The following is a 53248-nucleotide window of genomic DNA, read 5'->3' as shown; positions in this document are numbered from 1 at the left end:
ACTGCTGCCAAGGCCGCTGCACCCAAGAAGGCTGCAACTGCTTCCAAGGCCGCTGCACCCAAGAAGGCTGCAACTGCTGCCAAGGCCGCTGCACCCAAGAAGGCTGCAACTGCTGCCAAGGCCGCTGCACCCAAGAAGGCTGCGACTGCTGCCAAGGCCGCTGCTCCCAAGAAGGCTGCGACTGCTGCCAAGGCCGCCGCTCCTGCAAAGGCTGCCCCCAAGAAGGCTGCAACTGCTGCCAAGGCCGCTGCTCCCAAGAAGGCTGCAGCAGCACCCGCTCCTGCCGCAGTAACCGAAACCGCTGCACCCGTGGCACAGACCCGCCTGGCACCTCAAGCCGCCTGGCCCTTCCCCACAGGTAACAAGCCCTGATCGGTTCGCTGACCTGCACGCCATAAAAAAGCCCGGCCTCTCTTGCGAGAGTCGGGCTTTTTTACATGCCTGATATCAGTGCCCTCAGGGCACGGACACCAAATCAGGGCTGAAAGTCCAGCTGATAGTTCTGCGGGCCGCGATGCGCAACCTTGAGCGCACCCATGCGGTTTCCCAGTTCGGCGCAACGCACCAGATCCCAACCACGCTCCAGACCAAACAGGAAGGCACCACGCCAGGCATCGCCGCAACCTGTGGGATCGACCACGGCAGCGGGCTTCACCGGAGCAACCAATGTCTTTTCGCCCTGCTGCCAGACTTCGCAACCTTCGGCGCCCAGGGTCACGACCAAACCGCGCACCTTGTGCGAGATCTCGTCAAAGCTCAGGCCCGTGCGCTCGCTGAGCATCTTGCCTTCATAGTCGTTCACTGCCACCCAGTCGGCCTGCTCGATAAAGGCCTTGAGCTCGTCGCCATTGAACATGGGCAGGCCCTGGCCGGGATCGAACACAAAGGGAATGCCTGCAGCCTTGAACTGGGCGGCGTGCTCGATCATGGCTTGACGGCCATCGGGAGCAACAATGCCGATCTTGACATCGGCAGCCATGTCGGCAGTGATGCGATTCTCGTGCGCCTGCATCATGGCGCCTGGGTGGAAAGCCGTGATCTGGTTGTTGTCATGGTCGGTCATGATCATGCACTGCGCCGTATGCGTGCTCTGCAGCTGACCCACATGACGGGTCTCAATGCCCAGCTCCTTGAAGCGCTGCACATAATCCGCACCGTCACTGCCCACCATGGCCATGGGGTGCGCATCGCCGCCGAGCAGCTTCAGGCTATAGGCAATATTGCCGGCACAGCCACCAAAGTCGCGGCGCAGCGTGGGCACCAGAAACGATACATTCAGTATGTGCAGCTGGTCGGGAAGAATCTGGTCTACGAAACGACCTTCAAAGGTCATGATGTTGTCGAATGCCAGCGACCCGCAGATCAAAGCGGCCATGGTGCGTTCTCTTTCAGAAATGAATGAAGGGGGGCTTGCGCCAACAAGGATGTACAACGGGCATTTCTATTGACGAAACACCCTGCCTGATCCGAATTGGCACAAGCCGTATTAGGGATAAAAAACCAGCGCCCGGTAACCCGCCACTGCGGCGCCGAGGTCCTGCACCTGCACAGGAACGTTCACGCTCCACTCCTGACGGGCATGCAGCTGCTCCGGGGCACCCAGCAGCCTCAGGTCGATCACACGGCGCAGCAAAGGCCTGTCCTGTGCATCAGTCAAGGTCAGCTCGGCCATGGGCATGGCCACTGGCACATCGGAGCGGTTCTCCAATGTCAGGCTCCACTGGTACTGATGGTCATCGGCAAGTTGCTTGAAGCCCGAGCCACTGATCACCACATCGGCAATCGCGCGGCGGGCCTGCAGCTCGCAACCCGCCAGGCTGCAGGCCTTGGTCAGCACAGGGGCCAGCGCCGGATATTGCGCAGCCAGCACATCGCGTTGCAGCCAGGCATATTGCCCCACGACACCGGCTACGGCTACCAGCGAGCCCAGCACCAGCGCCACACGCATGCCTGCCGAGTGCCAGAACGCCTGCCGGCGGGCCTGACGCACAAAGCCAGGTTCATTGCCGGCAATGGCAGCGGCCTCATACCGATCCGCATCCGTGACAGCCTGCGCCCGGTCCCTGGCGGGTTGTATAGCGCCGATATCGGTATGCAGCAGCGCCTCCTTCGAGACAGCTTCGGCCTGGGCCTCATCCTTGAGGTCCTGCGCGGCCTCGGCCATCAGGACCTCGCTCGACGGCGGCTGCACAAGCAGCTCCGGCTCCGGCTCGGCGGGAGCGGGAATATCACCAGACTCCAGCCCATCCTCCGGCTCGCTCGCGTCCGGATGAGGATCATGCTGAGCAGCTGCTGCATCCTCTTCAGTCAGAGGACGCGCCTGATCGACAAACGAGGGCTGTGCATCCGCCATCCCGGGCATGGACGACTCGGATTCGGAAACCACATCGGCAGGCTCTGCTGCCGGGGCAACAGTCGGTACCGCGTCCACCGAATCCGATGCCAACTCCTGCAAGGCCTCAGCCTTCTGCGTATCGGGGGCGGGAGCATCCGCGGCATCCTGCTGCGGCCAAACCGGCGTCCGCTGTTCTCCGGCTTCCGTCGGCTGCACCTCCTGCACGGCAGGCTTCTGCGGCGCATCAGTAGCTTCCGGCTGCAGCAGCTCGTCGGGCACGGACTGCAAATCCTGCGAGGCATCAAAGACGCTTTGGCACATCCCGCAGCGCACCCAGCCCTGCGAGATGCGCAGTTGGTCGGCGACCACTTTGAAGCGGGTTCCACAGGAGGGGCAACGGGTGACTTGGCTCATCAGGGTTCAATTGTAGGCAGCAACAACCCGCACACCTGCTGGCTGCGGGTTTGCATCGCAATCAGGCTGCTCGCTGTGCAGTCATGAGAATCCAGCCGTCTTCGCTGTCGGCCACCTCCAGCTTGAGATAAGGCGCATAGGCCTCTTTCAGCTCGTCGGCCTGGCGTTCCAGAATGCCCGCCAACACCAGATTGCCGCCAGCTTGCACACGACCGCACAGCAGCGGCGCCAGCACCTTGAGCGGCGTAGCCAGAATATTGGCCAGCACGGTCTGGTACTCGCCGCCAGCCGCATCTGGCAGGCCGGCCCTGACTTCCACATGGTTGGCACTGGTGTTGTAGTTGGTCGATTCCACGGCCGCGGGATCGATGTCCACCGCATCCACATCAGTCGCGCCGAACTTGGCTGCACCAATGGCCAGGATGCCCGAGCCACAGCCATAGTCCAGCGTGCGTCCCAGGGTACCCTTGGGCTGGCGTGCAATCCAGCGCAGACACATGCGAGTAGTGGGGTGGGTGCCGGTACCGAAAGCCAGACCAGGGTCCAGACGGATGCTGACCTTGGCCTGCTCGGGCAGTTCATGCCAGGTGGGCACGATCCAGAACTCGGGCGTGATATCCACGGGCTCGAACTGCGACTGCGTCAGGCGCACCCAGTCCTGCTCGGGCACGGGCTTGAGGGCCAGAATCTTGCAGCCCTCAAAAAAGTCCTGCGGCAGCAGCAGATCACGCGCCTCGGTGGCCGCAGCTTCGTCGGGATAGAGGGCGATCACGCGGCTGCGGTTCCAGCCTTCCTTCGGTGCGGGCATGCCAGGCTCGCCGAACAGTGCCTGCTCGGCTTCGGTCTGCGCATCGGCATCTTCTACGGACACGCTCAATGCATCGAGTGCATCCAGCGCTTCGCTAATGGTTTCGACCCGATCTTCGGGGCACAGCAGGCTCAGCTCGAACATGGCCATCCTTTCTAGCAACTGCGTCTCCATGTCAGGTCAGCCCTGATGGAGAGAACGCACTTGTACTTTCCTGAAAAACGAAAATGCTGGCCTCCGTTGCCAGAGGCCAGCATGGGAACTCAGAGCAGCAAGGCTCCTGATCTCATCGCTTGTTGGGCGTGCGATGCGTCAGCCACTCTTCCAGATAGTGGATGTTGGTGCCGCCTTCCATGAACTTGGAGTCGACCATCAGATCCTGGTGCAGCGGAATATTGGTTTTGATGCCTTCCACCACGGTCTCCAACAAGGCCGTGCGCATGCGGGCCATGGCCTGCTCGCGGGTATCGCCATAGGCAATGATCTTGCCGATCATGGAGTCGTAGTTGGGCGGCACGAAGTAATTGTTGTACACATGGGTGTCAACACGTACGCCAGGACCGCCGGGAGCATGCCACATGGAGATGCGGCCGGGCGAAGGGATGAACTTGTACGGATCTTCGGCGTTCACACGGCACTCGATGGCGTGCCCCTTGAACTCGACCTGGCGCTGGGTGAAAGGCAGCTTCTCGCCGGCAGCGATCATGATCTGGGTGCGCACGATGTCGATGCCCGTGATCAGCTCGGTGATGGGGTGCTCCACCTGCACGCGGGTGTTCATCTCGATGAAGTAGAACTCGCCGTTCTCGTACAGGAACTCGAAAGTACCCGCACCGCGATAGCCGATCTTCTTGCAGGCCGCAGCGCAGCGCTCGCCGATCTTCTCGATCAGACGACGGGGAATGCCGGGAGCCGGAGCCTCCTCGATCACCTTCTGGTGGCGACGCTGCATGGAGCAATCGCGCTCGCCCAGATACACGGCGTTCTTGTGCGTATCGGCCAGCACCTGGATCTCCACGTGACGCGGATTCTGCAGGTACTTTTCCATGTAGACGGCAGGATTGCCGAAAGCAGCGCCGGCTTCGGCCTTGGTCATCTGCACGGCATTGATCAGCGCAGCTTCGGTGTGCACCACACGCATGCCGCGACCGCCGCCGCCGCCCGAGGCCTTGATGATCACGGGATAGCCGATGGTCTTTGCAATGCGCTTGATGAGCGCGGGATCATCGGGCAGTTCGCCGTCCGAGCCGGGCACGCAAGGCACACCGGCCTTGATCATGGCTTGCTTGGCCGAAACCTTGTCACCCATGGTGCGGATGTTCTCGGGAGTCGGGCCGATAAAGGTGAAGCCGCTCTTTTCCACTCGCTCGGCAAAGTCGGCGTTCTCGGACAGGAAACCGTAACCGGGATGGATGGCTTCTGCATCGGTCACCTCGGCAGCCGAGATGATGGCCGGCATATTGAGGTAGGACAGCGGAGAAGGAGCCGGGCCGATACAGACGGCCTCATCGGCCAGCTTGACGTACTTGGCATCACGGTCGGCTTCGGAGTACACCATCACCGCCTTGATACCCAGCTCACGGCAAGCGCGCTGGATGCGCAGGGCGATCTCGCCCCGATTGGCAACCAAAATTTTCTTAAACATGAAGTTCCTCGCAGCTTGGTGCCTGTGCCGCGGCACAGACTACTGCCAATGACTCAGTCGCGCAGCCAGTGGCTAGCGCACCTCGGCGCTGCCATGCGAACTGCACGCAACGCCTCATGATCTATCACTCGATCACGAACAGAGGCTGGCCGTATTCCACAGCCTGGCCGTTTTCACCCAGAACGCGAACAATGGTGCCGGTCTTGTCGGCTTCGATTTCGTTGAGGATCTTCATGGCTTCAACGATGCAGATGGTTTCGCCTTCCTTGACCTGGCTTCCCACATCCACAAAGGGCTTGGCGCCGGGGCTGGAGGCACGGTAGAAGGTACCGACCATGGGCGACTTCACCACATGGCCTTCAGCAGCAGCAGGGGCTGCGGCCGCCACGGGAGCAGCGGCAACGGGAGCTGCCGCCAAGGGGGCAGCCATCACAGGAGCGGCTTGCACGGGGGCAGCAACGTATTGGTGAACCACACCTTCGCTCTTGACGATACGGACCTTGCCCTCTGCTTCGGTGATCTCCAGTTCCGACACATTCGATTCGGACACCAGATCAATAAGGGTCTTGAGTTTTCGCAAATCCATGGGAGCTCCAGCGACGTATTTCTAAACAGGGCGCGAATTTACCTCAAATTCGGCCTTCTGCGTGCATTGGCAGATATTTTTCACTAACGTCGCCATGGAATTTAGTTACCTACACTTTTCTGACGACAAGAGCAATGTTCATTCGCTCTATTTGCTCCAATCTGTCAGATCTTCGCTGGAAAGCTCGCCTATTTTACGTTGCCGCACTTGCCCCTTGGCATCAAACAGAACCGTGAATGGCAGGCCTCCCTGCAAGTTACCCAGACTTCTGCTCAGTCCCAATCCCCCTTGCATGGCGATGGCTACCGGGAATTGCACAGGCTGACGCTGCAAAAAACGCAGCACGGCTTCGGATTTGTCGACCGCGAGGCCAACAACCTGAATACCTTTTGCACCCTGCTGCGCCGCAAATTCGCTGAGCATGGGCAGCTCCTTGACACAGGGTGGGCACCAGGTGGCCCAGAAGTTCACCAGCAAGGGCCGCCCCTGGAAGCCAGCCATGGCAAAAGGCTTGCCATCGGGCGTTTCAAAGGTCTGCCCCCACAGTTGCGCCTCGGCGCCAGGGCCCATGGCCTGAGGCTGGCTGCGCCACCAGGCCACGCCGGCGCCGCCCCCGGCCGCCACTGCGGCCACTGCGCCGGTCAGCCACAGACGGCGCGAGCCATTGGTCGACTTGTTCTCAGAGGTGTTTTCACTCATCGCAGCTCTCCTGCAGCAGCTTGCGCAAGGCCTTGGCATCACCACGCGGGCTGCGGCCATGGCTGTCGGGCTTCATGGCACCGCGCATATCATCATGGTCGTAGACCAGCAGATGCACGCCCACGGTTTCATTGATCGGCTTGCACAGTGCGTGAATGGAAAGTGCCTCGACCGGCTTGCCCTGAAAGCCTGTGACCCTGCTCGGCTCGTATTGCACATGGTTGTTGATGAGCGCTATTTCGGCAGATTTGGGATCATCGCAGAACAGTTGCAGATAGATATCCGACAGCCGTGTGGCCGTGCCGCGCCAGACTGCTCCGGCCAGATGCGGGCGAAATTCCTGCAGCCTGTCCATCCAGACCAGGGCCAGCTCGCGCAGTGCCTGCAACTCCTGCGGCTGGGTGTCGCCGCAGAACAGCTCTATATATTCACGCACCGCTTCTTCAAGCTGGTCGTTGTCGGGCAGCGCCGTGCGGCCGGGCAGGCCGAGCTGACGCACGGCCCGTTGCTTGGCCGGACCCCATTCGAGGCCTTCCTCCACCACCAGGCGGGCCGCTGTCTGAGCGATTTCAGCAGTCACGTTATCCAAACTCATAGCGCTATTTCATCACGCCCGCCGCAGCAGACGCGGCAGGTCATGCTCGCATTGTGACCCAGATGAATGACCGCACTTTGACCTGGCCCGTACAGACCAAGGTTTTGATAGCGGCTAGCGACCGCTTTGTATCGAACCGAAAGTAAAAACACATTTAAATCCATATAGGCCATGCGCAACCAGCTATCAATTTGGTAAGAAAGGTTACCGTCAGCGCTCAGGCAGGCCATGGCTTGCCTCCAGGTCATGCAGGCAAACGTAGAATCCCCGGCCATGCACATACATATTCTGGGCATTTGCGGCACCTTCATGGGGGGCCTGGCCGCCTTGGCACGAGAAGCCGGTCACAAGGTGACGGGCTGCGATTCCGGTGTTTACCCGCCGATGAGCGATCAGCTGCGCCAGTTGGGCATCGAGCTGATCGAGGGCTATGGCGCCGACCAGATTGCGCTCAAGCCCGATATGTATGTGGTCGGCAACGTCGTCAGCCGCAAACGTCTGCCCGACGGGTCGCCCAAATTCCCGCTGATGGAAGCGATTCTGGACACCGGCGCCGCCTATACCAGCGGCCCGCAATGGCTGGCCGAGCATGTGCTGCGCGGTCGCCATGTGCTGGCCGTGGCCGGCACCCACGGCAAGACCACCACCACCTCCATGCTGACCTGGGTGCTTGAGTGCGCAGGTCTGCAACCCGGTTTCCTGGTCGGCGGCGTACCACTGGACTTTGGCGTCTCCGCCCGCCTCGGTGCGGCCCAGCGCCCCGCCGCTGGTCCTGGCCCCGTCGGTGACGAACCCGTGTTTGTGATCGAAGCCGATGAGTACGACACCGCCTTCTTCGACAAGCGCAGCAAGTTTGTGCACTACCGTCCCCGCACGGCCGTGCTCAACAACCTGGAATTCGATCACGCCGACATCTTTGACGATCTGGCAGCCATCGAGCGCCAGTTCCACCACCTGATACGCACCGTGCCATCGACCGGCCGTGTGGTGAGCAACGGCCTGGAAGAGAGCCTGACCCGCGTGCTGGCCGAGGGCTGCTGGAGTGAAGTGCGGAGCTTCGGCTCGGCTGTCAGCGATTTCAGCGCCGATGGCGATCCCAGCGACTTTGCCGTGCTGCACCGCGGCAAAAAGGTGGCGCAACTGCGCTGGAGCCTGACCGGCGTGCACAACCAGCTCAATGCACTGGCCGCCATCGCTGCCGCCGACCATCTGGGCGTTAGTGCCGAGGTGGCTTGCGAAGCCCTGTCGCGCTTTCAGAACGTCAAGCGTCGCATGGAACTGCGCGGCACGGTCAACGGCATCGAGGTCTATGACGACTTCGCCCACCACCCCACAGCCATCCGCACCACCCTGGACGGCCTGCGCCGCAAGCTCGGAGCAGAGGCCCGCATCCTGGCAGTGTTCGAGCCTCGCAGCAACACCATGAAGCTGGGCACCATGAAGAGCCAGTTGCCCTGGTCGCTGGAAAGCGCCGATCTGGTCTTCTGCCACACTGCAGGCCTGGACTGGGATGCCGCCGAAGCCCTGGAATCCATGGGCGTAGGCCCCGGCCAGCGCGCTCAGGTAGCAGGTGATATCGAGACCCTGATAGCGCAGATCAGCGCCGTCGTCCGCCCTGGTGACCATATCGTCTGCATGAGCAACGGCGGCTTTGGCGGCATCCACGCCAAGCTGCTGGAAGCGCTGAAATAGGTCTCCAAAAAAGCAAATGCCCGCTCACAACGCAGGCATTTTTTATTAGCGATCTTCAAAACTGGCATGCATCCACATGGGGACAGCAAGCAAGAGCCGTCTCGCAGCGAGGCTGTCGCCCCCTCCGCAAAGCAGAGAGGGGGAAGCCGCGCAGCGGCTCAGGGGTGTCAATAACTTATCGACATCGCAGGCACATCCACCCGGATCAAGGGCTTGGACAGCACTGCATGCGCTGCCAGGGCATAGCTGTTGCGCCAGTCTTCGTTGTCAAACAGCTCGGGGCGATTGCGCGCCTCCCGCGCCACCACCACCAGCTTGTCAGCCAGCAACACCTTGCCGGTGGCCCGCAAAGGCTCGCACTCGAGCGAGACAAACTGCTGATCCAGCCAGCGTCGGCCTTCGTCCGAACTGATAGGGGACAGCGACTGGGTATCGACCCGGTATTCACGGTCGCCATCCAAAACCACGATTACTTCACTACGCATAAATCTCCTCTGACCTGGTGACTCTTGCACCATTCGTTGTCGTGGCCACAGCTTAATAGTGACCGCGGTGCTGAAGACGCTGCAAGCTGACGGCTTGCAAACAGCTGCGGCAACCAATGCATGGCCTGAAAGACTTGCATCAAGCATCACAGTGGTTACAGGAACATGGCATGCAAAGCAATGAAAAATCTTTAAATTTCATAGCATTGCTCGCATGCTTGGCAAGAATATAAGGGCAAAACCGTCTTTTTCAAGTGTCATCACGGACTCGTAACCCGCCAGTTATCTCCATCCAGGCTCCTGCCTTGAAAATGTGACGAGAGGACTTACATACTGCATAAATCTTTGACGAATACCAGTTTGCAGGCCTTGCAACGCCTTCAGGAACCATCACCATGACCGCTGAGAACATCCACCAAGAAATACGCGAGCATCTGCTGCAGCTGGAAGCCGAACTTCAGGTCCAGAAGCTCTGGTCCGCCGTAGCCCCAGACCCCAAGGCACTGGAATCCACCACGCCTTTCATGTACGACACGCTCAAGCTGCACGAGTGGCTGCAATGGGTGTTCATCCCGCGCCTGCGCGCCGTGATCGATGCCAAAGGCAGCCTCCCCCACCAAAGCCATGTCTATCCGCTGGCCGACCACGAGTGGCAGCAGCGCACCGACTTTGACAAGCAGCAGTTGCTGCGCCTGCTCAACCGCATCGATGCCACCCTCAATGGATGCGAAATGACACCGGCATCAACGCCGGACACCAAACACTGATCGAGCAAGCAAGCAGCCCATTCCCATATAGAAAAACAAACAGGCCACAGGAAATACTCCCTGTGGCCTGTTTCGTTCACGCCCGCTTTATCGATCAGGCGAGCACTTCGGCTTCCTGCTTGCTGGCGAGCGCAGCAGCGCGGCGCTGGCTCACGGCCTGCGACAGCTCTTGCAGCGTTGCCAGAGAATCATCCCAGCCCAGGCAGGCATCGGTAATGCTCTGGCCGTAGGTCAGATCGCAGACTTCGTCCTTGCCGGGCGTGAACTTCTGCGCACCGCCGACCAGATGACCTTCGATCATCACGCCGAACACGCTGCTGGAGCCACCGGCGATCTGAGCCGCGATATCACGGGCCACATCCTTCTGGCGCTCATGCTGCTTGTTGCTGTTGGCGTGGCTGCAGTCCACCATCAGCGAAGGCGTGAGGCCCGCTGTCTCCAGATCCCTGCAGGCGGCCGCCACATGCTCGGCATCGTAGTTGGGTGTCTTGCCACCGCGCAGAATCACGTGACAGTCCTGATTGCCGCCCGTATGCACGATGGCGACCTGGCCGTTCTTGTGCACCGACAAGAAATGGTGGCCTCGGCTGGCCGACTGAATCGCGTCGGTGGCAATACGGATATTGCCGTCCGTGCCGTTCTTGAAGCCAATCGGCGCCGAAATGCCCGAAGCCAGTTCACGATGCACCTGGCTTTCCGTGGTGCGAGCACCGATGGCGCCCCAGCTGATCAGATCACCGATGTACTGGGGCGAGATCACATCCAGGAACTCGCTGGCCGCTGGCACACCCAGGCGGTTGATGTCGATCAGGAGCTGGCGCGCAATGCGCAGGCCTTCGTCGATGCGATAGCTCTGATCCAGGTAGGGATCGTTGATCAGCCCCTTCCAGCCCACGGTGGTGCGGGGTTTTTCGAAATAGACGCGCATCACCACTTCCAGCGTGTCCTTGTACTGCTCGCGCACCACGGCCAGACGGCGGGCGTAGTCCAGGGCAGCAGCCGGATCGTGAATGGAGCAAGGGCCGACGATGACCAGCAGACGGTCATCCTGCGCACGCATGATGTTGTGGATGCTGCGGCGGGTGTCGCTGATCAGCGTCTCCACGGCAGTGCCGCGAATGGGGAAGAAGCGAATGAGGTGCTCTGGAGGGGGTAACACTGTGATTTCCTTGATACGTGCGTCGTCGGTCTGGCCTGTCTTGGGAGAGCCGGCGCGATACCAGGAATCGGTGGCGGAAGTGTTCAGAGCAGTCATGGCAATCTTTCGTGAGGTGTTTGATCGTTGAAAACCGGGGGTGCTGAAACGTAGGGGTGAAAAAAAACCGCCGGGCTTTGCAGCTTCGGCGGTTCTTTGGGAGGTGTTTGCAGGGTGCGCGCGTTTACCTCTCAGCCGCCAGGGGCGAGAACCAAAAGTAAAAGAAATAGGCGCGTTGCGTTTGCATGTCTTTCAATGTAGCACAGCTCTTTTGCATTGCAACAGCAGCAGCTCGCACCGCTGTTCTGTCAAAAACAGGTTTTCCCTCTGAAATGGCGCATTTTTCAAAATTTATTCATGCGCAATATTTTTGCGTTTTTTCTTATTTTTCAGAATTTTATTGATTTAAATTTCAATTTACCCATAATCAGTGCAATTTTTCAGCGTATCAGCAATATTAAGGGCAAGGCCACGAAACGCCATGAAAAAACCCTGCTGCCAGGCGATCTACAGCGGTTTGCCACAAGCTTTTTTGCCGTAAGCGGTCTGTGGCGAATGGTCTGCAGCACACTGAAATGAAAAACCCCCGCTCTGCCATGCAAAGCGGGGGTTGGTGCTCACGACGGGCAGGCCCGCCATGAAACCTCTATCAGGCCGTGCCGCCAACTGTCAGGCCGTCAATGCGCAGCGTAGGCTGGCCCACGCCCACAGGCACGCTCTGGCCTTCCTTGCCGCAAGTGCCCACACCCGAGTCCAGGCGCATGTCGTTACCTATCATGCTGATGTGCTTGAGCGACTCCGGGCCGCTGCCGATGATGGTCGCTCCCTTGACGGGGTACTGGATCTTGCCGTTTTCCACCCAGTAGGCTTCGCTGGCAGAGAACACGAACTTGCCGCTGGTGATGTCCACCTGACCTCCGCCGAAGTTGGTGGCGTACAGGCCCTTCTTGATGGAGCCAATGATCTCCTGCGGATCCTTGTCGCCACCCAGCATATAGGTGTTGGTCATGCGCGGCATGGGGATGTGGGCATAGCTTTCTCGACGGCCATTGCCCGTGGGCTTGACGCCCATCAGGCGTGCATTCATGGAGTCCTGGATATAGCCCTTGAGAATGCCGTCCTCGATCAGCACATTGCTCTGGCTGACATGGCCCTCGTCGTCCACGTTCAGAGAGCCACGGCGATCGGCAATCGTGCCGTCGTCCAGCACGGTCACGCCCTTGGCGGCGACGCGCTGACCGATGCGGCCGCTGAAGGCGCTGGAGCCCTTGCGGTTGAAGTCGCCTTCCAGGCCGTGGCCCACGGCCTCGTGGAACAGCACGCCGGGCCAGCCAGAACCCAGCACCACGGTCATCACACCGGCCGGTGCGGGACGCGATTCGAGGTTGACCAGGGCTGCATGCACGGCCTCGTCCACATACTGGCTGATCTGCTCGTCGCTGAAATAGGCCAGACCGAAGCGACCGCCACCACCGGAGGAGCCCACCTCGCGGCGGCCCTTTTGCTCGGCGATCACCGTCACCGACAGGCGCACCAGCGGGCGCACGTCAGCGGCCAGCGTGCCGTCCGCACGGGCCACCAGCACCACATCGTATTCACTGGCAAGACCGGCCATGACCTGCACCACGCGCGGGTCCTTGGCGCGGGCCAGCTTTTCCACCTTGCCCAGCAACTCGACCTTGGCCGTGCTGTCCAGCGTGCTGATGGGGTCCAGCTCAGGATAGAGCGAGCGGCTTTGCGCAATCTTCTGCGCACCCGCCTTGACGCGGCGCGTCTGGGTTGCGCTGGAGATGGAGCGCACGGTACGTGCGGCATCCAGCAGCGAAGCTTCGGAAATGTCGTCGGAATAGGCAAAAGCCGTCTTCTCGCCGCTGACCGCCCGAACGCCTACTCCCTGATCGATGGAGAAGGAGCCGGTCTTGACGATGCCTTCCTCCAGACTCCAGCCTTCCGCGCGGGTGTACTGGAAGTAGAGATCGGCGTCATCCACCTGGTGCGAGCGAATTTCGGCAAGCGCACGCGCAAGATGGGTTTCGTCCAGGCCGAAGGGCTCAAGCAGCAACTGACGGGCCGTGGCCAAGCGTTCGATGGTGGGTTCGCGGGAAATCATGAGAGCATTGTAGAGATAGCTGCAAGCCCTGACTTGTCTCGGGCTGCGCATAAAAAAGAGCGGAATGTTGCCCCACCAGGCTGAACAACATTCCGCTCCATTCACTTAGCTTCGCACTTGCCGGGTTCCGCCCTGCCCGCTTTGCATTGCAGAACCCCACCTGGGTCTTTGCCGCTCCCGCTTGATCGGTCTTCTGACCCCCCAGAACCGTTTGTAAACGCTGTTTACAGTCGAAGCAAGACCTTGGACGGAACTACTGACATTTTTCAACGATCTAAGCCCGCCGCCCCGGCACGCAGTTTCACATAAAACCATTACTCAAGGCTTGCAAAGCATAGAATTGAAGCTCTCCTTTTAAGAGCATCCAATCCCGATCACGGGTCTTCACGCATGGGGAATATGCCCATCACCGCCGGGTAGTTGCCGCTGCGCCCGCGACACCGACATCAGCACGCCCAGCGCCAGGCCCAACGTAACCATGGCCGTGCCGCCATAGCTGATGAAAGGCAGAGGCACGCCCACCACCGGCAAAATGCCGCTGACCATGCCCATGTTCACGAACGCATAGGTGAAGAAGATCATGGCCACGGCGGCTGCCATCAGTCGGCCGAACAGCGAGTTGGCATTCATGGAAATGGCCAGCCCGCGCCAGACAAGCAAGAGAAAGCCGACGATGATGAAGAGATTGCCTATAAGGCCGAATTCTTCGGAATAGGCGGCAAAGATGAAGTCGGTGGTGCGCTCGGGAATGAATTCCAGGTGGGTCTGCGTCCCAGCCATAAAGCCCTTGCCCCAGACACCGCCCGAACCGATGGCGATCATGCCCTGAATGATGTGAAAGCCCTTGCCCAGCGGGTCGCGCGTGGGGTCCAGCAAGGTGCAGACGCGTGTACGCTGATAGTCATGCAGAAAATACCAGCTCACGCCATCGGCACAGAGCTGGGGTTCAAACCAGACGATGAGGAAAATGCCGACCAGGGCCAGCAGCACCGGCGGCACGATGAGTTTCCAGGGCAGGCCGGCAAAAAAGATCACGGACAGGCCGGCAGCCATCACCAGCAGCGAGGTGCCCAGATCGGGCTGCTTCATGATCAGGCCCACGGGCACCATCAGCAGCACAAAGGCGATGACAAAGTCCGAGGCGCGCAGATTGCCCTCGCGGCGCTGGAACCACCAGGCCAGCATCAGCGGCGTGGCGATCTTCAAAAGCTCGGAGGGCTGAATCACCACTCCCACATTCACCCAGCGCGTGGCCCCCTTCTTGGTGATGCCGAACAGCGCCACTGCCACCAGCAACACCACGCCCAGGGTGTAGAGCGGCACGGCCACCTTCATCAATTGCTGGGGGGATATCTGGGCCAGCACAAACAGCAGACCCGCCGCAATCAGCATATTGCGGCCGTGGTCCACAAAGCGCGTGCCGTGATCGAAACCCGCCGAGTACATGGCCAGCAGCCCCGCACCCGCCAACATGGCGATAAAGAGAAGCAGCAGGAAATCAAAGCCGCGAAACAGCGGAACAATGCGTTGCAGCAGCGAGGGCTTATCGAATTCGATGGCGGACATGGGCCGCAATTATCGTGGGAGCCGACTGCCGTGCAGCTTGCAGGGTTGAGCTTTGCTGACGACTCAAGTCGGCCCACGCTCATTCCCCCCGCCATAGGCCTTCTCCCCTGATAGTCTTGGGGCAGACAGTCCACAATGACCGCGACAGAAGTGTTTTTTACCAGAGGAGATTGCCGCTATGACGACCACCCACCTGCTGTACCTGCACGGCTTTCGCTCCTCCCCCCAGTCCAACAAGGCACGCATCATGGCGGACTATGTGGGCGCCAGGCATTCCAAGGTACGCTGGTGGTGCCCGCAGTTGCCGCCCTCGCCGCGCGAAGCGGCGGCCGTGATCGTCGAGGGCATAGCCAACTGGCCACGCCAGAACATGGCCATCATGGGCTCGTCGCTAGGCGGCTATTACGCCAGCTGGGTGGCCCAGCTGGCGCGCTGCAAGAGCGTGATGATCAACCCCGCCGTCAACCCGGCCCGCGACCTGGAAAAATACATTGGCGAGCAGTACAGCTGGCATGACCCCGAGGAAACCTTCTTCTTTCGCCCCGAATACATTGAGGAATTGCGCCAGCTCGACACCCGCACCATGACGCCGGCAGCCCCCGAGATGGTGTTGATCGCCCAGGGCGACGAGGTGCTGGACTGGAACGAGATGAGCGAGCGCTACCCTCACGCACTTCAATTGGTGCAAGAAGGCGGCGACCACGCCCTGAGCAACTTTGCCGAGTATCTGGACCGGATCGACGAATTTCTGGCCTTGGCCTGATGCCCTTGGCGACTCCAGGCGCCACCCCAGGAAACGGCTGTATTGCAGCAACGTGCCCCCTGTTCACGGCCCTGACCGCGCGGGGGCCGCGTCTGATATTGACCGACCTCAAGCATGAACTGAATCACTTCTGAGCGCCGAATGTTCGGCTCGTGGGAAAATGCGCGGTTATGCACGCACTGTTTGAAGAAGCCGGCAAATTTCTGGCCGGGCGCATCCTCTCCGAAGCCGAATCCTCTGCCCAAGTCGAGCTGGACTCGGGCAAGCGGGTCAAGGTCAAGGCCGCCAATATCCTGCTCAAGTTCGAGAAGCCGGCACCTGCCGAGTTGGTCGCTCAGGGCCAGGCCCAGGCCGCCGAGATCGATCTTGATCTGGCCTGGGAATTTGCGCCCGAGGAAGAGTTCGGCTTTGCCGACCTGGCGCGTGACTATTTTTCCGAATCCGCGACGCTGGCCCAGCAGGCCGGTGCGCTGTTCTGCCTGTACGACGCACCGCACTATTTCCGTCGTGCGGGCAAGGGCCGCTTCAAGAAGGCTCCTGCAGAAATCCTGCAGCAAGCCCTTGCCGCCATCGAGAAGAAAAAGCAGATTCAGGCACAGATCGACGCCTGGGCCGAGGAACTGGGCCGCGGCGAATGCCCGCAGGCAATCCGCGAACAGCTCTACAAGATTCTGTTCAAGCCCGACAAGAACGCTGCCGAATACAAGGCCGTGGTCGATGCCAGCCGCGCCACCAAGCTGGCCCCGCTGGAGCTGCTGCACCGCGCAGGCGCCATCGACTCTTCCTACCAGTTTCACTGGAAGCGCTTCCTGTTCGACAACTTCCCCAAGGGCACGGGCTTCCCCTCCGTGCAGGCCCCCCAGCCACCGGCCGACCTGCCCGTGGCCGATGTAAAGGCTTTTTCCATCGACGACTCGGCCACCACCGAAATCGACGATGCGCTGTCCGTCACGGGCCTGGGCACGGGCACCGTCACCGTGGGCATCCACATTGCCGCCCCCGGTCTGGCCATCACGCCCGGCGGCGAGCTGGACAAGCTGGGCCGTGCCCGTCTGTCCACCGTCTACATGCCCGGCTACAAGATCACCATGCTGCCCGACGACGTGGTGCATATCTACACGCTGGACGAAGGCCGCTCCAACCCCGCGGTCTCGCTGTATGTGCAGATCAACGAAGAGACGCTGGAGACCATCTCCAGCGAAACCCGTCTCGAGCGCGTGCCCGTGGAAGTCAACTTCCGCTACGACAAGCTCGATCACATCGTCACCGAGGAATGGCTGACTGACTCCTCGATCGAGGTTGAAAACACGCCTGATTCATTGCTGGGCAAGCGCAAGGAGCTCACCTTTTTGCAGCGCTGGTCCAAGTTCCTCAAGGCCAATCGCGAAGTGGTGCGCGGCAAGCCCGAGAACTTCAACCGCCCGGACTACAACTTCCGTCTCGTCGGCAACGACGGCGCCGAGCCCAATGGCAGCGAGCAGGTGCAGATCACCGTGCGCAAGCGCGGCGCGCCGCTGGACCTGATCGTGGCCGAGGCCGCCATCGTGGCCAACAGCACCTGGGGACTGATGCTGGCCGAGCACGGTGTGCCCGGCATCTACCGCAGCCAGGCCAGCCTGGCACCCGGCGTCAAGGTACGCATGAGCACCAAGGCCTTGCCCCATGCCGGCATCGGTGTGAAAGCCTACTCCTGGGCCACCTCCCCGCTGCGACGCTATGTGGACCTTGTCAATCAGTGGCAGATCATTGCCTGCGCCCGCCATGGCAAGACGGCTGCCCTGGCAGCGCCCTTCAAGCCCAAGGACGCCGAGCTGTTCGGCATCATCAGCAGCTTTGACGGCGCCTACAGCGCCTACAACGGCTATCAGGCCGGCATGGAGCGTTTCTGGACGCTCAAGTATCTTGAGCAGAACGGCATCAGCGAACTGACGGCCAGCGTGTTCAAGGAAGGCCCCAACGGCTCCTTCCTGGTGCGCGCCGACAATCTGCCTCTGGTGCTGCCCGTGCTGGGGGCGCAGAACCTGCCGCGCGGCGCCCATGTGCGCGTCAAGCTCGGCGAGATCGACGAGATCTCGCTGGACATCTCGGGCACGCTGATCGAGCGCCTGGATGCAGGAGCCGAGGCCGAAAGCGAAGGCGAGGACAGCGGTGAGGACGATGAAGAAACCGTGGCCGGCCCCATCTCCATTGCAGTGGACATGAACGACGCCGATCCCGCTGCAGACCAGCCCAAGTCCTGATCTCCACACCTCATCGCTCTGACGCTGCCGTGAAACTGCCCACCTCTCTTCGACGACTGAGTACGCTGCAGCTGGCGCTGGGCGTTTCCATCGCCGTCCATGCCGTGTTGCTGACCGTCCGCTTCGTGGACCCGGAACGCTTTGAGCGCGTGTTTCAGGACACGCCGCTGGAAGTGATTCTGGTCAATGCCCGCGCCAACGAGACGCCGGACAAGGCCCAGGCCATCGCCCAGACCTCGCTGGCCGGCGGCGGCGATGCCGACCAGGGCCGGGCCACCAGTCCCATGCCCTACTCGGCCCTGACGACAGTGGGCGACGATTTCGAGGAAAAACAGCGCCAGCTCGACGCCATGCAGGAGCAGCAGAACCAGTTGCTGACCCAGCTGCGCCAGCAAGTGGCCGCGCTGCCCCCGATAGACCCGCGCCTGAGCGCCGACAACAAGGCCCTGGAGGCACAGGAAGAAAAGCGCTTGCAGCTCATCAAGCTGCTGGCCGAGATTGAAAAGCGTATCAACGCAGAAAACGCCCGCCCCAAGAAGCGCTATATCAGCCCCGCCACCAAGGAGGCCGTGTACGCCGTCTACTACGATGCGCTGCGCCGCAAGGTGGAAGACAAGGGCACGGAAAACTTCCCCGAGAACAAGGGCAAGAAGCTGTATGGCGAGCTGGTCATGATCCTGACCGTGAATCATGACGGCCGCGTGCTTTCCACCGAGGTGGTGCAGGGCTCGGGTAACCGCATGCTCGATACCCGTGCCGAGGCCATTGCCCGCGCCGCAGCCCCTTACGGCCACTTCGGCCCGGCCATGCGCACCAAGGCCGATCAGATCGCCGTCGTCTCGCGCTTCAGGTTCACACGCGAGCAGACACTGGAAACAGACATAAGGTGACCCCCTGTGCCGCCTTCGGCGTCTTCCCCCGCTCTCGCATCGCTTCGCTTGCAGGCGGGGAACGCAGCCAGCGCGGCGGGACGGCCCTTGTGCGGCTGCCTTGGCTTAGGCTGCGCCGATCTCGCCGGCCACTGCCCCAACGCGTACCCAACTCTGCTCAGCGATTTCCTTCAGCCTTTTTATGACAAATACGCTTGATGCCTACTGCGTCATGGGCAACCCCGTTGCCCATAGCCGCTCTCCCTGGATTCATGCCCGCTTCGCCGAGCTGACCGGCCAGCCCGTCAGCTATGACCGCGCCCTGGTGCCGCTGGATGGCTTTGCCGACTTTGTGCGCGACTTTGCCGCGCGCGGCGGCAAGGGCTGCAATGTGACCGTTCCCTTCAAGCTGCAGGCGGCCGAGCTGGCCACCAGCACCAGCGAGCGCGTGCGGCTGGCTGGTGCTGCCAATACGCTGGTATTCGGTGCCAACGGCATTCATGCCGACAACACCGATGGCCTGGGCATCGTGGCCGACATCACCCGCAATGCCGGTGTGCCCATCGCCGGGCGTGATGTGCTGCTGCTTGGCGCGGGCGGCGCCGCTGCTGGAGCCCTGGGCTCTTTGCTGGAGCAAAAGCCCCGCCGCCTAGTCGTGGTCAACCGCACTCATGCCAGGGCTCAAACGCTGGTCCAGCAGCATGCGGCCATTGCCACACTACATAACGTAGAGCTGGTAGCACTTGAAAGGCAAGTGCTTGAGACTGATCTGACCCAAAATTTCGACATCATCATCAATGCCACAGCCAGCAGCCTGACTGGGGCTGAGGTGCCCGCGCCCGCCAGCGTGCTGCACGCACGCAGTCTGGCCTACGACATGATGTACGGCCCCGCCGCCCAGAATTTTCTGAATTGGGCCAGCAGCCACGGCGCGCTGGCGCGTGATGGTCTGGGCATGCTGGTGGAGCAGGCTGCCGAGTCCTTTGCACTATGGCGCGGCGTGCGTCCGCCCTCTGCACAAGTCTTGGCCGAACTGCGCGCTCTGCTGCACGCCGAAGCCGCTCACTAAAACCTCGCCCCACCATGAAAGCTCTTGGCCGACTGCTGTTGCTGGTGCTTTGCGCCACCCTGCTGCTGCAATTGTTTTTTGTAGCACGCATCGCAGTCATGGCATGGCTGGGTCCAGAGTCCACCAGCTATCAGCGCTCCGAAGCCTGGCAGCTTGCCCACAGCAGCGAGGGCCTGCGCTGGCGCGAGCAATGGGTGGACTACGACCAGATCTCCAGCAACCTCAAGCGCGCGGTGATTGCCTCCGAAGATGCCGGCTTTATGGACCATCACGGCGTGGAATGGAATGCCGTTCAGAGGGCCTGGCAGCGCAACGCAAAAGCCGAGGCCAGGGCCATGCAGGCCGAAAAAGCCGGAAACAACAGCAAGCCCGCCAAGGTCTATGGCGGCTCCACCATCACCCAGCAGCTGGCCAAGAACCTGCTGCTGTCGGGCGAACGCAATTTTCTGCGCAAGGGCCAGGAGCTGGTGCTGGCGCAATTGCTGGAGCTGATGCTGAGCAAGCAGCGCATTCTGGAGATCTATCTCAACAATGTGGAATGGGGCCAGGGCGTGTTCGGCGCCGAGGCCGCCGCCCAACATTACTTCCGCAAGAGTGCCGCCCAGCTCAATGCGGCTGAGGCAGCACGACTTGCCGCCATGCTTCCGGCACCCAAGCGCTTCGAGAAAATGCCGCAATCGCGCTATCTGGCGCAGCGCAGTCGCACGATTGCGCGCTATATACCGATGGTGACGCCCCCCTGAGGCGCTTCGCCTGGGCGGCCCCGCGCCTTCCCCGAGGAGGACGGCAGCATCGCCGCGAGGCGGCTCTTGCTTGCTGTCACCCGCATGGAGCGTGAAGGTTTTGTACGTGGATAATCGACAGCCATGCGAATTCTAGGAATCGACCCTGGCCTGCAGACCACGGGCTTTGGCGTCATCGACATGGAAGGCCAGCGCCTGTCCTATGTGGCCAGCGGCACCATACGCACCAACAAGATGGAACTCGGCGACCTGCCGGGCCGTCTCAAGGTGCTGTTCGACGGCATCTCCGAAGTCGCCTCATGCTATCAGCCCGAGGTGGCTGCCGTGGAAATCGTCTTCGTCAACGTCAACCCCCAGTCCACGCTGCTGCTGGGCCAGGCCCGTGGTGCGGCGCTGACGGCCCTGGTCAACGCCAATCTCGCGGTTTCCGAATACACCGCCCTGCAGATGAAAAAAGCCGTGGTCGGCCATGGTCGCGCAGCCAAGAGTCAGATCCAGGAAATGGTCAAACGGCTGCTGCAACTGCCCGGCCTGCCCGGCACCGATGCCGCCGACGCGCTGGGGCTGGCGATCACCCATGCCCATGCGGCTGCCGCCATGGGGCTGATGGCCAAGTCCACCGATCTGCGCCGCAAGCAACATGCCATGTACCGGGGCGGACGGGTCTATTGATCCAGTGCGGACCTGAGCCTGATCCACTGCGCGATCCTGGGAAACACATCGGATTGCGCATTGCCGGACATCAGCAACCGACTGTGGCTGTAGTCCTCCGCAAAGCCTGCGGCCTTGCCGCATAGCAGAAACTCCACATCAGGCCCTGCGAAGGCCCTGGCAAGGGCTTCGCAGCCCCGCCAGGGAGCGATCACACGGTCCGCAGATCCTGCCAGTGCCAGAACGGGAATCCGAACCTGGGCCAGGCTGCTCGGATAATCCATGCCGTCCTTCCCGACAAAGCTGCGGCGCAGGTTCCAATGGCACCACTGCCGCATCAGGCGAGCGCTTTCCCTCTCGGGGCCCACCATTGAGCTTGCTATCAACCATTGCCTACGGTCTATCCAGGCCCTGTACCCGTGGATTGCGATCCGCGCTGAAAAGGTTGCAGCTGCATGGGTCGTCTGAGCGGCCAGCAACACGAGACCGGCCAGATGCGCCTGCGCACGCTCGGGCTGGCGCGCTGCCCAGATGGCCGCTGCAATGCCCCCACCACTATGCCCGATGAATACCATGGAGCGACCTTGCTCCTGGCGGAGAATCTCTTGAAGAGCGCTGTCAACGTCATGCTCGGCCACAGTTTCCAGGTCGTAATCGTGGCTGACTGACTGATTCAGCCCATGTCCTCGCCAATCGAAAAGCCAGACGCCAAAACCCTGCGCAGCGAGGAATCGACCCAGCCTCTGGCATGAGGATGCGCTGGAAAACGTGCCGTGCGTCACGACCACCACCGCCCCCCGCGCGGGGCCGATGCGTGTCAGCACGATGGAATGCCCATCCCTGGTCGGTACATCGACTCTTCGCATATAAGGCCAACCCTCCGTGATCCGCTCCCGATCTGCATTGCAGTGCGTCCGCAGAATGTTCGGCCAGATTCTGGGGATGGTCAATTGCATGACCCAAACTGAGCCTGCTTTACAGGACTCCTTTACATACAAAAAAGCCGCGGCAGGCCACGGCTTTTCGAGAGGTTTCACGGTTTAGTAATTGCTCAGCACCATGGAGGCGATCACGCCTGTGGCAATGGCAACCAGCAGATAGTCGCCGCCGTTCTGAATCCAGTGATAGCCACGCGGCGGCGCCGACAGATGGTGGCCGCGCCAGTCATTCACCACATAGTGCTGGCTGCGGTATTGCGGCGGCACGCGACTGCCCTTGTACCAGTTATGGTCGGGACCACCGCCACGGCGACCATTGTCGTGATGATCGGCACGTCGGTCGTCGCGCCTGTCATGGCGCTGCTCATGCCGACCACGATCATCATGGCGACCGCCATGGCGCATGTCCTGCGCTCCATGTCCATTGCCGCGGCCGGGTGGCGGGCCGGGCTGAGCCTGAACGGCCAGACTGCCCAGACCCAGGCAGGCGGCAATGGAGGCAGAAAGAATGCGGGTAGTCAAACGGGACATGGGTACTCCTTTGTCGAATTGTTTCGGTCAACAAGGTGTGCGGCCGGTCATGGCAGCCGCAGCAGATCCATCTTTACCCAATTTCGGCGCCGCAAGAAGTGAGCAACTGCCGATTTACCACTTTTTGCGCGCTGTTTACAGAACAGAAACCTATGAAACGCCAAGCCGGATTTGGCAAGCCGCTATCAATATTCATTAGTTCTCAGATGATGCGTCCGACAAACATCACGGCAAAAAAGGCCAGACCGGCAATCACCGTCCACTTGAACAGCAAAAAGCCCAGGCGCTTGTAGTGCGCCTTGCCGGTTCCCAGATAGAAAGCAAAGCTCAATGCCGAAGCCAGAATCAGCAAGGTGGCCAGCCAGCGAAAGATCAACATGGAGGTCTCGCTCACCAGGCCTGAGCGGGCATGGCAAAGCCCTGAGGAGCCTGGCGCTCGCTCTCGAAGGTCACGAGCTCCCAGGTCTCGGGCTGCTCGGTCATTGCGCGCAGCAGCTTGTTGTTGAGGCCGTGACCCGAGCGAAAGGCGCTGTAGGCACCGAGAATGGGCTTGCCGATCAGGTACAGGTCGCCGATCGCGTCAAGGATCTTGTGCTTGGCAAACTCGTCGTCATAGCGCAGGCCGTCGCTGTTCAGGACCTTGTAGTCATCCATGACGATGGCGTTGTCCAGCCCGCCGCCCAGTGCCAGGCCATTGTTGCGCAGCATTTCCACATCCTTGGTGAAGCCGAAGGTGCGGGCGCGGGCGATGTCGCGTGTGTAGTTGTCCAGACCCATGTCGAACTCCACGCACTGCCCCGTGGAGTCCACGGCTGGGTGAGCGAAGTCGATCTCGAAGCGCAGCTTGAAGCCGTGGTAGGGATCGAAGCGCGCCCACTTGAGGTTCTGGCCTTCGCCCTCGCGCACCTCGATCGGGCTCTTGATGCGGATGAAGCGCTTGGGCGCTTTCTGCAACTCGATGCCGGCGCTTTGCAGCAGAAAAACGAACGAGGACGAAGAGCCATCGAGAATCGGCACTTCTTCGGCAGTGATGTCCACGTAGAGGTTGTCGATTCCCAGACCGGCGATGGCCGACATCAGGTGCTCTACCGTATGCACCTTGGCTCCGCCACTGCCGATGGTGGAAGCCATGCGCGTATCGGTCACTGCCTCGGCGGAAATGGGGATATCCACAGGCTCAGGCAAGTCCACGCGACGGAACACGATGCCGGTATCAGGCTGGGCAGGGCGCAGCGTCAACTCGACACGCTGGCCGCTGTGCAGGCCCACGCCTACGGCACGGGAAATGGTCTTGATGGTACGTTGCTGAAGCATGCTGGTATTTTAAATGGGACAACCCCGAGCCGGCTTACGCCGACCCAGGGTTGTCTTAATCGCTGCGATACAGCGAACTGATGGGCCATCAGTCCTTAACGAACCAAAGGCCTTTGCGGCTGACTCTCAAGCGCTGGCGCACTCGGAGGCAGAGACACCGAGGAAGGGCTGCCCCGCACCGAGGGTGTCGTCCCCCTCCGGCGCAAAGCGCCAGAGAGGGGGAAGCGGCAAAGCCGCTCAGGGGGAATTAATCAGCCTGCTTGCGCAGAAACGCCGGGATCTCCACATCGTCCATGCCGCCAGACGCCAGCGCGCTCACGCGCTCCGAAGCCTGGGTGCGGTTGGTGCGCCAGACGCTGGGCACATTGGTGTTGGCCGTGCCGTAGTCCATGCCGCCCAGGGGAGGCAGACCCACTGCCACGTTGTCGGTACCGGTACGCAGACCGCCCTGCACCACCTGGATGTTCTGGCGACGCACATTGGGACGCGACAGGCCGGTGGCCACCACGGTCACGCGGATTTCGTCGCCCAGCGAGTCATCGTAGGCAGCGCCGTAGATCACATGCGCATCGGGAGACGCATAGGCATTGATGGTGGACATGGCCAGACGCGACTCGGACAGCTTGAGGCTACCCTTGGCTGCAGTCACCAGCACCAGCACGCCCTTGGCGCCGGACAGATCGATGCCTTCCAGCAGCGGGCAGGCCACGGCCTGCTCGGCAGCGATACGGGCACGATCGGGACCGGCGGCCTTGGCCGTGCCCATCATGGCCTTGCCGGGCTCGCCCATCACGGTGCGCACGTCTTCGAAGTCGACGTTCACATGGCCGTACTCGTTGATGATTTCGGCAATGCCGCCCACGGCGTTCTTCAGAACGTCGTTGGCATGGGCAAAAGCCTCGTCCTGGGAGATATCGTCGCCCAGCACATCGAGCAGCTTTTCGTTGAGCACAACGATCAGCGAGTCCACATTCGCCTCCAACTCGGCCAGGCCGGCGTCAGCGTTCTGCATGCGGCGACCGCCTTCCCACTCGAAAGGCTTGGTCACCACACCCACCGTCAGAATGCCCATTTCCTTGGCCACTCGTGCGATCACAGGCGATGCACCGGTACCCGTACCACCACCCATGCCTGCCGTAATGAAGAGCATGTGCGCGCCTTCGATGGCAGCGCGAATATCTTCCACAGCAGCTTCCGCAGCATCGCGGCCCTTGTCGGGCTTGCTGCCGGCACCCAGGCCGCTGCCACCCAGATGGATGGTGCGGTGAGCGCGGCTGCGCAACAGAGCTTGAGCATCAGTATTGGCCGTAATGAATTCGACGCCCTGAACGCTGCGTTCAATCATGTGGTCGACGGCGTTGCCGCCGCCGCCGCCGACGCCGATCACCTTGATCTGCGTGCCTTGGTTGAATTCTTCGGTTTCAATCATGTCGATAGGCATGGTGGTGCTCCTGTTCTCTAGTGGTGGTTTGTCGCTGCTGTGGAAAAGAAATTTCGAACTCTTGAGGTCTTCGCGGTCTTCGTCGTCGATACCGCGAAAAATCCATCTGTGGTGGTCCGGTGATGAACATGCGATAAGTGCTCATATCAGAAGTTCCCCACGATGAAGTCTTTGAACCGGCCAAAAGCGGTCTTCATGGAACCGCTCTTCTGGGCCACCTTGTAGCCACGCAGACGTGCCAGACGTGCTTCATCGAGCAGGCCCATCACCGTGGCGGCACGGGGCTGGGCGACCATGTCGGCCAGCGCACCGGAATATTTGGGAAGCCCGCGGCGCACGGGCTTGAGGAAGATGTCTTCGCCCAGCTCGATCATCCCGGGCATGACGGCGCTGCCGCCCGTGAGCACGATGCCCGAGGACAGCACTTCTTCGTAGCCCGATTCGCGGATGACCTGCTGCACCAGCGAGAAGATCTCTTCCACGCGGGGCTCGATCACGCCGGCCAGGGCCTGCTTGCTGATCATGCGCGGGCTGCGGTCGCCCAGGCCCGGCACTTCGACCTGGGCATCGGGATCGGCCAGCAACTGCTTGGCATAGCCGCTCTCGACCTTGATGTCCTCGGCATCCTTGGTGGGAGTACGCAGGGCCATGGCGATGTCGCTGGTGATCAGGTCACCGGCAATCGGGATCACGGCCGTGTGGCGAATCGCACCGCCGGTGAAGATGGCCACATCAGTCGCACCCGCACCGATGTCCACCACGGCCACGCCCAGCTCGCGCTCGTCATCGGTCAGCACGGCCTGGGCCGACGCCAGCGGGTTGAGCAGCAACTGCTCGACTTCCAGGCCGCAGCGGCGCACGCATTTGATGATGTTCTCGGCCGCACTCTGGGCGCCGGTCACGATATGGATCTTGGCCTCAAGGCGAATGCCGCTCATGCCGATGGGCTCGCGCACCTCGTGGCCGTCAATGACGAACTCCTGCGCCTCGACCAGCAGCAGGCGCTGGTCGGACGAGATATTGATGGCCTTGGCGGTTTCCATCACGCGAGCCATATCGGTGGACGAGACTTCCTTGTCCTTGATGGCCACCATGCCGCTGGAATTCAGACCGCGGATATGACTGCCCGTAATGCCGGTACACACTCGCTGGATCTTGCAATCCGCCATCAGCTCGGCCTCTTTGAGCGCCTGCTGGATGCTTTGCACGGTCGCATCGATATTCACGACCACGCCGCGCTTCAAGCCGTTGCTGGGGGCTACGCCCAGGCCCGCCAGCTTGAGCTCGCCATTGGACATGACCTCGGCCACCACCGCCATGACCTTGGCCGTGCCGATATCCAGCCCAACAATCACATCCTTGTATTCTCTTGCCATATCAGCTTCCGCCCCCGGTAGGTTCTGTCTTGTCTTTGTGTGCGCCTTGCATGTCTGCTCCCCTGCTCCTGCTCATCGTCTGGCCCTGGCAGCAGCTGCCGGCGCGGAGGTTCCAGTGGTCACGCCCTTGAGTCGCAAGGCATAGCCGTCTTCGTAACGCAGGTCTGCAGACTCCAGTGCCGCAGCCGAGCGCTTGTATTGAGAGGTGATCTGAGGCAGCGTGCGCACAAAGCGCTGCACGCGCTGCAATATGTCTTCGGTCGTGCCGCCGCCCAGTTCCAGCAGCGCATCGTTGTCCAGCACCAGCGTCCAACTGCCACGCGCATCCAGAGTCAGGCTGTCCAGCGCCACATCGAGCGGCTTCAAGGCCGGCTCCAGCGCTCGATACATCTGCAGAACACGCGGTGCCGAGCCCTCGGGGCCTTGCAGACGCGGCAGACCTTCGCGATCCAGTTCGCCCAGATTGGCTTCAAACACTTCGCCGGCCTTGTTGACCAGACCGGTACCGGTCTCAGCCCCCCAGAAGGCTTCGGCCACATGCTCCTTGAGCGCAACGCGCAAGCCGTTCGGATATTCGCGGCGCACCTGCGCCTCCTGCACCCAGGGCACTTGCTCGAATGCATGCTGGGCCGCCTTCAGGTCCACCGTGAAGAAGTTGCCTTTGAGCACTGGCGCCACATTGGCGCGCAGCGTCACGGCGTTGTTATGCACCAGCTCGCCTTCCACCACGATGCGACCGATATTGAAGGCCGGAGTTCGCATCAACCACCACCCCACGGCCATCACGCACGCCGTCAAGCAGCCCATGAACATCACCGTGGCAGTGATGTTCATGAGCTTGACGTCGAACGGGACGACGGCTGTGGGCTGGTTGCGGTTCATGGCTGCTCCGCTTCTCCATCCAGCGTGCTCATGGCCAGGATGCCAAGGCACAGGTTTTCGTAGCTCACGCCGGAAGCGCGCGCAGCCATGGGGACGAGAGAATGCCCCGTCATGCCTGGAGAGGTATTGATCTCCAGCAAGAAAGGCTTGCGGTCGCTGGCGCGAATCATGATGTCGGCACGCGCCCAGCCACGGCAGCCCAGCGTGCGGAAGGCTTTTTCCACGATGCGCTGGATTTCAGCCTCTTCCGCAGCCGGCAGGCCGCTCGGGCAGTGGTACTGCGTGGTGTCCGTGAAGTACTTGTTCTGATAGTCGTAGTTGCCCTCGGGCGCCACGATGCGAATCACCGGCAATGCGCCAGCCTTGGCACCCGTGCCCAGCACGGGGCAGGTGGTTTCATCACCGGCAATGAACTGCTCGCACAGCACTTCTGCGTCGTACTGGGCCGCCAGCTCGTAGGCCTTGGCGCATTCGTCGGCATTCATCACCTTGGTCAGGCCGATGCTGGAGCCGTCGCGTGCGGGCTTGACGATCATGGGAGCGCCCAGGGCTTCCAGTGCGGCGCGGGTTTCAGCGGCCGAGGCGACCATGCGCCAGTCCGGCGTGGGCAGGCCTTCAAAGCGCCAGATGCGCTTGGTCATGATCTTGTCCATGGCGATGCTGGAAGCCATCACGCCCGAACCCGTATAGGGGATGTCCAGCAACTCCAGTGCACCCTGCACCGTGCCGTCCTCACCGTAGCGGCCGTGCAGCGCGATGAAGCAGCGGTCAAAGCCTTGCACCTTGAGCTGTTCCAGCCCCTGTTCGGCAGGGTCGAACTTGTGGGCATCGACACCCTTGGACTGCAGTGCGGCCAGCACACCAGCGCCGGACATCAGCGAGACCTCGCGCTCGGACGAGCGACCGCCCATGAGCACGGCGACCTTGCCCAGTGCCTTCACGTCGATATTTGTACCAAACATGCTCATTGCGCGCTCCCTGCGGGCGCGGCCAGCTCTTGTTTCTGAAGCATTTCAACCAATTTCCCAGGCACGGCGCCAATCGATCCGGCCCCCATGCACAGCAATACATCGCCCGCTTGCGCATTGGCAGCGATGGCTGCCGGCATATCGGCAATGCTTTCCACAAATACAGGCTCGACCTTGCCGGCCACACGCAAGGCGCGAGCCAGGGATCGACCGTCGGCAGCCACGATGGGTGCCTCGCCCGCGGCATAGACCTCGGCCAGCAGCACCGAGTCGGCGCTGCCGATGACCTTCACAAAGTCCTCGAAACAGTCGCGTGTGCGGCTGTAGCGGTGTGGCTGGAAGGCCAGCACCAGGCGCTGCCCCGGGAAGGCACCGCGTGCCGCAGCCAGCGTGGCTGCCATTTCCACGGGGTGATGACCGTAGTCGTCGATGACGGTGAACGTGCCGCCATTGGCAGCCGGCAGTTCGCCATAGCGCTGGAAACGCCGTCCCACGCCCTTGAAGCCTTCCAAGGCGCGCAGCAGCGCCTCGTCGGAAATCTCGAGCTCCATGGCCACCGCCACGGCAGACAGGGCGTTGAGCACGTTGTGCTCGCCGGGCAGGCTCAGCACAACCTCCAGATCGGGGTAGCTCTGGCCGTTCTGGCGGCGCACGGTAAAGCGCATGCGACCGGCTTCGGCACGCACGTTCACGGCGCGCACCTGGGCATCTTCGGCAAAGCCGTAGGTCGTGACCGGACGCGCCAGCTTGGGCAGGATCTCGCGCACGGCAGGGCTGTCGACGCAGAGGATGGCGCGCCCGTAAAACGGCATGCGATGCAGGAAATCGACAAAGGCCTGCTTGAGGCGTCCGAAGTCATGACCGTAGGTTTCCATGTGATCGGCGTCGATATTGGTAACGACGGCCATCACAGGCAGCAGGTTCAGGAAGGAGGCATCGGACTCATCGGCCTCGACCACGATGTAGTCGCCCTGACCCAGCTTGGCATTCGCGCCGGCGCTATTGAGCTTGCCGCCGATCACGAAGGTGGGGTCCAGACCGGCTTCGGCCAGCACACTGGTCACCAGGCTGGTGGTGGTAGTCTTGCCGTGCGCGCCAGCAATGGCGATGCCCTGCTTGAAACGCATCAGCTCGGCGAGCATCAGCGCACGGGGAACCACAGGAATCTTTTTCTCGCGCGCAGCCAGGACCTCGGGGTTGTCGCCCTGCACGGCCGTGGATGTCACCACGGCATCGCTGCCAACAACGTTCTCGGCCGCGTGACCGACAAAGGTCTTGATGCCCAGGCCCGCCAGGCGGCGCAGCGTGGCGCTGTCGGCCAGATCCGAGCCTGAAATGGCGTAACCCAGGTTGTGCAGAACCTCTGCAATACCGCTCATGCCGGCGCCGCCAATACCGACAAAGTGAATGTGATGAATGGCGTGTTTCATGCTGCCAACTCCTCACAAGCGGCGACCACCTTCGCGGTGGCATCAGTCTTTTGCATTTTCTTCGCGAGTTCAGCGCGCTCCAACAGCGTCGCACGCTGCATATTTTGTAGCATTTCCGCCAACCCTTGGGCGCTCAAAGTACTTTGCGGCTGTAACCAACCGCCACCGGCATCCACCAGGAAGCGCGCATTGCTGGTCTGGTGGTCATCCACCGCAGCAGGGAAGGGCACATAGACCGCTGCCGCCCCTACAGCGGCGATCTCGGTCACGGTGCTGGCACCGGCACGGCAGACGACGAGATCGGCATCCGCAAAAGCCTTGGCCGTGTCATCGATGAAGGGAGTCAGCTCGGCCTGTACGCCTGCAGCCTGATAGTTGGCACGCAACGCATCGATCTGGGCCGTACCGCTCTGGTGCAGCACCACGGGGCGCTGATCGGCAGGCATCAGGGCCAGAGCCTGGGGCACGATCTCATTGAGCGCCCTGGCTCCCAGGCTGCCGCCCACCACCAGCAGCTTGAGCGGGCCGCTGCGGCCGGCAAAGCGCTGGGCGGGCTCGGCCTGCTCCAGGAAAGCCTGACGCAGCGGATTGCCCACCCATTCGCCCTTGGCAAATACCTTGGGGAAAGCCGTGAACACTCGCTTGGCCACCTTGGCCACGACCTTGTTGGCCATGCCGGCCACGGAGTTCTGCTCGTGCAGCACCACGGGCACGCCCGAAGCCGCAGCCATCAGGCCACCGGGCACGGTGAGGTACCCACCCAGGCCGATGACCACATCGGGCTGCACGCGCTTCATCACGGCACGCGCCTGCGAGAAGGCCTTCGCCAGCCTGAACGGCAGTTGCACCAGGGTCTTGAGCCCCTTGCCGCGCACGCCGCCAAATTCGATCAGCTCCAGTGCAAAGCCCTGGGGCGGCACGATGCGCGACTCCATGGAGCCGGGCGCTCCCAGCCAGTGCACATTCCAGCCGCGCGCACGCAACTCCTGTGCCACGGCCAGACCGGGGAAGATATGACCGCCGGTACCACCGGCCATCACCAGTGCCGTGCGCGGCTTGCTTGGCTTGATGAGCAGGCTCATGCGTGGCCTCCCTTCATCAGCAGCTTGTTTTCGTAATCGACTCTGAGCACCACAGCTATCGCAATCAAATTCATCAAAATGGCCGAACCGCCAAAACTCATTAACGGCAGAGTCAGGCCTTTGGTTGGCAAGGCGCCCAGATTCACACCCATGTTGATAAAGGCCTGGAAGCCCATCCAGATCGCCACGCCCTCGGCCACCAGCCCGGCAAAGACACGGTCCAGCGCGATGGCCTGACGGCCGATCAGCATGATGCGGCGGGTCAGCCAGAAGAAGACGGCAGCAATCAGCAGCAGGCCGACCAGACCAAATTCTTCGCCGATCACGGCCAGCAGGAAGTCGGTATGCGCTTCGGGCAGCCAGTGCAACTTTTCCACGCTGCGGCCCAGGCCCACGCCAAAGATCTCGCCCCGTCCGATGGCAATCAGCGCATGCGAGAGCTGGTAGCCCTTGCCCAGCGCATGCTTCTCATCCCAGGGATCAAGGTAGGCAAAAATACGTTCGCGGCGCCACTCCGAGGTGGCGATGATCATGCCGAAGGCCAGCACCACCAGCAGTGCGATGATGAAGAACATGCGCGCATTCACGCCGCCCAGGAACAGAATGCCCATGGAGATCACGACGATCACCATGAAAGCCCCCATGTCTGGCTCGGCCAGCAGCAGCACGCCCACCACGACCACGGCCAGACCCATGGGCAGCACGGCGCGGAAGAAGCGCTCCTTGACCTCCATCTTGCGCACCATGTAGTCGGCCGCGTAGATCAGGATGGAGAACTTGGCCAGCTCGGAAGGCTGGAAGTTCATGATGCCCAGCGACAGCCAGCGCCGCGCGCCGTTGACCACCGTGCCCACATGCGGGATCAGCACCGCCACCAGCAACACAATGGAGATCAGAAACAGCTTGCGCGCCACCTTCTCCCAGACATTCATGGGCACCTGGAAGGCCAGCAGCGCGGCCACAAAGGCCATGCCTATCGACATGGTGTGGCGCAGCAGAAAGTGATAGGGCTCGATCTTGCCGAAGCGCGGGTTGTCGGGCATCGCAATCGATGCCGAATACACCATGACCAGACTCCAGGACAGCAAGGCGATGACGACCCAGATCAATGCCTGATCCAGCCCCAGTACGCTGGCCGGAGTACGGGTGGGACGGTCGTACAGCGGCCCGCCTACGCGCACAGGCAGCACGTCGATGGGCCTTTCCTCTGCGCTGCGGAACCACGAGCGCATGCGGCCGGAGAGGCTGGTCAGGAAGGCGGCTGTCATGCGCCGTCCTCCAGTTGCTGGCCGGCTTCAAGCGCCAGCTCGCGCACCGCTTCCACAAACTGGTGGGCGCGGTCCGCATAGTCCTTGAACATGTCCATGCTCGCGCAGGCCGGCGAGAGCAGCACCGCATCATTGGCATGGGCCAGACGCGCGGCCTGCTGCACGGCGTCCTGCATGCTTGCGGCATCGACCAGGGTCACGCCTGTGTCGCCAAGCGCCTCGCGAATCAGCGGCGCATCCTGGCCGATCAGCACGGCCGCGCGCACATAGCGCGAGACGGGAGCGGCCAGCGGCGTAAAGTCCTGGCCCTTGCCCAGACCTCCCAGAATCACCACGATGCGGTGGTCCGGCCCCAGGCCCATAAGGGCCGCCACGGTGGCGCCCACATTCGTGCCCTTGCTGTCATCAAAGTATTCGACATCGCCCACCCGGCCCACGGGCTGCACACGGTGCGGCTCGCCCCGGTATTCGCGCAGGCCGTAGAGCAACGGTGCCAGCGTGCATCCTGCACCGGTCGCCAGCGCCAGGGCCGACAGCGCATTGATGGCGTTGTGGCGGCCGCGGATGCGCAGCGCATCGGCGGGCATCAGGCGCACGATGTGCAGATCGTCGGCGTTCTTGCCCTTGCTGGTTTCGTCGGCCTCATGGGCGCGCACCAGCCAGGTCATGCCGTTGACCACCTCCAGACCGAAGTCTCCGGGGCGGCGCGGCATGTCGCCGCCAAAGCTGACATGGGCACGCTGGAAAGTCTTGCCGCGCTTGCCGGGCACCGCCACGGGCGCTGGCAGCATGGCCATGACGACGGGGTCTTCGCGATTGAGGACCATCAGAGCCTGCTCGCCAAAGACATGGGCCTTGGCATCGGCATAGGCCTGCATGCCACCATGCCAGTCCAGATGGTCCTGGGTGATATTGAGCACCGTGGCTGCCGTGGGCTCGAAGCCGCGGCAGTCGTCGAGCTGGAAGCTGGACAGCTCCAGCACCCAGGCCTGAGGCAGAGTCTCTTCATCGATGCGAGCGGACAGGGTGTCGAGCAGCGAAGGACCGATATTGCCGGCCACGCCCACGCTCAATCCGCCATGCTCCAGCAGCTGACCGGTCAGCGAGGTGACCGTGGTCTTGCCGTTGGTGCCGGTGATGCCCAGCACCTTGGGCGCATAGCCATGGGCTTCGCGCAGGCCCTTGAGCGCAAAGGCAAACAGATCCAGTTCGCCGCCCGTGGGCAGGCCGATGCTGCGTGCGGCATCGAAGACCGGGGCAACGCTGGCCGGGCTCAGGCCCGGCGAACGATAGACGGAACTCAGGCTCTGGCCATCGACCAGAGCAGCCGTGAATGCGCCGGCAACAAAGCGCACGCCGGGCAGTTCGGCCTGCAGCGCAGGCAGATAGGGCGGGGCTTCGCGCGTATCGGCCACCGTGACCTCGGCACCGGCACGCACGCACCAGCGTGCCATGGCGATGCCCGAGATGCCCAGACCCAGAATCAGCACGCGCTGGCCTTGCAGGTGCTGGGCCGCGCCTTGCGGCCAGTGCACGGGGACAGGTGGCAGCTCCACCACTGCTTCCAGCTCGACTTCGGGCTGCGACTCGACCTCGGTCACTTCGGCATCGGCCGCATCGGAGATGCTGGGGTCGGCAAAAATCTGTGCCACGAAGGCGGCCGCATCCCTGGCTGCCGTCAAGGTGGAGATATCGGGCACCGGCTCGGCGTCCAGCGTCTTGGCGATGATGGCAGGCGATTCTATTTCAGGAGCTTCTAGCGCTTGCTCCTGAACCATTTCAGACATATTTTCATCTGAAATGCTTTGCAGATCAGCGATAGGCGCTTGCGTTTGCATAGCATCCACAACCGCATCCGGCTGCAGAACCTGATCATCGAGCTTGAGGTCTTCGTCTTGCATGGCGACTACCTCAGCTTCAGGGTGGACAGGCCCAGCAGGCACAGCAGCATGGTGATGATCCAGAAGCGGATCACGACCTGGGTCTCCTTCCAGCCGCTTTTCTCGAAGTGATGGTGCAGCGGTGCCATCTTCAGCAGACGGCGGCCCTCGCCATAGCGCTTCTTGGTGTACTTGAAGTAAGTCACCTGCAGCATCACCGAGATGGCTTCCGCCACAAAGATGCCGCCCATCACGGCCAGCACGATTTCCTGGCGCACGATCACGGCAATCGTTCCCAGAGCAGCGCCCAGCGCCAGCGCGCCCACGTCACCCATGAAGACCTGGGCGGGATGTGCGTTGAACCAGAGAAAAGCCAGACCGGCACCCGCCATGGCGCCGCAGAACACCATCAGCTCGCCCGTGCCGGGGATGCTGGGAAACAGCAGGTAGCGCGCATAGGTGGCGTTGCCGGTCACATAGGCGAAGATGCCCAGGGCCGTGCCGACCATGATGACGGGCATGATGGCCAGGCCATCGAGGCCGTCGGTCAGGTTCACGGCATTGCTGGCGCCCACGATGACCAGATAGGTCATGACGATGAAGCCCAGCACGCCCAGCGGATAGCTGACTTCCTTGAAAAAGGGCACCATCAGGCCGGCCTTGGGCGGCAGATCCATGGAAAAGCCCGACTGCACCCAGGAGATGAACAGCGCGAAGACCTCGGCGTTGCTGTTCTCGGAGATGCAGAACACCAGATACAGGGCGGCCAGCAGACCGATGACGGACTGCCAGAAATATTTCTCGCCCGAGCGCATGCCCTCGGGGTCCTTGTTGACGACCTTGCGCCAGTCGTCCACCCAGCCAATCGCGCCAAAGCCCAGCGTGACCAGCAGCACGATCCAGACAAAGCGGTTGGACAGGTCGAACCACAGCAGGGTGGATACGGCAATCGAGAACAGAATCAGCACGCCGCCCATGGTCGGCGTGCCGCTCTTGACCAGATGGGTCTCCATGGCATAGCCGCGCACGGGCTGGCCGATCTTGAGCGCGGTCAGCATGCGGATGGCCTTGGGACCTATCCACAGGCCGATCAGCAAGGCGGTGACGGCGGCCAGCACGGCGCGCAGCGTCAGGTACTGGAAGACGCGCAGAAAGCCGAACTCCGGCGAGATACCCTGCAGCCATTGAGCCAGCATCAGCAGCATGCGGCCTCCTCGCAGTTGCCCTGCTTCTTGTCTGCACAGGCCTCAATGCTCTGCACCACTTGCTCCATCTTCATGAACCGCGAACCCTTGACCAACACGCTACCTACCTTGGGTAAAACTGCGCACACCGCCTGCTGAAGGGCGGACATGCTATCAAAATGCCTAGCTCCGCTGCCAAAGGCAGAGGCCGCAAACGCGCTCTGGTCACCCAGAGCAAAGAAATGGGCAATACCTGCCTGCTGCGCCAGCGCGCCGGCCTCGGCATGGAACTGCGGGCCGTCATCGCCCACCTCCCCCATGTCGCCCAGCACCAGCAACTGCGGTGCGGGCAGCTCGGCCAGCACGGCAATGGCGGCGGCCACCGAGTCGGGGTTGGCGTTATAGCTGTCATCGACCACCGTGACGCCCTGACCATTGATCTGCACGGCCAGCGCGCGCGAGCGGCCCGTCACAGGCTCGAAGCCGGAGAGTCCCTGTGCAATGGCAGGCAAAGGCACACCGGCGGCATGGGCGCTGGCAGCCGCAGCCAGTGCGTTACGCACGTTGTGGCGGCCGGCAATATGCAGCTGCACGGCTGCCACGCCTTGCGGGGTGTTCAGCGCAAAACTCCAGGCTCCGTTGGCCCAGACCACATCGCTGGCAAAAACCTGAGCCCCATCAGCGGCCTCGCCAAACATCAGGCTGGGGCGGCCAGCGCTCAGCTCGGTCCACAGCGGCGTGTATTCATCTCCGGCAGGGAAGATGGCCACGCCGTCCTTGGGCAAAAAGCGCAGCACCGATCCGTTCTCGCGCGCCACCGCCTCCACCGTGCCCATGAACTCCTGGTGTTCACGCTGGGCGTTGTTGACCAGGGCCACCGTGGGCTGACCGATGGCAGCCAGCTCGGCAATCTCGCCGGGGTGGTTCATGCCCATCTCCAGCACCGCAATGCGATGCGCGTCCGTCATGCGCAGCAGGTTCAGCGGCATGCCTATGGAGTTGTTGAAATTGCCGCGCGTGGCCAGTGCTGCCTCGCCCTGCCCGCCCACATGCGCGCGCAGAATGGACGCGATCATTTGCGTGACCGTGGTCTTGCCATTGCTGCCGGTCACGGCAATCAAGGGCAGATCGAACTGCGCACGCCATGCTCGTGCCAACGCGCCCAGTGCCAGCAACGTATCCGGCACTTCGATGCCGGCCATGCCTGCAGCCTCCAGCCCATGGCTGGCAATGGCCGCCACAGCACCGGCGGCCTGTGCCTGAGGCAGAAAATCATGGGCGTCAAAACGCTCGCCCTTCAGGGCCACGAACAAGTCCCCGTTCTGCAACGTGCGCGTATCGGTGTGCACGCGTGTCAGCTCCAGCTGGCCGTTGCCGACCAGACGGGCTTGGGGGATATGCGTCTGGATCAGCTCCAGCGCTTTTGCCAGGGTCATCATGACCGAATCTTTCCTTCGCGGGCTGCGAGCGCCTTCTGCGCCTCAGCCATGTCGGAGAACGGATGGCGCACGCCCTTCGTCTCCTGATAGTCCTCATGTCCCTTGCCGGCAATCAGCACCACGTCGCGCGCATCGGCACGGGCAATGGCTTGGGCAATGGCCGCCGCGCGGTCGGCCTGAACATGCAATGCCTCGCCCACCTGCATGCCGGCCAGGATCTGGTCGATGATGCTTTCGGGCACTTCACTGCGCGGGTTGTCGCTGGTGACGAAAACGCCGTCGGCATGCGCCTGGGCGGCCTGCCCCATCAGCGGACGCTTGCTGTTGTCCCGGTCGCCGCCGCAGCCGAACACACACCACAGCTTGCCCTGGCGCTGCCGCGCGGCGGGCTGCAGCGCGCGCAAGGCTTTTTCCAGCGCATCGGGCGTATGGGCATAGTCCACGGCCACCAGAGGCTGACCGGGCTTGACGATCTGCTGCATGCGACCGGGCACGGGCTCCAGATCGGCGCAGGCCTGTACGGCCTGCTCCAGCGTCAGGCCCAGGCAGCGCAGGGTGGCCAGCACCCCGAGCAGATTGGAGACGTTGTACTGACCGACCAGACGCGTATTCATGCGCAGGCTGTGACCGGCTTCCAGCACGGTAAAGCTCAGACCCTCGTCGCCCAGACCGATGTCCTTGGCCTGCAGGCGAGCCGATCCCTGGATGGAGACGCTCCACACATCCATGGCGCGGCCTTGCAGCCTGGCCCAGAGCCTGGCGCCATGCGCATCGTCAATATTGACCACGGCGGCCGGCAGGCCGGGCCAGTCGAACAGTTGGGCCTTGGCCTGCCAGTAGGCATCCATGCTGCCGTGGTAGTCCAGGTGGTCCTGCGTGAAATTGGTGAACAATGCCACGCGAATCTTGCTGCCGTCCAGACGGTGCTCGACGATGCCGATGGACGATGCCTCGATGGCACAGGCGGCAAGACCCTGGTCGGCGTAGCTGCGGAACGCGCGCTGCAGCAACACCGGGTCCGGCGTGGTCATGCCTGTCGACTCCAATGCAGGCGGCACGCCCACACCCAGGGTGCCCACCAGCGCACAGCCGGTGCGTGTGTTCAGCGTCACTTTCGAGAGCGCATGCGCCAGCCACCAGGCTGTGGTGGTCTTGCCGTTGGTGCCGGTCACGGCCAGCACGTCGAGCTCGCCACTGGGATGTGCAAACCATTGGTCGGCAATCAGTCCCGTCGCGGCCTTCAGGCCCTTGAGAGCTGCAATGCTGTCGCCGCTCAGATCGAAGGCCTGCAGACCGTCGGCCTCCACCAGCACGGCGGCGGCGCCCTGCTCCAGAGCCTTGCCCACATAGGCTCGGCCATCAGTGGCAGCACCGGGCCAGGCGACAAAGGCATCGCCGGCCTTGACCTTGCGGCTATCGGTCTGCAGGTCACCCTGCACGCGGCTGCGCAGCCAGGCAACGGCCTCGGCTGCATTGTTCAGGATTTGAATGGGGGTGCTCATAGCACAGGCTCCTCAGCGGGTGCAGCCACGATCTGAGGCTTGACTTCCTTGTCGGGCTGAACGCCCATGAAACGCAATGTCTGCTGGACCACGTCCGCAAACACCGGGCCGGCCACCGTGCCACCGTAGTAGGAACCTGCCGTCGGCTCGTCCACCATCACGGCCACGATGATGCGCGGCTTGTCGATGGGAGCAATGCCCGTGAACCAGGCCCGGTACTTGCCAGCGGCATAGCTCTTGCCCACCTGCTTGCGGGCAGTGCCCGACTTGCCGCCGATGGTGTAGCCCTCGGCCTGGGCCTTCTGGCCGGTACCGCCTGGGCCTGCAGCAAGACGCAGCATGTGCAGCACCGCCTCGGCGTTTTCCTTGGAGATCACACGCACGCCCACCGGAGGCTCGTTCGTTTTCAGAATCGTCGAGGGAATGACATTGCCGTCGTTGGAGAACACGGTGTAGGAACGTGCCATCTGGAACAGCGAGGCCGACAGGCCATAGCCATAGGACATGGTGGCCTGCTCGATAGGCTTCCAGGTCTTCCAGGCACGCAGACGACCCGAGACCGCGCCCGGGAATTGAATCTGCGGCTTCTGGCCGAAGCCCAGCGCACTGAAGTACTCCCACATTTCCTGAGGCGAGAGCTTTTGCGCCACCTTGGTCGCGCCCACGTTGCTGGACTTCTGGATCACGCCCTCCACCGTCAGCGCGCCGTAGTTGTGCGTATCGGTGATGGTGGAGCCCGTCACCGTGTAGCGGCCGGGTGCGGTATCGATGATGGTGCTCGGCTTGACACGCTTGAGCTCCAGGGCTGCGGCCACTGTGATGGGTTTCATGGTCGAACCCGGCTCGAAGGTATCGGTCAGCGCGCGGTTGCGCAGCTGCTCGCCCGTCAGATTCTTGCGATGCCCCGGGTCGTAGCTCGGATAGTTCGCCAGGGCCAGCAGCTCGCCGGTGTGCGCATCCATCACCACCACGCTGCCTGCCTTGGCCTTGAAGGTCTCGACCTGCTGCTTGAGTTTCTGGTAGGCGTAGTACTGGACCTTGCTGTCGATGGACAACTGAATATCTTGCCCATCCTGCGGCGGCACTTCATCGCCCACGCCCTCCACCACGCGGCCCAGACGATCCTTGATCACACGACGCGAGCCAGCCTTGCCGGCTAGTTCCTTGTCGAACGCCAGCTCCATGCCTTCCTGACCATGGTCTTCCACATTGGTGAAGCCCACGATATGCGCCGCAGACTCCCCTTCGGGATACTGGCGCTTGTATTCCTTGCGGTTGTAGATGCCCTTGATATTGAGCGCCACGATCTTCTGGCCCACATCCCAGTCCAGCTGACGCTTTACCCAGACAAAGGTCTTGTCCTCGACATCCAGCTTCTCCATCAGGGAGCGCAGCGGCATGTCCATGAGGCGCGCCACTTCCTTGAGCTTTTGCTGGACCTCAGGGTCCTTCAGATCCACGTCCTCGGGAATGGCCCAGATACTGGCCGCCGGCACGCTGGACGCAAGAATCAGGCCATTGCGATCCAGCAAACGGCCACGGTTGGCCGGCAGCTCCAGAGTACGCGCAAAGCGCACCAGGCCCTGACGCTTGAAGAAGTCGTTGCCGAAGACCTGCACATAGGCTGCACGCGCGCCCAGGCCCACAAAACCCAGCGCCAGCGCAGCCACGATGAACTTGCTGCGCCACAGCGGTGTTTTCGAAGCCAGCAAAGGGCTGGTGGTATAGAGCACGCTGCGTGTCATTGCGCAGTTCCTGCAGCCGTTTCATGCACGTACTGCGTAATGGCCTGAGAAGCCTGCTTCATCTGCAGCTTTTCGCGCGCCAAGGTCTCGATGCGCTGAGGCGCGGCCTGGGCACGCTTTTCCACCTGCAGGCGCAGTTGATCCGTCGCCAGCCGACGCGCCTCTGCCTCGGCGCGGTCCAGCTCGGTGAACAGACGACGCGACTCATACTGGGTATGCACCAGAAAGATGGCGCTGGTCATGACCGCCAGCAGCAGCAGCAGGTTTATGCGCAGCATGGCAGCCCTCCCGCAGCCATGCTCGGAGCGGCATGGCGATGCATCATGCAGGCACCTCGGTGCGTTCGGCGACGCGCATCACGGCGGAACGCGAACGAGGATTGGCATCCACCTCGGCAGCACTGGGCTTGATTCGCTCCAGCGCCTTCAGACGCATGGGCGTGGGAGGCGCAAACGGTGCACGGCGGTCGTAGACCTCCTTGGAATGCTTGGCAATGAACTGCTTGACGATGCGATCTTCCAGCGAATGGAAGCTGATCACGGCCAGACGGCCGCCGGGAGCCAGCACGCGCAGACTGGCTTCTAGCGCTTGCTCAAGCTCTTGAAGTTCGGCATTGATGAAAATCCGAAGAGCCTGGAAGGTCCGTGTTGCCGGGTTTTGCCCAGCCTCGCGGGTCTTGACCGCGCCAGCCACGAGTTGGGCCAGCTCGGCAGTGGTGCGTAATGGGCCCTGGCTTTCGCGCCGAGCAACAATCGCCTTTGCAATGGGGCCAGCAAACCGTTCTTCGCCGTAGTCACGTATCACCTCCGCAATCTGCTGCACTTCCGCATCTTCGAGCCACTCGGCCACGCTCTGACCACGCGTGGTGTCCATGCGCATGTCGAGGGGGCCGTCAAAGCGGAAGCTGAAGCCCCGGTCCGGGTTGTCGATCTGGGGCGAGCTCACCCCCAGGTCCATCAACACCCCCTGCACACTGCCTTCGGGCAGTTCGCCAAGATGGCGAAATCCTTCATGCCGAATCGAAAAACGCGCATCGGTGATGCGCGCCGCCTCAGCAATTGCGTCCGGGTCTTTGTCGAACGCGATCAAGCGCCCGTCCGGCCCCAGCCTTTGCAAAATGAGCCGGGAATGACCGCCTCGACCGAACGTCGCATCGACCCACTGGCCAGCGGGCGGCTCGGCGGCACCACCCAGCAGGGCGTCCACGGCCTCGTCCAGCAAGACGGTGATATGTTGCAACGGCTGATTCACAAGCACTTCCTACAAAACAAAATCCTGGAAAGCCGCCGGCATCGGTTGCTGGCGCGCTTCCGCTTCGCGCATTTCATATGTGGCCTTGTCCCAGACCTCGAAATGCGCCCCCATGCCCAGCATCAAGACCTCTTTGGTCAGACCTGTGGCCTCACGCAACTCGGGCGAAATCAGCAGCCGACCGGTTGCATCCATCTCCGCATCCATGGCATTGCCCAGAAAAATCCGCTTCCACCACTGAGCCGTGATCGGCAGTTGCGCGACGCGTTCGCGAAACTGCAGCCACTCGGGGCGCGGAAACAGCAACAGACAGCCATCGGGATGCTTGGTGAAAGTGACCTGCCCCTCCGCCAAGGACAAAAGGGCGTCACGATGCCGGGTCGGCACTGAGAGCCGCCCCTTTCCATCGAGATTCAGCGAAGACGCCCCTTGAAACACGGCAAGTTACTCCGGTCATCTGGAGCCGCTCGTTCCCTAAAAATGGGCACGAGGGCAGCTTTCACCACTTAATTGCACTTTTTTGCACTGTATCAGCAATTTAAGGTGAATCCAAACCCGAAGGAACAATTATTTGCAATGAAATCAAGCACTTAGAGAGAAAAAGAAAAGCCTTATCCTGAAAATACCTTTCCTTTACAAGCACTTAGCAAAGTCAATGCAAGTGGACTCTCATTAGGAGGCGTCAATTGCAACCATTCAATTCAATGGAAAGAACTGATTTAAGTCTCGACCTTCTCCTACAAACGCAAACTGCCCGCACAGGCGGGCAGCTCGCTTCAAGCGCTCGGTTCTTCAAAGAATGAAGCGCGACAGATCCTCATCCTTGCTCAGCACCTGCAGGCGCTGATCCACATAGGCTGCATCGATCACCACGGTCTGACCCGAAAGCTTGGCCGCATCGAAGCTGACTTCGTCAAGCAGACGCTCCATCACTGTGGACAGACGCCGTGCACCGATGTTTTCGGTACTCTCGTTGACGTCAAAGGCAATCGTTGCCAGACGCGTGATGCCCTCGGGCTTGAACTCCAGAGTCACGCCTTCGGTCGCCAGCAGCGCCTGATATTGCTTGACCAGGGAGGCGTGAGTCTGCATCAGAATCGCCTCGAAGTCCTGTACCGACAGAGATTCCAGTTCCACGCGAATGGGAAAGCGCCCCTGCAGCTCGGGAATCAGATCGCTGGGCTTGGACAGGTGGAAAGCACCCGAGGCGATGAACAGAATGTGGTCTGTCTTGACCACACCGTACTTGGTCGAGACGCTGGTACCTTCGACCAAGGGCAGCAAGTCGCGCTGCACACCCTGACGCGATACATCGGAGCCACTGGTTTCCTGGCGCGTCGCCACCTTGTCGATTTCGTCGATGAAGACAATGCCGTTTTGCTCGGCATTGGCAATGGCGCGGGTCTTGACGTCTTCCTCATTGACCATCTTTGCCGCTTCCTCATCGGTCAGCAGCTTCAGGGCCTCGGCGATCTTGAGCTTGCGCGTCTTGCGCTTTTCCTGGCCCATATGGCTGAACATGCCACGCAGCTGCTCGGCCATCTCTTCCATGCCCTGGGGGCCCATGATCTGCACCTGAGGCATCTGCTCGGCGATGTCGATCTCGATCTCCTTGTCGTCAAGCTGTCCTTCGCGCAACTTCTTGCGGAAAACCTGACGCGCCGTGTTGTCCGCGGGTACTTCGCCGGTGCGGGCCTGCGGGATCAGCACATCGAGAATGCGCTCCTCGGCAGCATCTTCGGCACGGGCACGCATCTTCTTCATGTCCGACTCGCGCGTCTGCTTGACGGCAACTTCGGCCAGATCGCGGATGATGGCGTCCACATCCTTGCCCACATAGCCCACTTCGGTGAACTTGGTTGCTTCGACCTTGATGAAGGGAGCATCGGCGAGTTTTGCCAGGCGGCGGGCAATCTCCGTCTTGCCCACGCCCGTGGGGCCGATCATCAGAATGTTCTTCGGTGTGATTTCCTGGCGCAGGCCCTCGGGCACCTGCTGGCGGCGCCAGCGATTGCGCAATGCAATCGACACCGCGCGCTTGGCACCATGCTGGCCGACGATGTGCTTGTCAAGCTCGGAGACGATCTCCTGGGGAGTCATGGCAGAAGACATGTGAATTCTCAGTCAAATATGCCCCTAGCGCCCATCCATAAAGCGCCAGCAGCTATCAATTCGGATAGACGAGTGCTTACAGCGTCTCGATCGTGTGATTCATATTGGTGTAGATGCACAGCTCGCCGGCAATCGCCAGGGATTTGCGCACCACATCTTCGGCCGACAGCTCGGTGTTGTTGAGCAAGGCCTTGGCTGCGGAATGCGCATAGGCGCCGCCGGAGCCGATGGCCACAATGCCCTGCTCGGGCTCCAGAACGTCGCCATTGCCGGTAATGATGAGCGAGGTCGTCGCATCGGCCACGGCCAGCATGGCTTCAAGCTTGCGCAGCACACGGTCGGTACGCCACTCCTTGGTCAGCTCGATCGCGGCGCGGGTCAGGTTGCCCTGGTGTTTTTCCAGCTTGGCCTCGAAGCGCTCGAACAGCGTGAAGGCATCTGCGGTTGCCCCCGCAAAGCCCGCCAGCACCTTGCCGTGATAGAGCTTGCGCACCTTGCGCGCCGTGCCCTTGATGACGATATTGCCCAATGTGACCTGACCATCACCGCCGATGGCGACTTGCACGCCCTCGGGAGTCTGGCGGCGCACGCTCAAAATGGTGGTGCCGTGAAACTGTTCCATCTGGAGCAGATGGGGACAGACAAGATCGACCTCAAGAGGCCCAGAAAAATTAAATTTGCAGCGCTTGCTGTGGACAAGGCCTCAAACGGCCCGATTCCAGCCGGAGACGCGGTCTCTTGGGGGAAGGCGGCATAGCCTCTCAGGGAGCTAGTCCCTCCTTGGGATCACCTGTGCATGTTCCTGAATGCCAACAACATTGAAGAACACCGCCAGCAACTGGTGCAACTGACTGAACTGCAACACATGACCCAGCTCCTGCATCTGCGCAGCCCAGTTCAGCACCGAGCCTGCGGCAGCAAAGTCCATGCGCACCAGGCGCGCGCAGTCAATGGCGATGGCTTCGCCAAGCTTGGCCTTTTCCTGAACCTCGGCCAGCCAGGGCAATGCATCGCCGTCGATCACGCCTTGCAGCGCAAAACGCGGCTGATGCTCCTTCCAGAGCATGCCGGGCTGAATCGTCTCCGGCCCCAAGAGCCGGCTATCCTTGGCACGCAGGTTCTGCGCCTGCCCTTCATTCGAATACGCACAGACCGGATCGTCCCACGAGGGTGGCGACAGCTCGTAGGTCACGCAATAGTCCAGCGCCGTCAGCTCAAATTCGTCCTGCAGATGCATCAGGCGCTGCATGGCCAGACGCAAATACCACCAGTCCTGATCGACGGCTCGATCACCGGAAGGGGTGTGCTTGCTGAGCACGGCCTGCAATCTTTCATGACCGGCAAAAACCAGTGATCCCTTTTCGTCGGCCCATCGATGTGCCGCATCCAGCAGCGGCTTCTTCACGCTGGGGTCGAGGCTCTCCAGAACGCTCCAGTCCATGACCGAGCTGCCGACGCTGCGCGCCTTGCTGGCCAGCAGCGCCTTGAAGCCAGGCTCATCCAAATGCACAGGAGCCTGCCAGCGAAAACCGGTCGGCACTGCTGCGGCATCCGGCGCGGTTTCGCTAAGCCTGCCCGCCTGCTGCGGCATCACAAACCATTGCGGTGCCGAACGACCGAAGCGCGCCACAAAGTCCATGGCAGCGTCTTCAAACTGAGCCTGCATGCCTGCTGCGCGGTACATGTCCAGCAGTGCCAGCCAGACCTGCAACTGCGCCGGCGTATCCTGAGCACGCTCGGCAATCAAGGCCTTGAGGCTGGTCTCGGCTGCGACGCTGTCACCGCTGGCAAAGACAATCGCAGCATCCTCCAGCGCGGCATCATGCTCGAAGCGCGCAAAGGACGGCGGAACCATGTTGATATCGGTTGGAGCGGAGACCTCGGTCGTGGCAAACGCCGGTGAAAAGTCTGTCTCGCCACGCAGGCCCGGCAAAGCAACAGGATTGCCCTGCCGCCCCGATTGCGGCAGCTCCAGATCGCTTGGCAACACATCCTGAAGCAGCGGCAACGTGCTGATCGAAAGCGGCTGGCTTTTAAATACCGAAGGCATGCTGCCTCCGCCCTCGGGCAGTTGCAGCGGCATGGTGGCGGCATCAGCGGCCAGCTTGCCGCGCCACCATTGCTGGGCCATCTGCGCTTCGATCTCGTCGATCTTCTTGATGGTTTCTGCGCGCTCGCCCGGCACGGAGCTTTGGGCAGTCTGCAAAAAAGAGGAAGGTGCCAGTGGGGTCGGCGTCTCGAGCGGAGCCCTGGCAGTCACTGCCGTCTTGGACAGCTGAGCCTGACGCAGCTTGCGCAGCTGGTCAAACTCGCGCTTTCGCACAAAGTCGTTCTGGCGCTTGCGCTCCAGCATCTCCTTTAGCGCCTGCTTGCTGTACTGGCTTTCTTCGCTTTCCTGGTTGAGATTTTCCAAATCGGACCAATTCACGGTCGGGTGGCGCACGAAACGCACCACCTTGGACAGCAACCCTCCCGACTTGTTTTCTTCTTTCACCATGGTCCTCTACTTTGCTGCCTGCAGCCCCGCCAACGCCTGACGCAGATCAATCGCCGTACATCTTCTGCTTGAGTTCACGGCGCTGCTGGGCTTCCAGCGACAGTGTAGCCGTGGGGCGAGCCAGCAGCCGTCCCACTCCGATGGGCTCGCCGGTTTCGTCGCAGTAGCCGTAGTCGCCGGCATCGATGCGGGCAATGGACTGGTCGATCTTCTTGAGCAGCTTGCGCTCGCGGTCACGGGTGCGCAACTCGAGAGCGTGCTCTTCCTCAATGGTGGCACGATCGGCAGGATCGGGCACCACGACGGTGTCTTCACGCAGGTTTTCCGCAGTCTCACCCGCGTTCACATGCATATCGTTCTTGAGCGCGACCAGCTTGCGACGGAAGTAGGCCAACTGGGCGTCGTTCATGTAATCGTCATCAGACATGGCCAGCACTTCAGCATCGGTCAGCTCCTCTACCGACTTGGTCTTCCAGGCGTTGGCCAGCTTGGGATCTTTCTTGGGCACAGCTTGCTTTGTGTTGGTCATTGCTTTCGTATCTCTCATGGTTGCCGCAGCCTTGACTGCCGAAGCTGCCAAGGACGTAACATCTGTTTCAGGCTGCCGCGCTGGAGGCGATGCAGAACGCTTGGATCTGGACGATTTGGAAGATTCTCCCGCTGCTGCAGGTACCAGCACTGGGTTGTTCAACGCGGCGTCCACCAAAGAGGTCTCGACGCTGCGGGGGTGCACAGCCGCTGCCGCAGCTTTGGCTGCAGCCTTGGGCAGATTACTTTTCACAGCGGTCACGTCCTGTCTCCTTACAGTACAGAGCCCTTGCAGGGCCGGATTGCTCCAACACCCTCTTTAGGGCCGGCATTGTAGCCACGCCAGTCCCCCCAGCCCGGCTCCGTTGCACATACCCCACAATTTGCAACAAAGCCTGCGCCTGTTTCGGTCAGTTTGCGAGAAATAACAGACAAACAAAACGGCCTGCTTGGCAGGCCGTCAGTCATTGTCAGCAAACCGTTAGCTTTCGCCGAAACAGCCCCCAAACCCAGGGTTTACACCAAACATTGATCCAGTCCCTGGCGAAGAATGTCCTGCGGCAGGTCGATGCCGATGAAGACCATTTTGCTGACTCGCTTTTCATCGGCTTCCCACTCGGGGCCCAGATCGCTGCCCATGAGCTGGTGCACGCCCTGGAAGATGACCTTGCGGCTGGTGCCCTTCATGTCGAGCACGCCCTTGTAGCGCAGCATCTTGGGGCCGTAGATATTGACGATGGCGCCCAGGAAGTCTTCCAGCTTGGCCGGGTCGAACGCGCGATCGGCGCGGTAGACAAAGCTCTTCACGTCATCGTCGTGATGATGGTGATGCGGGTGATTGCAGTGCTCGCCATGCTCGTGGTCATGGTGGTCGTGGCCGCAATGCTCGTCGTGCTGGTGTTCATGATCGTGTTCGCATTGGCCATGGTCATGGTCGCAAGCGCTGTGGTCGTGATGATCGTGGTCGTGATCATCTTCCTTGAGGAAATCAGGGTCGATGTCCAGCTTGGCGTTCAGGTTGAAGCCACGCAGGTCGAACACTTCGCTCAGGGGCACATCGCCAAAATGAACGGCACGGATGGGCGCGCGCGGGTTCATGTGCTTGAGGCGATGGATCAGCGCCTCCTTTTCCGCATCCGTCACCAGATCGGTCTTGGACAGGAACATCTGGTCGGCAAAGCCCACCTGACGGCGCGCTTCCTGGCGATCGTCGAGTTGCTGATTGGCATGCTTGGCATCCACCAGAGTGATGATGGAGTCGATCAGATAGGTCTCGGCGATCTCGTCATCCATGAAGAAGGTCTGGGCCACGGGACCGGGATCGGCCAGGCCGGTGGTCTCGATCACGATGCGGTCGAAGTCCACCTGCCCCTTGCGGCGCTTGGCGGCCAGCAACTGCAAAGCCTCACGCAGGTCTTCACGGATGGTGCAGCAGATGCAGCCGTTGCTCATCTGCAGGATCTGTTCTTTGGATTCGGTCTTGAGAATGTCGGTGTCGATGTTCTCCTCGCCGAACTCGTTCTCGATCACGGCAATCTTCATGCCGTGGGATTCGTGCAGCACGCGCTTGAGCAGCGTGGTCTTGCCCGAGCCCAGAAAGCCCGTGAGGATGGTGACAGGAATGAGAGCCATGCGTTGAAACCTCTTGCTGCGGCCAGCCGCCACATGCGGCTGTCCAAAAAACACGGGCGGCGCATCCCTATGCGCGCTCCGGTGATAACAGCTGGGGAGTGTAGCGGTGCTTTCAAGCGCGCATGGGCAGCAGGGATGGCAGAAATTTCAGCAAAAAATCACCTCCATCACATACTCAACAATCACTTCAAGCTATCAAATCAGGACTCTTCAGTTTTGCTCTTCGTCGTCCGGCACGCGCAATGGAGCGGGCGTCTCTCCGACGCTGCTGCGCTGCGCACGCGGGTGGGCTTTTTCATAAGCCTGGGCCAGATGCTGGAAATCCAGCCGCGTATATATCTGCGTGGTGGCAATGCTGGAATGCCCGAGCAGCTCCTGCACGGCACGCAGATCGCCACTGGACTGCAGCATATGACTGGCAAAGGAGTGACGCAGCACATGCGGGTGCACGCCAGTCGCAAGCCCCGCCTGCTGGCCTCGCTGCTTGAGTCGTGACCAGACCGACTGGGCGCTGAGCCGCTCGCCCCGGCGGCCGACGAACAAGGCCGCTTCATCCTGTGCCTTGAGCTGTGCGGTCCCGACCAGCGCGCTGCTGCGCAGCGCCAGCCAGCGCTGCAAGGCCTCGATCGCCATGCGCCCCACGGGCACAATGCGGCGCTTGCTGCCCTTGCCCTGAACATGGGCGTCACCCGCCTCTAGATCAATCCAGCCCCTGCCTTCATGCCGGCTCTGCTGGTCGGGCCGTAGATCCAGCCCCGCCAGTTCGGCCACACGCAGGCCACAGCTGTAGAGCAGCTCGGTCATGGCGACGTCACGCGCCTCCATCCATGGATCAGCTTCGGGGTTCTGAAAACTGGCCAGTTGCACGGCATCGTCCACAGCCAGAGCCTTGGGAAGAGGCTTGGCAGCTTTGGGGCCGCGCACGCCCTCCACGGGGTTGAAAGGCACCAGCTCCCGCTGGGCCGCCCAGCGGAAAAAGCTGCGCCAGCCCGAAAGAATCAGTGCGATACCGCGTGCACTGCGGCCGGCGCCATGCATTTGCGCAGCAAAGCGGCGAATATGCGAGGGTTGCAGTGTCAAAAGCTCCTGAGCTGCCGCCTGTGCAAAGCTCTGCAGCTTTATCAGGTCCAGCGCATACAGCGTATGCGTGCGCTCGGCCAGGCGCTTTTGCACACGCACATGCTCCAGATAGCTGTGGACAACTTCCGGAAGCTGCGCGTACTGCTCCTCAAAAGAGGGCTGCTCGCGCTCTTGCATCGGTATCTACCCCCTTTTGCAGCCTCAGCCGTGCGCCAGCGTCAGCGCAGGAGCGCGCATGCGCGAGAGCGAGGCACTGGCCAGCTCGGAGATGCGTGAAAGGAATTCAAGACCCATGGTGGCATCGAAGCGCAGCGGGTCGGGCGATCCCAGCACCAGCATGCCAAAGGCGTTGGAAGTGCTGTCCATGGCACCGTCATGCAGGGTCAGCAGCGCGACCGACTGCACCGCATTGGGGTTGGGCAGCCAGGTCACGGGTTCGAAGCCCATATTGGGGCCGCAGAACGGCATGGTCAGCGACGAAGCAAAGGCCTTGGCATCATCGCTCACTCCCATGGTGTAGACGGTGCCGCTGTGCGCACCCGCCACATTCCACAGACGCAGTGCGACCTGGGGGACATCAAACGTGTGCTGCAGGCTGGCGGTGAGCGCATGAGGCAGCTCACGCAGGTCCTGCACCCTGACCAGGGCGTGGGTCCACTGATGAATCTTGTTGGCGATGGAAGCGTTCTCGCTGCCATGGCGCACCATGTCCATTATGCGATGCTCCAGACCCTTGATCTTTTCGCGCAGCATCTCGGCCTGACGTTCCTGCAGGCTGACGGCACGTGGGCCATGGCCGCTGATCAAACGCACGCCTGTCAGCATCTCGGCATGGCGCTCGAAGAAATCGGGGTTTTCCTGGAGGTAGTCGGCAATCGACTCTTCGGTCATGGCGGTATCGGTCAAGCTGTTCATAAGGTATCAGGTATGTCGATCTGGCCTTCAAAAACAAATTCGGCAGGGCCGGTCATGCGCACGCGATCGTGCGCACCGCCAGTCCATTCAATGGTCAGCAGACCGCCGCGGGTATGCACATCGACGCGCTGGTCGAGCAGGCCCCAGCCAATGCCGGCCACCACGGCGGCACAAGCCCCCGTACCGCAGGCCAGGGTCTCGCCGGCACCACGTTCATAGACACGCAAGCGGACCTCACCGCGGTTGAGGATCTGCATGAAGCCGGCGTTCACACGCTGAGGAAAACGGGCATGGTTCTCGATCAGCGGGCCATGCAACTCCACCAAAGCGGCATTCACATCCTCCACCAGCTGCACCGCATGCGGATTGCCCATGGAAACGGCTGCTATCCAGACTGTAGCCGGCTGCAAAGGCGTATCAAGCGTCAGAGGCCATTTTTGCGTCGAACCCAGAGTCTCGGCCTGCAGGCCGTCGGTCGTGAACGGCACCTTGGCCGGATCCAGCTGAGGCGCCCCCATATCGACCGTGACGCGGCCATTGCCATGAATTTCGGGGGCGATGACGCCCGAGAGGGTCTGTACGCGGATCACGCTCTTGTCGGTCAGACCCTTGTCATGCACATAGCGCGCAAAACAGCGTGCGCCATTTCCGCACTGCTCGACCTCGCCACCGTCGGCGTTGTGGATTACATATTCAAAGTCCACGCCCTCTGCGGGTGCCGGGCGCACCGTCAGGATCTGGTCGGCGCCCACGCCAAAGTGACGATTGGCCAGGTAGCGGTACTGGGCGGTGCTCAAGCCCAGGCGAGCCTGGGTTTCGTCGAGCACGACAAAGTCGTTGCCCGCACCTTGCATCTTGGTAAAGCGAATCTGCATGATGCCGCACATTATCGCGCCGGGCGCAGGATCTGCGCCATGCCATGGGATCAGCGATACAGCTTTTGCAACAACTCCATGAGCTGCACCTGCTCGGCAGCACTCAGATGCCCGATGGCACGGGTCTCGCTGCTCTTGAGCTCGGGCTCGGCCGTATCCACCAGTTCGCGCCCTGCCCCGGTCAGGTACAGACCCGTGGCGCGGCCGTCTCGCGGGTGCGGACGCCGTTCCAGAAAGCCGCGTTTGCCCAGCGCATCGATCATGCCCACCATATTCGGTGGCAGCACGGCCAGTTGCTGACAGAGCTGGCGCGAGGTGATACCCGGATTGCTGCCCACCAGAGACAGCACGGAGAACTCGACGATCTTGAGGTCAAAACGCTCCATGCAGCGCATGAAAACACCCACCAGAGCCAGCGAGGCGCGCCTGGCGTTGTAGCCCAGCAGGGACTCCAGAAAGCTGGCATCGACCTGATCGACGGCAAAAACCTCGGCACTGTCCCTGGGCTCCTGCCCCGAGCCAGGGAGATCCAAGCCAGCCTCTCTGGAGCGCGTGCCGCGCAAAGAGCGTACAGGTTTGGAGTCTGGTTCAGCAGTCTTGTGAGCGAGCATTGGCGATGTCAACTTCGAAGGCAAAAGAGCAATCCAGGAGCACGATGAAAAGACCGCAATTGTGCCGGTATTGCTCGCATCTTGCAGCCATTTTGATCAATGCGCGGAGGTGAACAGCTGGTTGCCGTGTACGACGGAAGCCTGCGCCCACTGCGCCTTCATCAGAGTCAGACGCCAGTCCATTTCGGGCAATATGCGCTGCTGCACCTGCTTGCAGGGGCCTCGCCACCGCTCACTATCGCCCCCCGCTGTGGCAGCAACACGTGCCCACGCCCAGCCCAGCAGCACCACGGCCACGCAGCGCAGATAGTCGTCGGCCACGCGCCAGGCCAGGGTGTCATCTTCCTTGCAGGCCTGCGCCAGCACCGTGGTGAAGTAGCGCAGCTGGGCCAGGCAGCGCAGCACTTCTGCATCCAGCGCCCGACCTGCATCCAGGCTGTTGCGCAAAGTCAGCAGCCATTGCCCCATGGCCTGACCACCGTCCGGCAGCACCTTGCGCACCAGCAGATCGATGGCCTGAATTTCATTCGTGCCTTCGTAAATCATGGCCACGCGCGAATCACGCACGATCTGCTCTATGCCCCACTCGCGGATGTAGCCATGGCCGCCGAATACCTGCAGGCAGGCGCTGGAGCCCTCGAACGCCTGCTGGGTCCAGGCGGCCTTGAGCACGGGCGTGATCAGGCTGCACCACTGCTGGGCCTGCTCGCGCTCACGAGCGCTTTCGTCATGTCGCGCCACATCGAGATAGATACCGGTCTGGTAGGCCAACACACGCCCCCCATCCACCCAGGCACGCTGCAGATCGAGCGTGCGGCGAATGGCCGGATGCTCGATGATCAGATCTGCTGCATCGCCTGCCCCACGCGAGGCCGGCACCGCCCCTGGCGCTCGCATCTGGCGGCGCTCCAGCGCATAGGCATGGGCCTTCTGCCATGCCGCGTCCAGCAGCCCAATGCCCTGCAGCGCCACATGCAGGCGCGCGGCATTCATCATGACAAACATGGCGTTCAGACCCGCTCCGGGCTGGCCTATCAACCAGCCTGCAGCCCCATCAAAGCGCATCACGCAGGTAGGGCTGCCATGCAGTCCCATTTTTTCCTCGATACGCTCGCAGACCACGTGGTTGCATTCACCATCGGGCAAAACCTTGGGCACAAGAAACAGCGACAAGCCCTTGGGCCCTGCCGGGGCCCCGGGCAGCCGCGCCAGCACCAGATGCACGATGTTATCGGTCAGATCATGCTCGCCGCCCGAAATGAAAATCTTGCGGCCGCTGATCTCGAAGCACTCGCCCAGCTCGGATTCGCCAACCGGCACGGCTTGCGTGCGCACCTGCCCCAGGTCGCTGCCCGCATGGGCCTCCGTCAGACACATGGTCGCCAGCCATTCACCGCTGGCCACCTTGGGCAGATAGGCGGCCTTGAGCGCATCGCTGCCATGGTGCTTGAGGCACTCATAAGCACCATGCAGCAGGCCCGGCGCCATGGTCCAGCCATGGTTGGCGGCACTCAGCCATTCGTACAGCACGCCTT

At 61.8% G+C, this 53248-nt stretch carries 50 protein-coding genes and 1 pseudogene (1 of these 51 cut by a window edge); 10 read left to right on the top strand and 41 right to left on the bottom strand.

Annotation, left to right across the window (positions count from 1 at the left end):
* A pseudogene (locus AAIL66_RS18320) lies at positions 1 to 372 on the top strand (hypothetical protein); the annotation flags it as partial.
* A 103-nt stretch (positions 373 to 475) separates the two neighbouring features.
* Here AAIL66_RS18320 and AAIL66_RS18315 read toward each other — a convergent pair.
* The 8 genes from AAIL66_RS18315 to AAIL66_RS18280 all read right to left on the bottom strand — a co-directional run bounded on the left by AAIL66_RS18315 (position 476) and on the right by AAIL66_RS18280 (position 7312).
* Positions 476 to 1375 carry a carbohydrate kinase family protein gene (locus tag AAIL66_RS18315; protein ID WP_034354288.1) on the bottom strand — a complete coding sequence of 300 codons (900 nt, stop codon included), beginning with the start codon at positions 1373 to 1375 and terminating at the stop codon, positions 476 to 478.
* A 111-nt stretch (positions 1376 to 1486) separates the two neighbouring features.
* Positions 1487 to 2749 (bottom strand): DUF3426 domain-containing protein, encoded by a 1263-nt coding sequence (locus AAIL66_RS18310; RefSeq protein WP_343497380.1) that lies wholly within the window; start codon positions 2747 to 2749, stop codon positions 1487 to 1489.
* Positions 2750 to 2810: 61 nt separating this feature from the next.
* Positions 2811 to 3701, bottom strand: coding sequence for a 50S ribosomal protein L11 methyltransferase (gene prmA, locus AAIL66_RS18305; protein ID WP_003068930.1), 891 nt, complete (start codon positions 3699 to 3701; stop codon positions 2811 to 2813).
* A gap of 142 nt (positions 3702 to 3843) precedes the next feature.
* Positions 3844 to 5202 (bottom strand): acetyl-CoA carboxylase biotin carboxylase subunit, encoded by a 1359-nt coding sequence (gene accC / locus AAIL66_RS18300; protein WP_003068932.1) that lies wholly within the window; start codon positions 5200 to 5202, stop codon positions 3844 to 3846.
* 124 nt (positions 5203 to 5326) lie between these two features.
* The gene (gene accB, locus AAIL66_RS18295) at positions 5327 to 5788 is read right to left on the bottom strand and encodes an acetyl-CoA carboxylase biotin carboxyl carrier protein (protein WP_003068934.1); all 462 of its coding nucleotides are present in this window, start codon (positions 5786 to 5788) and stop codon (positions 5327 to 5329) included.
* Between the two features lie 147 nt (positions 5789 to 5935).
* On the bottom strand, positions 5936 to 6487 hold the full coding sequence (locus AAIL66_RS18290; RefSeq protein WP_034377094.1) for a TlpA disulfide reductase family protein: 552 nt from the start codon (positions 6485 to 6487) through the stop codon (positions 5936 to 5938).
* On the bottom strand, positions 6480 to 7082 hold the full coding sequence (locus tag AAIL66_RS18285; RefSeq protein WP_343497379.1) for a hypothetical protein: 603 nt from the start codon (positions 7080 to 7082) through the stop codon (positions 6480 to 6482). The genes AAIL66_RS18290 and AAIL66_RS18285 overlap by 8 nt, the downstream gene beginning before the upstream one ends.
* On the bottom strand, positions 7079 to 7312 hold the full coding sequence (locus tag AAIL66_RS18280) for a hypothetical protein (protein WP_343497378.1): 234 nt from the start codon (positions 7310 to 7312) through the stop codon (positions 7079 to 7081). The genes AAIL66_RS18285 and AAIL66_RS18280 overlap by 4 nt, the downstream gene beginning before the upstream one ends.
* Before the next feature lie 43 nt (positions 7313 to 7355).
* On the opposite strand from AAIL66_RS18280, the gene mpl reads away from it, so the two are divergent.
* Positions 7356 to 8774 carry a UDP-N-acetylmuramate:L-alanyl-gamma-D-glutamyl-meso-diaminopimelate ligase gene (mpl, locus tag AAIL66_RS18275; protein WP_034354299.1) on the top strand — a complete coding sequence of 473 codons (1419 nt, stop codon included), beginning with the start codon at positions 7356 to 7358 and terminating at the stop codon, positions 8772 to 8774.
* Positions 8775 to 8941: 167 nt separating this feature from the next.
* Here mpl and AAIL66_RS18270 read toward each other — a convergent pair whose 3' ends face one another.
* Positions 8942 to 9259 carry a hypothetical protein gene (locus tag AAIL66_RS18270; protein ID WP_012839818.1) on the bottom strand — a complete coding sequence of 106 codons (318 nt, stop codon included), beginning with the start codon at positions 9257 to 9259 and terminating at the stop codon, positions 8942 to 8944.
* A 395-nt stretch (positions 9260 to 9654) separates the two neighbouring features.
* Here AAIL66_RS18270 and AAIL66_RS18265 point away from each other — a divergent pair, with 395 nt between their 5' ends.
* Entirely contained in the window at positions 9655 to 10026 is a 372-nt protein-coding gene (locus tag AAIL66_RS18265; RefSeq protein ID WP_012839819.1) for a YqcC family protein, read from the top strand.
* Between the two features lie 94 nt (positions 10027 to 10120).
* Here AAIL66_RS18265 and AAIL66_RS18260 read toward each other — a convergent pair whose 3' ends face one another.
* Positions 10121 to 11281 (bottom strand): 3-deoxy-7-phosphoheptulonate synthase, encoded by a 1161-nt coding sequence (locus AAIL66_RS18260; RefSeq protein ID WP_003068944.1) that lies wholly within the window; start codon positions 11279 to 11281, stop codon positions 10121 to 10123.
* A 216-nt stretch (positions 11282 to 11497) separates the two neighbouring features.
* Here AAIL66_RS18260 and AAIL66_RS18255 point away from each other — a divergent pair, with 216 nt between their 5' ends.
* The gene (locus tag AAIL66_RS18255) at positions 11498 to 11800 is read left to right on the top strand and encodes an ABC transporter (RefSeq protein WP_343497377.1); all 303 of its coding nucleotides are present in this window, start codon (positions 11498 to 11500) and stop codon (positions 11798 to 11800) included.
* A 70-nt stretch (positions 11801 to 11870) separates the two neighbouring features.
* Here the strand turns inward: AAIL66_RS18255 and tldD are convergent, their stop codons facing one another.
* Both tldD and rodA read right to left on the bottom strand, forming a co-directional pair.
* Positions 11871 to 13331: a metalloprotease TldD gene (gene tldD, locus AAIL66_RS18250; protein WP_003051333.1), complete on the bottom strand. Its 1461-nt coding sequence runs from the start codon at positions 13329 to 13331 to the stop codon at positions 11871 to 11873.
* A gap of 384 nt (positions 13332 to 13715) precedes the next feature.
* Positions 13716 to 14897 carry a rod shape-determining protein RodA gene (rodA, locus tag AAIL66_RS18245; protein ID WP_003068946.1) on the bottom strand — a complete coding sequence of 394 codons (1182 nt, stop codon included), beginning with the start codon at positions 14895 to 14897 and terminating at the stop codon, positions 13716 to 13718.
* A 178-nt stretch (positions 14898 to 15075) separates the two neighbouring features.
* Between rodA and AAIL66_RS18240 the strand changes: the two genes are divergently transcribed.
* From AAIL66_RS18240 to ruvC, 6 genes are all read left to right on the top strand, one after another.
* On the top strand, positions 15076 to 15660 hold the full coding sequence (locus AAIL66_RS18240) for a YqiA/YcfP family alpha/beta fold hydrolase (protein ID WP_343497376.1): 585 nt from the start codon (positions 15076 to 15078) through the stop codon (positions 15658 to 15660).
* A 170-nt stretch (positions 15661 to 15830) separates the two neighbouring features.
* Complete coding sequence (locus AAIL66_RS18235) at positions 15831 to 17900, top strand: RNB domain-containing ribonuclease (protein ID WP_063663897.1); 2070 nt, start codon at positions 15831 to 15833, stop codon at positions 17898 to 17900.
* Between the two features lie 29 nt (positions 17901 to 17929).
* A complete protein-coding gene (locus AAIL66_RS18230; RefSeq protein WP_003068949.1) occupies positions 17930 to 18790 on the top strand; it encodes a TonB family protein in 861 nt (286 codons plus the stop codon).
* 181 nt (positions 18791 to 18971) lie between these two features.
* Positions 18972 to 19838, top strand: a complete 867-nt coding sequence (gene aroE / locus AAIL66_RS18225; RefSeq protein ID WP_343497375.1) for a shikimate dehydrogenase — start codon at positions 18972 to 18974, stop codon at positions 19836 to 19838.
* 14 nt (positions 19839 to 19852) lie between these two features.
* On the top strand, positions 19853 to 20581 hold the full coding sequence (gene mtgA, locus AAIL66_RS18220; protein WP_343497374.1) for a monofunctional biosynthetic peptidoglycan transglycosylase: 729 nt from the start codon (positions 19853 to 19855) through the stop codon (positions 20579 to 20581).
* Positions 20582 to 20704: 123 nt separating this feature from the next.
* Positions 20705 to 21253, top strand: a complete 549-nt coding sequence (gene ruvC, locus AAIL66_RS18215) for a crossover junction endodeoxyribonuclease RuvC (RefSeq protein ID WP_034393396.1) — start codon at positions 20705 to 20707, stop codon at positions 21251 to 21253.
* Here ruvC and AAIL66_RS18210 read toward each other — a convergent pair.
* The 29 genes from AAIL66_RS18210 to AAIL66_RS18070 form a co-directional block, all read right to left on the bottom strand.
* Positions 21247 to 22188, bottom strand: a complete 942-nt coding sequence (locus AAIL66_RS18210) for an alpha/beta fold hydrolase (protein WP_233425109.1) — start codon at positions 22186 to 22188, stop codon at positions 21247 to 21249. The two genes, ruvC and AAIL66_RS18210, sit on opposite strands and share 7 nt — an antisense overlap.
* A gap of 84 nt (positions 22189 to 22272) precedes the next feature.
* A complete protein-coding gene (locus AAIL66_RS18205) occupies positions 22273 to 22701 on the bottom strand; it encodes an RcnB family protein (protein ID WP_034354321.1) in 429 nt (142 codons plus the stop codon).
* 202 nt (positions 22702 to 22903) lie between these two features.
* Positions 22904 to 23080, bottom strand: a complete 177-nt coding sequence (locus AAIL66_RS18200; protein ID WP_003068960.1) for a hypothetical protein — start codon at positions 23078 to 23080, stop codon at positions 22904 to 22906.
* Between the two features lie 11 nt (positions 23081 to 23091).
* Positions 23092 to 24015 (bottom strand): UDP-3-O-acyl-N-acetylglucosamine deacetylase, encoded by a 924-nt coding sequence (lpxC, locus tag AAIL66_RS18195; RefSeq protein ID WP_034354325.1) that lies wholly within the window; start codon positions 24013 to 24015, stop codon positions 23092 to 23094.
* 247 nt (positions 24016 to 24262) lie between these two features.
* Positions 24263 to 25456, bottom strand: coding sequence for a cell division protein FtsZ (ftsZ, locus tag AAIL66_RS18190; RefSeq protein ID WP_003068965.1), 1194 nt, complete (start codon positions 25454 to 25456; stop codon positions 24263 to 24265).
* A 146-nt stretch (positions 25457 to 25602) separates the two neighbouring features.
* A complete protein-coding gene (gene ftsA / locus AAIL66_RS18185; protein WP_003051293.1) occupies positions 25603 to 26832 on the bottom strand; it encodes a cell division protein FtsA in 1230 nt (409 codons plus the stop codon).
* 72 nt (positions 26833 to 26904) lie between these two features.
* Positions 26905 to 27714: a cell division protein FtsQ/DivIB gene (locus AAIL66_RS18180; protein WP_034354328.1), complete on the bottom strand. Its 810-nt coding sequence runs from the start codon at positions 27712 to 27714 to the stop codon at positions 26905 to 26907.
* Positions 27711 to 28682 carry a D-alanine--D-alanine ligase gene (locus tag AAIL66_RS18175; protein WP_034393399.1) on the bottom strand — a complete coding sequence of 324 codons (972 nt, stop codon included), beginning with the start codon at positions 28680 to 28682 and terminating at the stop codon, positions 27711 to 27713. The genes AAIL66_RS18180 and AAIL66_RS18175 overlap by 4 nt, the downstream gene beginning before the upstream one ends.
* Positions 28679 to 30112 carry a UDP-N-acetylmuramate--L-alanine ligase gene (gene murC / locus AAIL66_RS18170; protein ID WP_343497373.1) on the bottom strand — a complete coding sequence of 478 codons (1434 nt, stop codon included), beginning with the start codon at positions 30110 to 30112 and terminating at the stop codon, positions 28679 to 28681. The genes AAIL66_RS18175 and murC overlap by 4 nt, the downstream gene beginning before the upstream one ends.
* Positions 30109 to 31194, bottom strand: coding sequence for an undecaprenyldiphospho-muramoylpentapeptide beta-N-acetylglucosaminyltransferase (gene murG, locus AAIL66_RS18165; protein ID WP_034354334.1), 1086 nt, complete (start codon positions 31192 to 31194; stop codon positions 30109 to 30111). Before murG ends, murC begins: the two co-directional genes overlap by 4 nt.
* Positions 31191 to 32462, bottom strand: a complete 1272-nt coding sequence (gene ftsW, locus AAIL66_RS18160) for a putative lipid II flippase FtsW (RefSeq protein WP_012839829.1) — start codon at positions 32460 to 32462, stop codon at positions 31191 to 31193. The genes murG and ftsW overlap by 4 nt, the downstream gene beginning before the upstream one ends.
* Positions 32459 to 34363 (bottom strand): UDP-N-acetylmuramoyl-L-alanine--D-glutamate ligase, encoded by a 1905-nt coding sequence (murD, locus tag AAIL66_RS18155; RefSeq protein ID WP_343497372.1) that lies wholly within the window; start codon positions 34361 to 34363, stop codon positions 32459 to 32461. Before murD ends, ftsW begins: the two co-directional genes overlap by 4 nt.
* Before the next feature lie 5 nt (positions 34364 to 34368).
* Positions 34369 to 35547: a phospho-N-acetylmuramoyl-pentapeptide-transferase gene (gene mraY / locus AAIL66_RS18150; RefSeq protein ID WP_012839831.1), complete on the bottom strand. Its 1179-nt coding sequence runs from the start codon at positions 35545 to 35547 to the stop codon at positions 34369 to 34371.
* Entirely contained in the window at positions 35538 to 36965 is a 1428-nt protein-coding gene (murF, locus tag AAIL66_RS18145) for a UDP-N-acetylmuramoyl-tripeptide--D-alanyl-D-alanine ligase (protein WP_343497371.1), read from the bottom strand. Before murF ends, mraY begins: the two co-directional genes overlap by 10 nt.
* Complete coding sequence (locus tag AAIL66_RS18140; protein ID WP_343497370.1) at positions 36962 to 38467, bottom strand: UDP-N-acetylmuramoyl-L-alanyl-D-glutamate--2,6-diaminopimelate ligase; 1506 nt, start codon at positions 38465 to 38467, stop codon at positions 36962 to 36964. The genes murF and AAIL66_RS18140 overlap by 4 nt, the downstream gene beginning before the upstream one ends.
* On the bottom strand, positions 38464 to 40212 hold the full coding sequence (locus tag AAIL66_RS18135) for a penicillin-binding protein 2 (protein ID WP_003068995.1): 1749 nt from the start codon (positions 40210 to 40212) through the stop codon (positions 38464 to 38466). Before AAIL66_RS18135 ends, AAIL66_RS18140 begins: the two co-directional genes overlap by 4 nt.
* Entirely contained in the window at positions 40209 to 40490 is a 282-nt protein-coding gene (gene ftsL / locus AAIL66_RS18130; RefSeq protein ID WP_003068998.1) for a cell division protein FtsL, read from the bottom strand. Before ftsL ends, AAIL66_RS18135 begins: the two co-directional genes overlap by 4 nt.
* A gap of 43 nt (positions 40491 to 40533) precedes the next feature.
* The gene (gene rsmH / locus AAIL66_RS18125) at positions 40534 to 41463 is read right to left on the bottom strand and encodes a 16S rRNA (cytosine(1402)-N(4))-methyltransferase RsmH (protein ID WP_003081144.1); all 930 of its coding nucleotides are present in this window, start codon (positions 41461 to 41463) and stop codon (positions 40534 to 40536) included.
* Between the two features lie 9 nt (positions 41464 to 41472).
* Positions 41473 to 41901 carry a division/cell wall cluster transcriptional repressor MraZ gene (gene mraZ, locus AAIL66_RS18120; RefSeq protein WP_003051254.1) on the bottom strand — a complete coding sequence of 143 codons (429 nt, stop codon included), beginning with the start codon at positions 41899 to 41901 and terminating at the stop codon, positions 41473 to 41475.
* 354 nt (positions 41902 to 42255) lie between these two features.
* Positions 42256 to 43575 carry an ATP-dependent protease ATPase subunit HslU gene (gene hslU, locus AAIL66_RS18115; protein ID WP_003051251.1) on the bottom strand — a complete coding sequence of 440 codons (1320 nt, stop codon included), beginning with the start codon at positions 43573 to 43575 and terminating at the stop codon, positions 42256 to 42258.
* 76 nt (positions 43576 to 43651) lie between these two features.
* Complete coding sequence (gene hslV, locus AAIL66_RS18110; RefSeq protein ID WP_003051248.1) at positions 43652 to 44197, bottom strand: ATP-dependent protease subunit HslV; 546 nt, start codon at positions 44195 to 44197, stop codon at positions 43652 to 43654.
* Positions 44198 to 44344: 147 nt separating this feature from the next.
* Complete coding sequence (locus AAIL66_RS18105; protein WP_343497369.1) at positions 44345 to 46072, bottom strand: STAS domain-containing protein; 1728 nt, start codon at positions 46070 to 46072, stop codon at positions 44345 to 44347.
* Between the two features lie 46 nt (positions 46073 to 46118).
* Positions 46119 to 46862 carry an RNA polymerase-binding protein DksA gene (gene dksA, locus AAIL66_RS18100; protein ID WP_343497368.1) on the bottom strand — a complete coding sequence of 248 codons (744 nt, stop codon included), beginning with the start codon at positions 46860 to 46862 and terminating at the stop codon, positions 46119 to 46121.
* Between the two features lie 254 nt (positions 46863 to 47116).
* Complete coding sequence (locus AAIL66_RS18095) at positions 47117 to 48232, bottom strand: GTP-binding protein (protein WP_034362970.1); 1116 nt, start codon at positions 48230 to 48232, stop codon at positions 47117 to 47119.
* A gap of 210 nt (positions 48233 to 48442) precedes the next feature.
* Positions 48443 to 49489 carry a tyrosine recombinase XerC gene (locus tag AAIL66_RS18090; protein ID WP_343497367.1) on the bottom strand — a complete coding sequence of 349 codons (1047 nt, stop codon included), beginning with the start codon at positions 49487 to 49489 and terminating at the stop codon, positions 48443 to 48445.
* A 24-nt stretch (positions 49490 to 49513) separates the two neighbouring features.
* Positions 49514 to 50227: a DUF484 family protein gene (locus AAIL66_RS18085; RefSeq protein ID WP_034354355.1), complete on the bottom strand. Its 714-nt coding sequence runs from the start codon at positions 50225 to 50227 to the stop codon at positions 49514 to 49516.
* Complete coding sequence (gene dapF, locus AAIL66_RS18080; protein ID WP_034393432.1) at positions 50224 to 51102, bottom strand: diaminopimelate epimerase; 879 nt, start codon at positions 51100 to 51102, stop codon at positions 50224 to 50226. The genes AAIL66_RS18085 and dapF overlap by 4 nt, the downstream gene beginning before the upstream one ends.
* A gap of 50 nt (positions 51103 to 51152) precedes the next feature.
* Entirely contained in the window at positions 51153 to 51713 is a 561-nt protein-coding gene (locus AAIL66_RS18075) for a MarR family winged helix-turn-helix transcriptional regulator (RefSeq protein WP_343497366.1), read from the bottom strand.
* A gap of 96 nt (positions 51714 to 51809) precedes the next feature.
* On the bottom strand, positions 51810 to 53248 hold the 3' portion of the coding sequence (locus AAIL66_RS18070) for an acyl-CoA dehydrogenase family protein (RefSeq protein ID WP_343497365.1). Its footprint extends 325 nt past the window's final position; only the last 1439 of its 1764 coding nucleotides appear in the window; its start codon lies beyond the right edge, outside the window; it ends in the stop codon at positions 51810 to 51812.

This window comes from Comamonas sp. F1-6 (assembly GCF_039581415.1).
Lineage (GTDB): Bacteria > Pseudomonadota > Gammaproteobacteria > Burkholderiales > Burkholderiaceae_C > Comamonas > Comamonas thiooxydans.
This window is presented reverse-complemented; position numbering and strand designations above follow the sequence as displayed.

Excerpts from the sequence above, each read along its gene's own strand:
- AAIL66_RS18090 (WP_343497367.1), bottom strand. The coding sequence starts at position 49,489 with ATGCAAGAGCGCGAGCAGCCCTCTTTTGAGGAGCAGTACGCGCAGCTT.
- dapF (WP_034393432.1), bottom strand. The coding sequence starts at position 51,102 with ATGCAGATTCGCTTTACCAAGATGCAAGGTGCGGGCAACGACTTTGTC.
- hslU (WP_003051251.1), bottom strand. The coding sequence starts at position 43,575 with ATGTCTTCTGCCATGACTCCCCAGGAGATCGTCTCCGAGCTTGACAAG.
- AAIL66_RS18075 (WP_343497366.1), bottom strand. The coding sequence starts at position 51,713 with ATGCTCGCTCACAAGACTGCTGAACCAGACTCCAAACCTGTACGCTCT.
- AAIL66_RS18180 (WP_034354328.1), bottom strand. The coding sequence starts at position 27,714 with ATGAACCGCAACCAGCCCACAGCCGTCGTCCCGTTCGACGTCAAGCTC.
- accC (WP_003068932.1), bottom strand. The coding sequence starts at position 5,202 with ATGTTTAAGAAAATTTTGGTTGCCAATCGGGGCGAGATCGCCCTGCGC.
- accB (WP_003068934.1), bottom strand. The coding sequence starts at position 5,788 with ATGGATTTGCGAAAACTCAAGACCCTTATTGATCTGGTGTCCGAATCG.
- mtgA (WP_343497374.1), top strand. The coding sequence starts at position 19,853 with ATGAAAGCTCTTGGCCGACTGCTGTTGCTGGTGCTTTGCGCCACCCTG.
- ftsA (WP_003051293.1), bottom strand. The coding sequence starts at position 26,832 with ATGGCAAGAGAATACAAGGATGTGATTGTTGGGCTGGATATCGGCACG.
- AAIL66_RS18285 (WP_343497379.1), bottom strand. The coding sequence starts at position 7,082 with ATGAGTTTGGATAACGTGACTGCTGAAATCGCTCAGACAGCGGCCCGC.
- ftsL (WP_003068998.1), bottom strand. The coding sequence starts at position 40,490 with ATGCTGCGCATAAACCTGCTGCTGCTGCTGGCGGTCATGACCAGCGCC.
- AAIL66_RS18270 (WP_012839818.1), bottom strand. The coding sequence starts at position 9,259 with ATGCGTAGTGAAGTAATCGTGGTTTTGGATGGCGACCGTGAATACCGG.
- rodA (WP_003068946.1), bottom strand. The coding sequence starts at position 14,897 with ATGTCCGCCATCGAATTCGATAAGCCCTCGCTGCTGCAACGCATTGTT.
- AAIL66_RS18310 (WP_343497380.1), bottom strand. The coding sequence starts at position 2,749 with ATGAGCCAAGTCACCCGTTGCCCCTCCTGTGGAACCCGCTTCAAAGTG.
- AAIL66_RS18260 (WP_003068944.1), bottom strand. The coding sequence starts at position 11,281 with ATGACTGCTCTGAACACTTCCGCCACCGATTCCTGGTATCGCGCCGGC.
- AAIL66_RS18315 (WP_034354288.1), bottom strand. The coding sequence starts at position 1,375 with ATGGCCGCTTTGATCTGCGGGTCGCTGGCATTCGACAACATCATGACC.
- AAIL66_RS18085 (WP_034354355.1), bottom strand. The coding sequence starts at position 50,227 with ATGAACAGCTTGACCGATACCGCCATGACCGAAGAGTCGATTGCCGAC.
- ftsW (WP_012839829.1), bottom strand. The coding sequence starts at position 32,462 with ATGACAGCCGCCTTCCTGACCAGCCTCTCCGGCCGCATGCGCTCGTGG.
- AAIL66_RS18135 (WP_003068995.1), bottom strand. The coding sequence starts at position 40,212 with ATGACACGCAGCGTGCTCTATACCACCAGCCCTTTGCTGGCTTCGAAA.
- mraY (WP_012839831.1), bottom strand. The coding sequence starts at position 35,547 with ATGCTGCTGATGCTGGCTCAATGGCTGCAGGGTATCTCGCCGGAGTTC.
- AAIL66_RS18265 (WP_012839819.1), top strand. The coding sequence starts at position 9,655 with ATGACCGCTGAGAACATCCACCAAGAAATACGCGAGCATCTGCTGCAG.
- murC (WP_343497373.1), bottom strand. The coding sequence starts at position 30,112 with ATGAAACACGCCATTCATCACATTCACTTTGTCGGTATTGGCGGCGCC.
- AAIL66_RS18105 (WP_343497369.1), bottom strand. The coding sequence starts at position 46,072 with ATGGTGAAAGAAGAAAACAAGTCGGGAGGGTTGCTGTCCAAGGTGGTG.
- mpl (WP_034354299.1), top strand. The coding sequence starts at position 7,356 with ATGCACATACATATTCTGGGCATTTGCGGCACCTTCATGGGGGGCCTG.
- hslV (WP_003051248.1), bottom strand. The coding sequence starts at position 44,197 with ATGGAACAGTTTCACGGCACCACCATTTTGAGCGTGCGCCGCCAGACT.
- AAIL66_RS18235 (WP_063663897.1), top strand. The coding sequence starts at position 15,831 with ATGCACGCACTGTTTGAAGAAGCCGGCAAATTTCTGGCCGGGCGCATC.
- prmA (WP_003068930.1), bottom strand. The coding sequence starts at position 3,701 with ATGTTCGAGCTGAGCCTGCTGTGCCCCGAAGATCGGGTCGAAACCATT.
- AAIL66_RS18240 (WP_343497376.1), top strand. The coding sequence starts at position 15,076 with ATGACGACCACCCACCTGCTGTACCTGCACGGCTTTCGCTCCTCCCCC.
- tldD (WP_003051333.1), bottom strand. The coding sequence starts at position 13,331 with ATGATTTCCCGCGAACCCACCATCGAACGCTTGGCCACGGCCCGTCAG.
- lpxC (WP_034354325.1), bottom strand. The coding sequence starts at position 24,015 with ATGCTTCAGCAACGTACCATCAAGACCATTTCCCGTGCCGTAGGCGTG.
- murD (WP_343497372.1), bottom strand. The coding sequence starts at position 34,363 with ATGCAAGACGAAGACCTCAAGCTCGATGATCAGGTTCTGCAGCCGGAT.
- murF (WP_343497371.1), bottom strand. The coding sequence starts at position 36,965 with ATGATGACCCTGGCAAAAGCGCTGGAGCTGATCCAGACGCATATCCCC.
- murG (WP_034354334.1), bottom strand. The coding sequence starts at position 31,194 with ATGAGCCTGCTCATCAAGCCAAGCAAGCCGCGCACGGCACTGGTGATG.
- ftsZ (WP_003068965.1), bottom strand. The coding sequence starts at position 25,456 with ATGCCTATCGACATGATTGAAACCGAAGAATTCAACCAAGGCACGCAG.
- AAIL66_RS18095 (WP_034362970.1), bottom strand. The coding sequence starts at position 48,232 with ATGGCTCTCATTCCTGTCACCATCCTCACGGGCTTTCTGGGCTCGGGC.
- AAIL66_RS18140 (WP_343497370.1), bottom strand. The coding sequence starts at position 38,467 with ATGAGCACCCCCATTCAAATCCTGAACAATGCAGCCGAGGCCGTTGCC.
- aroE (WP_343497375.1), top strand. The coding sequence starts at position 18,972 with ATGACAAATACGCTTGATGCCTACTGCGTCATGGGCAACCCCGTTGCC.
- AAIL66_RS18200 (WP_003068960.1), bottom strand. The coding sequence starts at position 23,080 with ATGTTGATCTTTCGCTGGCTGGCCACCTTGCTGATTCTGGCTTCGGCA.
- AAIL66_RS18290 (WP_034377094.1), bottom strand. The coding sequence starts at position 6,487 with ATGAGTGAAAACACCTCTGAGAACAAGTCGACCAATGGCTCGCGCCGT.
- AAIL66_RS18210 (WP_233425109.1), bottom strand. The coding sequence starts at position 22,188 with ATGCAATTGACCATCCCCAGAATCTGGCCGAACATTCTGCGGACGCAC.
- ruvC (WP_034393396.1), top strand. The coding sequence starts at position 20,705 with ATGCGAATTCTAGGAATCGACCCTGGCCTGCAGACCACGGGCTTTGGC.
- AAIL66_RS18175 (WP_034393399.1), bottom strand. The coding sequence starts at position 28,682 with ATGAGCATGTTTGGTACAAATATCGACGTGAAGGCACTGGGCAAGGTC.
- AAIL66_RS18280 (WP_343497378.1), bottom strand. The coding sequence starts at position 7,312 with ATGGCCTGCCTGAGCGCTGACGGTAACCTTTCTTACCAAATTGATAGC.
- AAIL66_RS18205 (WP_034354321.1), bottom strand. The coding sequence starts at position 22,701 with ATGTCCCGTTTGACTACCCGCATTCTTTCTGCCTCCATTGCCGCCTGC.